The 56,811-nt window shown below is 74.3% G+C and carries 47 protein-coding genes, 2 tRNA genes and 1 pseudogene (1 of these 50 only partly in view); 35 read left to right on the top strand and 15 right to left on the bottom strand.

Translation table 11 applies throughout. The features are described from left to right. From QA634_RS29485 to prfB, 3 genes are all read left to right on the top strand, one after another. Positions 1–2,062, top strand: the 3' portion of a protein-coding gene (locus QA634_RS29485) for a penicillin-binding protein 1A (RefSeq protein WP_012335508.1). It extends 365 nt beyond the left edge of the window; 2,062 of the gene's 2,427 nt are visible here — the last part of the coding sequence; its start codon lies beyond the left edge, outside the window; the stop codon is at positions 2,060–2,062. Between the two features lie 260 nt (positions 2,063–2,322). Beyond that, positions 2,323–2,526 carry a transcriptional regulator gene (locus QA634_RS29490; RefSeq protein WP_265576452.1) on the top strand — a complete coding sequence of 68 codons (204 nt, stop codon included), beginning with the start codon at positions 2,323–2,325 and terminating at the stop codon, positions 2,524–2,526. A gap of 73 nt (positions 2,527–2,599) precedes the next feature. After that, a protein-coding gene (prfB, locus tag QA634_RS29495) for a peptide chain release factor 2 (RefSeq protein ID WP_150108745.1) occupies positions 2,600–3,728 on the top strand; the annotation gives its coding sequence in 2 pieces (ribosomal slippage) (positions 2,600–2,668 and positions 2,670–3,728; 1,128 coding nt in all). A gap of 52 nt (positions 3,729–3,780) precedes the next feature. On the opposite strand, the gene QA634_RS29500 is transcribed toward prfB, so the two are convergent. Further along, complete coding sequence (locus QA634_RS29500) at positions 3,781–5,028, bottom strand: M23 family metallopeptidase (protein ID WP_012335511.1); 1,248 nt, start codon at positions 5,026–5,028, stop codon at positions 3,781–3,783. A gap of 132 nt (positions 5,029–5,160) precedes the next feature. Continuing rightward, positions 5,161–5,625: a peroxiredoxin gene (locus QA634_RS29505; protein WP_012335512.1), complete on the bottom strand. Its 465-nt coding sequence runs from the start codon at positions 5,623–5,625 to the stop codon at positions 5,161–5,163. 220 nt (positions 5,626–5,845) lie between these two features. Here QA634_RS29505 and QA634_RS29510 point away from each other — a divergent pair. Together QA634_RS29510 and QA634_RS29520 are read left to right on the top strand one after the other, a co-directional pair. After that, positions 5,846–9,270 (top strand): annotated as a pseudogene (locus QA634_RS29510) (hypothetical protein). A gap of 551 nt (positions 9,271–9,821) precedes the next feature. Next, positions 9,822–10,103: a hypothetical protein gene (locus tag QA634_RS29520; RefSeq protein ID WP_012335514.1), complete on the top strand. Its 282-nt coding sequence runs from the start codon at positions 9,822–9,824 to the stop codon at positions 10,101–10,103. A 70-nt stretch (positions 10,104–10,173) separates the two neighbouring features. Here the strand turns inward: QA634_RS29520 and QA634_RS29525 are convergent, their stop codons facing one another. Continuing rightward, positions 10,174–11,139, bottom strand: coding sequence for a PfkB family carbohydrate kinase (locus tag QA634_RS29525; protein WP_012335515.1), 966 nt, complete (start codon positions 11,137–11,139; stop codon positions 10,174–10,176). A 117-nt stretch (positions 11,140–11,256) separates the two neighbouring features. Between QA634_RS29525 and QA634_RS29530 the strand changes: the two genes are divergently transcribed. Beyond that, a complete protein-coding gene (locus QA634_RS29530; RefSeq protein ID WP_012335516.1) occupies positions 11,257–12,051 on the top strand; it encodes a GntR family transcriptional regulator in 795 nt (264 codons plus the stop codon). A 194-nt stretch (positions 12,052–12,245) separates the two neighbouring features. Here the strand turns inward: QA634_RS29530 and QA634_RS29535 are convergent, their stop codons facing one another. Both QA634_RS29535 and QA634_RS29540 read right to left on the bottom strand, forming a co-directional pair. Further along, positions 12,246–12,923, bottom strand: coding sequence for an HAD hydrolase-like protein (locus tag QA634_RS29535; protein ID WP_012335517.1), 678 nt, complete (start codon positions 12,921–12,923; stop codon positions 12,246–12,248). Next, the gene (locus QA634_RS29540) at positions 12,920–13,546 is read right to left on the bottom strand and encodes a hypothetical protein (protein ID WP_012335518.1); all 627 of its coding nucleotides are present in this window, start codon (positions 13,544–13,546) and stop codon (positions 12,920–12,922) included. The genes QA634_RS29535 and QA634_RS29540 overlap by 4 nt, the downstream gene beginning before the upstream one ends. Before the next feature lie 220 nt (positions 13,547–13,766). Between QA634_RS29540 and QA634_RS29545 the strand changes: the two genes are divergently transcribed. Then, complete coding sequence (locus tag QA634_RS29545) at positions 13,767–14,492, top strand: NAD-dependent deacylase (RefSeq protein ID WP_012335519.1); 726 nt, start codon at positions 13,767–13,769, stop codon at positions 14,490–14,492. Between the two features lie 19 nt (positions 14,493–14,511). On the opposite strand, the gene QA634_RS29550 is transcribed toward QA634_RS29545, so the two are convergent. Further along, positions 14,512–16,254, bottom strand: a complete 1,743-nt coding sequence (locus tag QA634_RS29550; RefSeq protein ID WP_012335520.1) for an AsmA family protein — start codon at positions 16,252–16,254, stop codon at positions 14,512–14,514. A 392-nt stretch (positions 16,255–16,646) separates the two neighbouring features. On the opposite strand from QA634_RS29550, the gene QA634_RS29555 reads away from it, so the two are divergent. The 4 genes from QA634_RS29555 to QA634_RS29570 all read left to right on the top strand — a co-directional run bounded on the left by QA634_RS29555 (position 16,647) and on the right by QA634_RS29570 (position 21,076). Beyond that, positions 16,647–17,378, top strand: a complete 732-nt coding sequence (locus tag QA634_RS29555; protein ID WP_043702748.1) for a CoA transferase subunit A — start codon at positions 16,647–16,649, stop codon at positions 17,376–17,378. Between the two features lie 16 nt (positions 17,379–17,394). Then, entirely contained in the window at positions 17,395–18,060 is a 666-nt protein-coding gene (locus QA634_RS29560; RefSeq protein WP_012335522.1) for a 3-oxoacid CoA-transferase subunit B, read from the top strand. A 613-nt stretch (positions 18,061–18,673) separates the two neighbouring features. Next, on the top strand, positions 18,674–19,918 hold the full coding sequence (locus QA634_RS29565; protein WP_012335523.1) for an MFS transporter: 1,245 nt from the start codon (positions 18,674–18,676) through the stop codon (positions 19,916–19,918). Between the two features lie 117 nt (positions 19,919–20,035). Further along, positions 20,036–21,076, top strand: coding sequence for an LLM class flavin-dependent oxidoreductase (locus QA634_RS29570; protein ID WP_043701725.1), 1,041 nt, complete (start codon positions 20,036–20,038; stop codon positions 21,074–21,076). A gap of 209 nt (positions 21,077–21,285) precedes the next feature. On the opposite strand, the gene QA634_RS29575 is transcribed toward QA634_RS29570, so the two are convergent. The 3 genes from QA634_RS29575 to QA634_RS29585 form a co-directional block, all read right to left on the bottom strand. After that, positions 21,286–23,025, bottom strand: a complete 1,740-nt coding sequence (locus QA634_RS29575) for an ABC transporter permease (RefSeq protein WP_012335525.1) — start codon at positions 23,023–23,025, stop codon at positions 21,286–21,288. Beyond that, on the bottom strand, positions 23,006–24,043 hold the full coding sequence (locus tag QA634_RS29580) for a Fe(3+) ABC transporter substrate-binding protein (protein ID WP_012335526.1): 1,038 nt from the start codon (positions 24,041–24,043) through the stop codon (positions 23,006–23,008). The genes QA634_RS29575 and QA634_RS29580 overlap by 20 nt, the downstream gene beginning before the upstream one ends. Before the next feature lie 172 nt (positions 24,044–24,215). Continuing rightward, positions 24,216–25,370 (bottom strand): ABC transporter ATP-binding protein, encoded by a 1,155-nt coding sequence (locus QA634_RS29585; RefSeq protein ID WP_283026987.1) that lies wholly within the window; start codon positions 25,368–25,370, stop codon positions 24,216–24,218. Between the two features lie 93 nt (positions 25,371–25,463). Between QA634_RS29585 and QA634_RS29590 the strand changes: the two genes are divergently transcribed. The 6 genes from QA634_RS29590 to QA634_RS29615 all read left to right on the top strand — a co-directional run bounded on the left by QA634_RS29590 (position 25,464) and on the right by QA634_RS29615 (position 30,552). Further along, positions 25,464–25,910: a hypothetical protein gene (locus QA634_RS29590; protein WP_012335528.1), complete on the top strand. Its 447-nt coding sequence runs from the start codon at positions 25,464–25,466 to the stop codon at positions 25,908–25,910. Between the two features lie 417 nt (positions 25,911–26,327). Next, positions 26,328–28,067, top strand: coding sequence for an ArnT family glycosyltransferase (locus QA634_RS29595; protein WP_012335529.1), 1,740 nt, complete (start codon positions 26,328–26,330; stop codon positions 28,065–28,067). Beyond that, complete coding sequence (locus QA634_RS29600) at positions 28,064–28,816, top strand: glycosyltransferase family 2 protein (protein WP_012335530.1); 753 nt, start codon at positions 28,064–28,066, stop codon at positions 28,814–28,816. Before QA634_RS29595 ends, QA634_RS29600 begins: the two co-directional genes overlap by 4 nt. Before the next feature lie 4 nt (positions 28,817–28,820). Then, a complete protein-coding gene (locus QA634_RS29605) occupies positions 28,821–29,150 on the top strand; it encodes a lipid-A-disaccharide synthase N-terminal domain-containing protein (RefSeq protein ID WP_012335531.1) in 330 nt (109 codons plus the stop codon). A 103-nt stretch (positions 29,151–29,253) separates the two neighbouring features. Next, positions 29,254–29,862, top strand: coding sequence for a DUF302 domain-containing protein (locus QA634_RS29610; RefSeq protein ID WP_012335532.1), 609 nt, complete (start codon positions 29,254–29,256; stop codon positions 29,860–29,862). A 93-nt stretch (positions 29,863–29,955) separates the two neighbouring features. Further along, positions 29,956–30,552, top strand: coding sequence for a pyridoxamine 5'-phosphate oxidase family protein (locus QA634_RS29615; protein WP_012335533.1), 597 nt, complete (start codon positions 29,956–29,958; stop codon positions 30,550–30,552). Positions 30,553–30,562: 10 nt separating this feature from the next. Here the strand turns inward: QA634_RS29615 and metC are convergent, their stop codons facing one another. Beyond that, complete coding sequence (gene metC / locus QA634_RS29620) at positions 30,563–31,750, bottom strand: cystathionine beta-lyase (RefSeq protein WP_012335534.1); 1,188 nt, start codon at positions 31,748–31,750, stop codon at positions 30,563–30,565. A gap of 239 nt (positions 31,751–31,989) precedes the next feature. On the opposite strand from metC, the gene QA634_RS29625 reads away from it, so the two are divergent. From QA634_RS29625 to QA634_RS29640, 4 genes are all read left to right on the top strand, one after another. Further along, a complete protein-coding gene (locus tag QA634_RS29625) occupies positions 31,990–33,012 on the top strand; it encodes an amino acid ABC transporter substrate-binding protein (protein WP_012335535.1) in 1,023 nt (340 codons plus the stop codon). Between the two features lie 98 nt (positions 33,013–33,110). Next, on the top strand, positions 33,111–34,313 hold the full coding sequence (locus tag QA634_RS29630) for an amino acid ABC transporter permease (protein WP_012335536.1): 1,203 nt from the start codon (positions 33,111–33,113) through the stop codon (positions 34,311–34,313). A gap of 7 nt (positions 34,314–34,320) precedes the next feature. Continuing rightward, positions 34,321–35,478 (top strand): amino acid ABC transporter permease, encoded by a 1,158-nt coding sequence (locus QA634_RS29635; protein ID WP_012335537.1) that lies wholly within the window; start codon positions 34,321–34,323, stop codon positions 35,476–35,478. Between the two features lie 21 nt (positions 35,479–35,499). Continuing rightward, complete coding sequence (locus QA634_RS29640) at positions 35,500–36,321, top strand: amino acid ABC transporter ATP-binding protein (RefSeq protein WP_012335538.1); 822 nt, start codon at positions 35,500–35,502, stop codon at positions 36,319–36,321. A 162-nt stretch (positions 36,322–36,483) separates the two neighbouring features. Here QA634_RS29640 and sseA read toward each other — a convergent pair whose 3' ends face one another. Beyond that, a complete protein-coding gene (gene sseA / locus QA634_RS29645; RefSeq protein ID WP_012335539.1) occupies positions 36,484–37,326 on the bottom strand; it encodes a 3-mercaptopyruvate sulfurtransferase in 843 nt (280 codons plus the stop codon). Between the two features lie 444 nt (positions 37,327–37,770). On the opposite strand from sseA, the gene QA634_RS29650 reads away from it, so the two are divergent. Next, positions 37,771–38,037 carry a hypothetical protein gene (locus tag QA634_RS29650; RefSeq protein WP_018263771.1) on the top strand — a complete coding sequence of 89 codons (267 nt, stop codon included), beginning with the start codon at positions 37,771–37,773 and terminating at the stop codon, positions 38,035–38,037. 74 nt (positions 38,038–38,111) lie between these two features. Here QA634_RS29650 and QA634_RS29655 read toward each other — a convergent pair whose 3' ends face one another. Together QA634_RS29655 and QA634_RS29660 are read right to left on the bottom strand one after the other, a co-directional pair. Then, on the bottom strand, positions 38,112–38,288 hold the full coding sequence (locus tag QA634_RS29655) for a DUF1328 domain-containing protein (RefSeq protein ID WP_012335541.1): 177 nt from the start codon (positions 38,286–38,288) through the stop codon (positions 38,112–38,114). A 203-nt stretch (positions 38,289–38,491) separates the two neighbouring features. Continuing rightward, positions 38,492–38,567 (bottom strand) — tRNA-Asn (locus tag QA634_RS29660). 175 nt (positions 38,568–38,742) lie between these two features. Here QA634_RS29660 and QA634_RS29665 point away from each other — a divergent pair. The 12 genes from QA634_RS29665 (at position 38,743) to QA634_RS29720 (ending at position 54,169) form a co-directional block, all read left to right on the top strand. Further along, positions 38,743–38,816, top strand: a tRNA-Cys gene (locus QA634_RS29665). A 310-nt stretch (positions 38,817–39,126) separates the two neighbouring features. Continuing rightward, positions 39,127–39,789 carry a protein-L-isoaspartate O-methyltransferase family protein gene (locus tag QA634_RS29670; RefSeq protein ID WP_012335542.1) on the top strand — a complete coding sequence of 221 codons (663 nt, stop codon included), beginning with the start codon at positions 39,127–39,129 and terminating at the stop codon, positions 39,787–39,789. 291 nt (positions 39,790–40,080) lie between these two features. Further along, complete coding sequence (locus QA634_RS29675) at positions 40,081–41,472, top strand: TolC family outer membrane protein (protein ID WP_012335543.1); 1,392 nt, start codon at positions 40,081–40,083, stop codon at positions 41,470–41,472. Between the two features lie 240 nt (positions 41,473–41,712). Then, complete coding sequence (locus QA634_RS29680) at positions 41,713–42,192, top strand: PopZ family protein (RefSeq protein WP_415926923.1); 480 nt, start codon at positions 41,713–41,715, stop codon at positions 42,190–42,192. Positions 42,193–42,386: 194 nt separating this feature from the next. Continuing rightward, on the top strand, positions 42,387–45,098 hold the full coding sequence (locus tag QA634_RS29685; protein ID WP_012335545.1) for a valine--tRNA ligase: 2,712 nt from the start codon (positions 42,387–42,389) through the stop codon (positions 45,096–45,098). 250 nt (positions 45,099–45,348) lie between these two features. After that, a complete protein-coding gene (locus QA634_RS29690; RefSeq protein WP_012335546.1) occupies positions 45,349–46,116 on the top strand; it encodes a DUF2459 domain-containing protein in 768 nt (255 codons plus the stop codon). A 170-nt stretch (positions 46,117–46,286) separates the two neighbouring features. Then, positions 46,287–46,523 (top strand): hypothetical protein, encoded by a 237-nt coding sequence (locus tag QA634_RS29695; protein ID WP_012335547.1) that lies wholly within the window; start codon positions 46,287–46,289, stop codon positions 46,521–46,523. Positions 46,524–46,683: 160 nt separating this feature from the next. Then, entirely contained in the window at positions 46,684–46,971 is a 288-nt protein-coding gene (locus QA634_RS29700; RefSeq protein WP_150108747.1) for a hypothetical protein, read from the top strand. Between the two features lie 481 nt (positions 46,972–47,452). After that, a complete protein-coding gene (locus QA634_RS29705; protein WP_012335549.1) occupies positions 47,453–48,763 on the top strand; it encodes a cytochrome P450 in 1,311 nt (436 codons plus the stop codon). A 119-nt stretch (positions 48,764–48,882) separates the two neighbouring features. Then, on the top strand, positions 48,883–52,080 hold the full coding sequence (locus QA634_RS29710) for an AAA family ATPase (RefSeq protein WP_012335550.1): 3,198 nt from the start codon (positions 48,883–48,885) through the stop codon (positions 52,078–52,080). Positions 52,081–52,138: 58 nt separating this feature from the next. Further along, complete coding sequence (locus QA634_RS29715) at positions 52,139–52,462, top strand: YnfA family protein (RefSeq protein WP_012335551.1); 324 nt, start codon at positions 52,139–52,141, stop codon at positions 52,460–52,462. A gap of 192 nt (positions 52,463–52,654) precedes the next feature. Next, complete coding sequence (locus tag QA634_RS29720) at positions 52,655–54,169, top strand: Do family serine endopeptidase (protein WP_012335552.1); 1,515 nt, start codon at positions 52,655–52,657, stop codon at positions 54,167–54,169. 196 nt (positions 54,170–54,365) lie between these two features. Here QA634_RS29720 and QA634_RS29725 read toward each other — a convergent pair whose 3' ends face one another. Beyond that, the gene (locus QA634_RS29725; RefSeq protein ID WP_012335553.1) at positions 54,366–55,337 is read right to left on the bottom strand and encodes a hypothetical protein; all 972 of its coding nucleotides are present in this window, start codon (positions 55,335–55,337) and stop codon (positions 54,366–54,368) included. Between the two features lie 187 nt (positions 55,338–55,524). Here QA634_RS29725 and QA634_RS29730 point away from each other — a divergent pair, with 187 nt between their 5' ends. Next, entirely contained in the window at positions 55,525–56,055 is a 531-nt protein-coding gene (locus tag QA634_RS29730; RefSeq protein ID WP_043701732.1) for a hypothetical protein, read from the top strand. Here the strand turns inward: QA634_RS29730 and QA634_RS29735 are convergent. Continuing rightward, a complete protein-coding gene (locus tag QA634_RS29735; protein ID WP_083784754.1) occupies positions 55,974–56,309 on the bottom strand; it encodes a diguanylate cyclase domain-containing protein in 336 nt (111 codons plus the stop codon). The genes QA634_RS29730 and QA634_RS29735 overlap by 82 nt on opposite strands. Positions 56,310–56,811 lie beyond the last annotated feature (502 nt).

Genomic DNA, 56,811 nt, shown 5'->3' on the forward strand with positions numbered 1-56,811 from the left:
GACCATCACCCAGCAGGTCGCCAAGAACTTCCTGCTCTCCAGCGAGCAGACGATCGACCGCAAGGTCCGCGAGGCGCTGATCGCGCTGCGCATCGAGTCGACCTATTCCAAGGACAAGATCCTCGAACTCTACCTGAACGAGATTTTCCTCGGCACGATCGTGCCGGGCCGCAACCTGCACGGGATCGCCGCCGCCGCCCTCGATTATTTCGGCAAGTCGGTGCACGAGCTGACGATCCACGAGGCGGCCTACCTGGCGGCGCTGCCCAAGGGGCCCAACAACTACCACCCCTTCCGCAAGACCCAGGCGGCGCTGGCCCGGCGCAACGAGATCATCGGCCTCATGGCCCAGAACGGGTACATCACCCGCGAGGAGGCCGAGGCCGAGCGCAAGCAGCCCCTCGGGGTCAATCCGCGCAGCATCTCGCCCAACACCGCCAACGCGAACTACTTCGCCGAGGAGGTGCGCCGCGAGATCGCCGAGCGCTACGGCGAGAAGAAGCTCTACGAGGGCGGCCTGTCGGTGCGCACGACCCTCGACCCGAAGATGCAGGCCCAGGCCCGCAAGGCCCTGGTGGACGGGCTCGTGCGCTACGACCAGGCCCGGGGCTGGCGCGGCCCGCAGGCCCGCCTCGACCTCGCCGGGCGCGACTGGGGCCAGGCGGTGGCGGAGGTGCAGGCGCTGGGCGACGTCCAGCCCTGGCGGCTCGCCGTCGTCCTCGACACGGCCGGCGGGCGGGCGCAGATCGGCCTGCAGCCCAAGCGCGAGAGTTCGGGCCAGGTCTCGAAGGACCGCGAGACCGGGATCATCGGCCCGGAGGGCGTGCGCTGGACCGGCCGCAGCGTGGCCGCGGCCCTGAGCCCCGGCGACGTCGTCTACGTCGAGCGCATGGACGGCGCCGGCAACGCCTACCGGCTGCGGCAGGTGCCGGAGATCTCGGGCGCCATCGTCGCCATGGACCCGCATACGGGCCGCGTCCACGCCATGGTGGGCGGCTTCTCCTTCGACGAGAGCGAGTTCAACCGCGCCACCCAGGCCCAGCGCCAGCCGGGCTCCTCGTTCAAGCCGATCGTCTACTCGGCGGCCCTGGACAACGGCTACACGCCGTCCTCGATCGTCCTCGACACCCCGATCACCATCGAGGCCGGTCCGGGTCAGGAGGCCTGGACGCCCTCGAACTACGACGGCAAGTCGGGCGGCCCGCACACCCTGCGCTACGGGATCGAGCACTCGAAGAACCTGATGACGGTGCGGCTCGCCAAGGATATCGGCATGCCGCTGATCGCCGAGTACGCCCGCCGCTTCGGCGTCTACGACGACCTGCTCCCGGTGCTGCCGATGTCGCTCGGCGCCGGCGAGACCACGGTCATGCGCATGGTCACGGCCTACTCGATGCTCGACAATGGCGGCCGGCGCATCCGCCCGACCCTGATCGACCGCATCCAGGACCGCACCGGCGAGACGATCTACCGCCACGACAACCGCAAGTGCATCGGCTGCGACGCCGAGAAGTGGTCCGGCCAGGACGAGCCGAAGCTCGTGGACGAGTCCGAGCAGGTGCTCGACCCGCTCACCGCCTACCAGATGGTCTCGATCATGGAGGGCGTGGTCCAGCGCGGCACCGCCACGATCCTGAAGGACGTCGGCAAGCCGCTGGCGGGCAAGACCGGCACCACCAACGACGCCAAGGACGCGTGGTTCGTGGGCTTCTCGCCGGATCTCTGCGTCGGCATCTATCTCGGCTACGACAAGCCCCGCTCCCTCGGCGACCGCGCCACCGGCGGCGGGCTGGCGGCGCCGATCGCCCGCGACTTCCTGAAGGCGGCGCTGGCCGACAAGCCGCCGACTCCCTTCCGGGTGCCCCCGGGCATCAAGCTGATCCGGGTCAACCTCGCCTCGGGCACGCGCGCCTCGGGCGGGGAGGGGAGCATCCTGGAAGCCTTCAAGCCCGGCACCGCGCCGCCCGACAGCTACTCGGCCCCGGCGGCGGCCCAGCCCTCGGCCCCGGGCGCCCCGCCGCCGGACGCGGACCGGGCGGCCCAGGCGGGCGGCTTGTACTGACGCACCGGATTGCGGGGTCCCCGCGCGGGATCCCGCCCCGATTGGTCCGCGAGCAGGCCCTGGTGGCGCTCGTCCGCCCGGTCACCCGCCTCGGCTTCACCGCCACCGTCGTTGCGGGCCGCCTCCTGCGCTTGGTCTCCGCACTTGGCAAGCGGGCTGGCGGGCGGAGCCTCCGTCACGGCCCGGGAGACGGGGCTCAACGTCCGGCAGCGAGGCGCCGCCATCATCCTCCTGCCCTGCGGTGGCGACGAGGGACGATGATGGCTGAGGAGATCCGCGACCTCGATCCGGCGGACATGCTCCGCTCGGACGAGGCCATCGGAGCGGTCCTGTCCGGCCTGCCCCGCGCGCAGCTGCAGCGCTCCCTCGCGGAGGGCGGGATCCCGAGCCTGGAGATCACGCTCGGGATCCTGAGGGCGCTCGGTGTCGGGGTCTCGGCCACCCCGCTCGGGGCCGCTTCCTGACCGGCGGCTCCGTTTACACCGCCCCGCCGGGGCGCTATCACACCCGCCCACCTCGCCAACCCCGACACACCAGATGCGCGCCGAGATCGAACAACTCTCGGATGCCGCCAAGCAGTCGATCGGACTGCTGAGGAGGCATCTTTGACTGGGATACCGCCGACAAGCGCCTCGCGGAGCTGAATGCCCGCTCCGAGGACCCCGACCTCTGGAACGACCCGGAGGCGGCCCAGCGGGTCATGCGCGACCGCAACGACCTCGAGGAGGCGGTCGCCTCCATCCGGCGCCTGGAGCAGGGGCTGGAGGACGCCGCCACCCTGATCGAACTCGGCGAGATGGAGGGCGACGAGGCCAGCATCCGCGAGGGCGAGGAGCAGATCCGCGCCGTCCAGGCCGAGGCGGCGCGCCGCCAGATCGAGACCCTGCTCGCCGGCGAGGCGGACGGGAACGACACCTATCTCGAAGTCCACGCGGGCGCGGGCGGCACCGAGAGCCAGGACTGGGCCAACATGCTCCAGCGCATGTACGCCCGCTGGGCCGAGCGCCGGAAGTACAAAGTCGACATCGTCGAGTGGTCCGAGGGCGAGGAGGCCGGGATCAAGGGCGCCACGCTGCTCATCAAGGGCCACAACGCCTATGGCTGGCTCAAGACCGAGTCCGGGGTGCACCGGCTGGTGCGGATCTCGCCCTACGACTCGAATGCCCGGCGCCACACCAGCTTCGCCAGCGTCTGGGTCTACCCGGTGGTGGACGACCGGATCACCATCGAGGTGAAGGAATCCGACTGCCGGATCGACACCTACCGCTCCTCCGGGGCGGGCGGACAGCACGTGAACACCACCGATTCGGCGGTGCGCATCACCCACCTGCCCACCGGCATCGTGGTGGCCTGCCAGCAGGAGCGCTCCCAGCACAAGAACCGGGCCACCGCCTGGAACATGCTGCGCGCGCGGCTCTACGAGCTGGAGCTGAAGAAGCGGGAGGAGAAGGCGAATGCCGAGGCGGCCTCCAAGACCGATATCGGCTGGGGCCACCAGATCCGCTCCTACGTGCTGCAGCCCTACCAGCTGGTGAAGGACCTGCGCACCGGGACCCAGTCGACGAGCCCGGACGACGTGCTGGACGGCGACATCGACCCCTTCATCGAGGCGTCCCTGGCCCAGCGCGTCTATGGCGGGGGCGAGGCGGTCGAGGACATCGACTGACGGGCCGGCGGGGCGCCCCGCGGCCCCCGGCCGCGCGGCGCCCCGCCCTCCGTCAGCGGATCCGCGACCATGCGCCGCCGTCGGGGCCGGCCGAGCCTCCTCCCGCGAAGGCCAGGGCGCTCGCCCGCAGGAAGCGCTGCGGGTCGACGGGCTCGCCGTCGATCCGCGTCTCGTAGTGGAGGTGCGGGGCCGTCGAGCGGCCGGTCGAGCCGACGCGGCCGATCACCTGCCCGGGCTCGACCACCTGGCCCGGCGCCACCGCGAAGGCCGAGAGGTGACCGTAGCGGGTCGCGAGCCCGTGGCCGTGGTCGATCTCCACCATGTTGCCGTAGCCGCCGGCGTACTCCGCCGACACGACGCGGCCCGCCCCGGCCGCGCGCACGGGCGCGCCGTACTCCGCCTTGAGGTCGACCCCCGTGTGCAGGGCGAGGCCCCGGGTGAAGGGATCGACCCGGTAGCCGAAGGGGCTCGACACGCCGGCATCGAGCTGGGTCGGGCGCCAGAGCGGCAGGGCCTTGACGACGCGGCGCAGCTCGTCGCGCTCGCTCATCGTGCGCTGGGCCATCATCAGCGCCGTCTCGAAGGCGCCGCTCCCCACCGGGACGAGCGGCCCGCCGATCCCGGCCGGGCGAGAGGCCGCGAAGCGGTGCGGGTCGAGGCCGAGATCGGCCACGAGGCGGCGCAGCCGCGCCGCCTCGCCCTGACTGCGCTGCAGGATCCGGTCGAGGGTGAGGCTCTGCCGGGCCGCCGCCGCGTCGAGGGCGGCTTCGAGTTCGGCGACGCGCAGCGGCAGGCTGAGGGCGCCCGGGCGCGGGGCCGGGTCCGCGGCCTCGCTGCGCAGGCCGAGGGATCCGGGCGTCGGCAGCGGCGCCGGCTTCGGCGGCGCCGCGGGGAGGGGGGCCGGGTCGTGGGCCGACACGCCCTCGCCCGCCTGCTCGGCGAGCCCGAGCAGCATCGCCTGGCGGTTCTCCAGGGCCATCTGCCGGCTCGCCAGCTCGGCGACGCGGGTCTCGACGCCGTCCTGCTCCAGGAGCTTCTGCGTCGCCACCCGGTCGAGCCGGGCGCGCAGCGCGCTCACCTTCTCCTCGTAGGCGTATTGCATGGCGCTCTGGCGCGCCATGAACTGCGCCAGCGCCGCGTCGTGGAAGACGATGAACCAGGTGGCGGCGCTGGCCCAGAGGGCGAGGAGCCCGAAGGCCGCGCCGGCGAGGACGACCGTCCGCCGCCGGATCACCCACTGGCCTGGATCGTCCGCGGCGGGACGGGGCGGCGGGCCGGGGCGGGAGCGAGGTGAGGGCATCGGGCCGTTCCGAGGACGTATCCAGGAATTGAGCCCGTTAGGGTTAAGGAAATGCCAAGGGCCGCACCCCGCGGCCCCGGATGCGCGGCGCCCGAGCGCCCAAGGTCAGCGGCCCAAGGTCAGCGGCCCTGGTCAGAGCGCCTTGGCGGCCGCCAGGACCGCCTCGGCGTGGCCCGGCACCTTCACCTTGGGCCAGACCTGGGCGACGCGGCCGTCGCGGTCGATCAGCACGGTGGTGCGCTCCACGCCCATGTACTTTCGGCCGTACATGCTCTTCTCGACCCAGACCCCGTAGGCCTCCAGCATCGCCTTCTCCTCGTCGGAGGCGAGCGGGAAAGCGAGGCCGTACTTCTCGCGGAACTTGTCGTGGCTCCTGATCGGGTCAGGCGAGACCCCGATCACCGCCGTGTCGGCGGCCGCGAACGCCTCCCGCAGATCGTTGAAGGATTTGGCCTCCAGGGTGCAGCCGCTCGTGTCGTCCTTCGGATAGAAATACAGCACGGCCTTGCGGCCCTTGAGGGAGGTGAGACTGATCGTCTCGCCGCCGGTCGCCGGAAGCGAGAAATCGGGGGCCGGTTCACCAGATTTCAGCGGCATCGTGCCTTCCTTTCGGCCGATTGATGGTGTGCCTCGTCGGACCCGGGCGGACTGCGCCCGGGACAAGACGCCGACGATGCGGGGAGCCGCAGGCCGAGGCGCCCGGTGCCCGGACGGGCCCGGGCGCGACGGATGCGGTTGCAGGATTAACCGAGGGTAACCGATGGGAGAAGATGCTGGGCGGACTTGTCCGCAGGCCGCTTCTCCGGCGACGACAGGCATGGATCAGGCTTCCTCCCCCCGCCCCGCTCCCTGTCCGGTCCGGCGATCGGCCCTGAGCCGCTGCGTCCGGGGCGTGCTGATCCTCAAGCTCGGGCTGGCGCTCCTGCTCGGGCTGGCGAGCGGCCTCGCCTATCTGCGCCTGTCGAGCGGGCCGATGAGCTTCGCGTGGCTGGAGCCGCGCCTCGGCGAGGCGATCGCCGCGCGGCTCGGCCCCGGCTGGCGGGTCGAGATGCGCGACAGCGCCGTGGAGATCGACCGCGAGGGCGCGCTGGCCCTGCGCACCACGGGCCTGGAGATCCGCAACCCGCAGGGCGCGCTCGTGGTGCGCGCGCCCCTCGCCCTGGTCAGCATCGACCTCACCTCGCTCCTCGGCCTGTCGATCCAGCCGCGCTCGGTGGAGTTCCGCGACCTGCAATTGCGGGCGGTGGTGCACCGGGACGGCTCGATCGCCGCCTCGGCGGACCCGTCGAACGCCGCCCCGCCGACGCCCCCGGTGGTCGAGGCGGCCCGCGGCAGCGTCTCCCCGCTCTCGGCCACGGTCGCATCGATCCTCGGCCTGGTCCTCGATCCGGGCGGGGTGATCGGCAGCCTCGACCGGGCCCGGCTCACCAACGCGCGCCTGACCCTGACGGACGATGCCGGCGTGGAGCGCGCCGTCTTTCCCCGGGTCGACGGGCTGTTCAGCCGCGACGCGGTGCGCGAGGCCCGCGTCTTCGAGATGCGGATCATGGGCCCGCACGGGCCCTGGCGCTTCGGCGGCGACGTCGAGCAGGCGGCCGGAGACCTGCGGCGGGGCGTCCTCACCCTCGACGACCTGCCGGCCACCGACCTGCTGCTCCTCTCCGGGCAGTCCCGGCTGCCCGTCACCACCGACGTGAAGCTCTCCGGGCGCGCCACGGTGGCGATGCACGGGGCGCGGCTCGACACGATGACCCTCGGCCTGCGGTCGAGCGAGGGCACCGTCCTGATCGAGGAGAAGGACTTCAACCCGGTGACGGTCGAGGCCGTCACGGTCGAGGCGACCTGGGACGAGGCGCGCCGCGCCCTCAGCCTCACCTCCCTCGACTATCGCGGCGCCGGCAACGCGGTCCGGCTCTCGGGCGAGTGGGTCGCCGGGGCCGAGGGGGCGGAGACGGCCTGGACCGCCACCCTCTCGGGGCGCGACGCGGTGCTGCGGGGCGCCGTCGAGAGCGACGCGCCGGTGCGGATCGACAGCCTCGAAGCCAAGCTCGCCGGCCGCGACGAGGGCGTCGTCATCGAGCGCTTCGCCCTGACCGGGCCGACCGCGAGCGGCACGATCGCGGGCACGCTCGGCACCCGCGCGGACGAGGGCGGCCTCACCCTGCACATCCTGGTCGACCGGGCCGAGGGCCGCACCGCCCTGCGGCTCTGGCCCGAGCACATCGCGCCGCCGATCCGCAGCTACCTCGTCGACAACCTGCACGCCGGCAAGGTCGACAGCCTCGACATCACCGTCGACATGACGCGCGAGGAATTCGCCGCCGCGACGAGGGGCGACCCGATGCCCGACCAGGCGGTGCGGATCGCCTTCGCGGTGAGCGAGGGCAACCTGCAGATCTCGCCCGAGGCGCCGCCGCTCAGCCGCGGCCGGGTCGCCGGGCTGGTCACCGGGCGCAACACCACGATCCGGGGCGCCACCGCGGAGATCCGCGTGGCGGACGGGCGGGTGCTCGCCATCCAGGACGGCTCCTTCGTCATCAAGGACGCGGTGCCGCACGACGTGAAGGCGCAGATCGGGCTGCGCCTCAGCGGCGGCACCGACGCGCTCGCGGCGCTGCTTCAGGCAAAGCTCTTCCGGGGGCTCACCACCACCGAGATCGACCCCGCCGCGACCCGCGGCCAGGCGGATCTGCGGATCGACTTCCCCCTGAGCCTGGAGGCGGTGCCCGACATCGCGGACCTGCCGGTGACGATGACCGGCAGCCTCGCGGAGGTCTCGGTGGACCGGATCGTCGGCAAGGACCGGCTGGAGAACGGCCGCTTCGCCGTCACCTACGACCGCACCGGCTTCTCGCTCAAGGGCGAGGGCAAGCTCTCGGGCGCGCCGATGAGCGTCGACCTGCGCCAGCCCCGGGCGGGGGCCCCGGGCGAGGCGGTGGTGGCGCTCACCCTCGACGACGCGATGCGGGCGCGCCGCGGCCTGCCCGCTGCCCCGTCCCTCGCCGGGCCGGTGCCGGCGCGGTTCGTGGTGCCGATCGGGCGCCCAGGCCGCACCAGCACGCGGGTCGAGGCCGACCTCTCCCGGGCCTCGATCGACGGGCTGCTGCCGGGCTGGAGCAAGGCCGCGGGCAAGCCCGGCCGGCTCACCTTCGCGCTCAGCGAGGCCGGGAGCGGCTCCGAATTGCGCGACATCGTGCTCGAATCCGGCAGCGTGTCGGTGAAGGGCAGCGCGGTGGTCTCGGCCGAGGGCGGACTCGAACGGGCGGAGCTCACGAGCCTCAAACTCTCTCCGGGCGACGACGTGCGCGGGCAGGTCGAGCGCAGCGGCGGCGCCTACCGGGTCAACCTGAGGGGCAGCGTGGCGGATGCGCGCCCCTTCCTGCGCGCGCTCACCGGCCCGGGCAGGAAGGGCGGGGATCCCGGGAGGGCGGCAAGGACGTCGACGCGGATCTCTCCTTCGCCATCCTCACGGGCTTCAACGAGGAGGCCCTGACCAACGCCACCCTGAAGCTCTCCCTGCGGGGGGACGACCTGCGGCAGGCCCGCATCCAGGGCCGCCTGCGCGGGGCCTCGGTGCGGGTCGAGGTGGCGCGCGGGGAGCGCGCCGGCCCGCCGATCCTGAGCGCGGACTCGACCGATGCGGGGGCGGTGCTGCGCTTCCTCGACATCTACCGCCGCATGCAGGGCGGGCGGCTGTCCCTGCAGAGCACCCTGAACGACGGGCCGCAATCGGGCGCCCTGCAGATCCGCTCCTTCACCCTGCGCGACGAGCCGGCCCTGGGCCGGATCATGGCGCAGGGCGAGCCGCCCGAGGAGGGCGTGCGCGGGACGGGGCAGCGGCGGCCGGTGAACGATGTCGGCTTCGACAGGCTGACCGCCGAGTTCGTGCGCAGCGGCACGCGGATCGACATCGCGGACGCGGCGATCTCGGGCCCGGCGATGGGCTTCACCCTCGGCGGCTCCCTCGACACGGGCCGCAACACCACCGACATCCGCGGCACCTTCGTGCCGCTCTACGGGCTGAACAACGTCTTCTCGCAGGTGCCGATCGTGGGCCCGCTGCTCGGCGGCGGCCACAATGAGGGGCTGTTCGGCATCAACTTCTCGGTGACGGGGCCGATGAGCGCGCCGAACGTGGCGGTCAACCCGCTCTCGGCGATCGCCCCGGGCTTCCTGCGCAAGCTGTTCGGCGCCGGCGGCGGCGATCCCTCCGCCGCGGCCGCGCCGCGGCCTGAGCGCTGAGCCGCGGCCACGCCGAGGCCTGAGCGCTGAGCTGCGGCCCCCTCGCTATCCCGGTCGCGCCGCTCCGCCGAGGAGGCTTCGCGCGAGGGGGCCTCGCGCTCCTTCGTGACGCGCTTGGGCGCGATCGGGTCGCTCGCCGGGAAGGTCTCCTCGACCGCCTCGTCGAGGAGCTGGTCCTGGCGCGCCTCGCGGTCCTCGCCGGGCCGGCTCGGGGCGGGCGCCGCCTCGGCGGCGCGGTCGGCGAGGGACCGGCCGCCGTCCCCCGGTCCGGGCCGGTCATCCCGGCTCGACGTCGAGGGTGGGGACGTCGAGGGTGGGGACGTCGAGGGTGGGGTCTTGGGAGCCTCCGTCCGCCACTCCGGCCCAAAGTCAGGGCCGGCCGATCGTTCGCCGGGTGGCGAGGGCCGCCCCGCGAGGCTGCGTGCGCGCCCGCACCGCCGCCCGGGAGGAGCCGCCATACTCAGGATCCATCGACGGCGCCGACGCCGCCGATGAGATCCAGCCGGCGGGGCGCTCGACCAGCACCGCCTCTTCATCCGGGAGACCGTGCCATGATCAGGAAGACCCTCGCCGCCGCCGTCGCCGCCCTGACGCTGGCGGGCGCCGTCACCACCACGACCTCCTCGGCCCAGGCCGGCTGGCGCGGCGCGGCCATCGCGGCCGGCGTGCTCGGCGTCGCGGCCGGCGCCATCGCCTCGCAGGCCCGCCCGGCCTACGCGGTCCCGGTCTACGGCGAGCCGGCCTACCCGTATGGCGGCTGCGGCTACGAGCGCCGGCCGGTCTTCGACGAGAACGGCTACCAGGTCGGCTGGCGCCGCGTCCCGGTGTGCTGAGGGCCCGCACCCGCTCCAGCTCCCCCACCGGTCACCGCCCGCCTCCCGCCCGGGGGGCGGGCCGTCCGCGTCACGGGCCCGGCGGCGCGGACAGCGCCGCCAGCGCGGCGTCCCGGGCCGCGCGGTCGGGCAGGGCCTCGAACACGCCGCGCCGGGCGACCACGCAGGCCGCGCAGGCCGCCGCGTGGCGCAGGCAGGCGGCGAGCGGATGCCCCTCGGCGAGGCTGACGGCGAGCCCCGCCGTGAAGGCGTCGCCGGCCCCGATCGTGTCGAGGGCCGCGACCGGCAGGGCGGGCTGGACCAGGAGCGGCTCCCCCGCCGCCCGGGCGATCGCCCCGCCGCGGCCGAGCGTCACCACGACGAGGCGCGGCCCTCGGTCGAGGAGGGCCGCCGCCAGGTCCGCGGGCGCCGCGCCGGCGAGCCCGAGCGCCTCCCCGAGGGCCGCCGCCTCGGTGGCGTTGACGACCAGGATCCCGGTCCGGGCGAGGAGCCCGGGCGGCGGCGGGCGGAAGGGCGAGGGGTTGAGCAGGGTCTCGACCCCGGCCGCCCGCGCGCGGCGGAAGGCCTCGCTCACCGCCGCATCGCTCGTCTCGAATTGTGCGAGGACGAGGCGCGCCCGGACCAAGCGGTCGGCCACCTCCGCCACCTCCGCCGCCCCGAGCCGCGCATTGGCCCCCGGATAGACCGCGATGCAGTTCTCCCCCGCCGCGTCCACGAAGCCGATTCCCGCCCCGGTCGGCGCCTCCACCCGGCGCAGCAGGGTGTCCGGGAGGTCCGCCCTGCGCAGGGCGGCCGCCGCGAGGTCGCCGAACGCGTCGTGGCCGACCGCGATCAGCCCGTCGACCCGCGCCCCCAGCCGCCGCGCCCCGACCGCGAGGTTCAGCCCCTTGCCGCCCGGATCGAACTGGAAGGCCCTGGCCTCCAGCGTCTCCCCGGGTCGCGGAAGCCGCGCAACCGTGGCAGAACAGGCCGCGACGAAGCTGCCCAGGACGAACAGGCTCGCACCTTCCCCCATGTCGCCCCCCGCGTCGCTCACGGCGAAGCTCCCTCCCGGCCGCGCGGTCGCCGCGCCTGGCGGCAGATCACCACGTCCGGCCCGGCCTGTCATGGTGCGGCGGCCGCCCGCGCGCCGCACCGCGAGATCGCGCCCGTGATGGCCGCGGGTGCCGCCGGGCGCGGCCGCGCCGGCCCGGGGCCGGCCGCGCCCTCGCTGCCGAGCCTGCTCCAGCTGCGCGACGATACGGCGAAGCCCCTCTACCTGCAGTTGGAGGAGCAGCTGCGCGCCCTGATCGAGGACGGCACTCTCCCGGGCGGCGTCACGCTGCCGGCCGAGCGCGCCTTCGCGGAGGCGATGGGGGTGAGCCGCACCACGGTCCAGCGCTGCTACGAGGTGCTGCGCCGCGAGCGCTACGTCAGCGCCCATGGCCGGCTCGGCCACATCGTCGAGGCCGGGCGGACGCGGCTCAGCCCCGGCATGGACCGGCTCAAGGGCTTCACCGAGGAGATGCGCGAACTCGGGCGCGTGCCCTCCTCGGAGATCCTGGAGCGCGCCGTCGTGCGGGATCCGGCCCTGGCCGGCCTGTTCGCCCGCCCGCCCGAGGCGCGCTTCCTGCGGCTGGTGCGCCTGCGCAAGGGGGACGGCGTCCCGCTCTCGCGGGAGCGGGCGTGGTACGACCTCACCGCGGTCCCGCAACTGGCCGAGGCCGATCTCGGCGGCTCCGTCTACGCCCTGCTGGGCCAGCACGGGGCGGGGCTGGTGCGCTGCCGTCAGACGATCGAGGCGGCCCTGGCGGACGAGCATGCCTGCGCGCTGTTCGGCTACCCCGAGCCGCGCCCCTGCCTGCTGATCAAGCGCCACTCCTACGCCCGGGACGACCGGCTGATCGAGTACGTCGAGGGCCTGTTCCGCGGGGACGCCTACGCGTACCGGCTCGACTTGAGCGTGTGAGCGACGCCGACATCCGCATGGCGACGCAATCCGTCGGATTGCGCCATGAGGGGCGTCAGGATCGCGGCCGAACGGGCATCCCCGAGGGAGGGGCGGGAGGGACCGCCCGAGCGCTCGCGCCCGTCGGTCCCGGCTGCCACGTCGGAATGCCAGGGACGAAGCCGGACGGATCGGGCGGCCGGCCGACGCCGCGCTCAGGCCGCGGCCCGGCGCGGCGCCAGGGTCTCGGCGACCGCCTCGGGCGTCGCGAAGAGGTGGGCGGGCCGCAGCGCCGCCAGCGCGTCGGGCCGCGTGTAGCCCCAGGCGACGGCCCCGAAGGCGAGGCCGCAGGCGGCGGCGGCCTCCGCGTCGCGCAGCTCGTCACCGAGGCAGATCACCCGCTCGGGCGGCAGGCCGCCCGCGCGCACCAGGGCGCGGAAGCGGCGCGCCTTGCCGAACAGGGGGGCGCCGCAGGCGAAGGCGTCGATGCGGGCGGCGCTCTCGGGACCGAGCACCCGGCGCACCGTCGCCTCGCGGTTGGCGGTCACGACGGCGAGGCGCAGGCCCGCGGCCGCGAGGCGGGCGAGCAGGCCGGGGATGCCCGGGAACAGCCCGATCTCTTCCGCGTCCCGGGCCGCGAGGGCGCGCATGTGCCGCGCGATGAGGGGAAGCTTCCAGGCCGGGACCTCCAGGCGATGCAGGATCGCCCGGGCGCCGAGGCGGCGCAGATCCTCGACCTCGCCCGGCGCGACCCGGCGGAAGCCGTAGCGGTCGGCCACCCCGTCGAGAACGCGGCAGAACCACGGGAAGCTGTCGGCGAGCGTCCCGTCGAAATCGAGGAGGACGAGGCCGTAGGGCCCCGCCGGAGGCGGCCCCGCGCCGCGCCGGGTCACCGGCAGTAGCGGGGGAGACGTCGCTTCCAGCGCTCGCCGACCCGCAGGTCGCCCTCGCGCCGCTTCGGCCGCGGCGCGGCCTCGCCCACGGCCCGCAGGGCCGCGAGGGAGACCGGGGCGAGGGCGGGAGGGGCGGGCTCCGGAGCCGGGGCCGGGGCCGCCGGCGGCTCGTCGGGCCAGTCCTCAGGCCAGACGAAGCCGGTCTGCGCCGAACCCTTGAGAGCCGGGCCCTTGAGCGCCGGGCCCTTGGGCGCCGGCACCGCCTTCCGGGTGGCCGGACGGCCGGGGCGGCGGCGGAAGACCGGCTCCTCCTCGACCGGGGCCGGCTCCGGCTCGGGCGCCGGGGGCTCCGGCGGCGCGATCAGGCTCGGCAGGACCCGGCGGGACGGGGTCTGGGCGGAAGAGCCCTGGGCGGAGGCGGCGGTCTTCGCGGGCGCGGGCAGCGGCGCGTCGTCGAAGCGGCCCGACTGCGTCGCGGCGGCTGCCTCCTCGATGAGGCCGGTACCGGCCCAGAGGGTGTTCGCCGGAGCTTTCGGCTCCCCGGCCTCGCTCGACGCGGCCGGGGAGGTGCGGGTACGTTTGATCTCGACCGTGAACGACGGTCTCGCGCGATAGCGCGTCATCGAATGTCCTGAAGCGGTCTGTTCGGGATAGGGCCCGCCGCATGCTGCGCGGACGCCTGCCCCTCACTTAGGATGAGACGCCTCACTTGTCCATGCGGGGAGTTGATAAAGTGTCAATGGATGAGATCTGGGGCGCAAACGCGCCGTCAACGGCGCGCGATCCGGCCGGCGCGGCAAGTTCAGGGAAGATCCTCCGGCGGCCCGTCGGCGGCCGCGGCCAATGCGCGGGCGGCCGGGCGTGAACATCTTCGTGCTCACCGGGGCCGGCATCTCGGCCGAGAGCGGCCTCGGCACCTTCCGCGACCGGGGCGGGCTGTGGCACCGGTTCGATCCGGCCCGGCTCGCGACGCCGGAAGCCTTCGCGGCCGATCCCGAGGAGGTCCACGCCTTCTACAACCTGCGGCGGCGCGGCGTGCGCGAGGCCGCCCCGAACGCCGCGCACCAGGCGCTGGCGCGGCTCGAGGCGGGCCTCGCCGCGCGGGGCGGGCGGCTCTTCCTGTGCACGCAGAACGTGGACGATTTGCACGAGCGCGGCGGCGCGCGGGCGGTGGTGCACATGCACGGCGAGATCCTGCGCGCGCGCTGCCTCGCCTGCGGGGCCGAGGCGCGCTGGGAGGAGGATCTGACGGTGGACACGCCCTGCCCATCCTGCGGGCGGGGCGGCGGGATGCGCCCGGCCGTGGTCTGGTTCGGCGAGGTCCCGCTCCACCTCGACGCCGTCGAGGAGGGGCTGGCGGCCGCCGACCGCTTCGTGGCGATCGGCACCTCGGGGGCGGTCTACCCGGCGGCGGGATTCGTGGCGCGGGCGCGCCGGCGCGGCATCCCGACCCACGAGATCAACCTCGAACCCTCCGACACGGCCCGCACCTTCGACAGCGCCGCCTACGGCCCGGCCACCGAGGCCGTGCCGGCCTTCGTCGCCTCGGTGCTGGGCGGGGAGGGCTGACCGGGCCGGCGGGGCCGCCTCACGGCGCGTAGGCGCTCGCGGCGGTGGGCAGGCCCTGGCCGGCCGGGCGGGACGGGGAGAGGAGCCGCAGGCGCGGCGCCGCCCAGGCGCCCGCGAGTTCGTAGAGCGCGGGCCTCGCGTCGCCGCCGCGCAGGACGTCGCGGGCGCTCGGCTCCACCTGGGCGGCGAGGCGCCGCTCGGCGAGGCCGATCTGCCCGCGCAGGGCGAGCGCCGAGAGCGCGGTGCGCACCTGCCCCTGCGCGATCTCGCCGAGCCCGCCGGTCACGCCGAGCGTCACCTGGGCGCGCTCGAAGGGCAGGCGGCCGCCCCGGCGCAGGACGGGATCGACGCCCGGCGCCTCGGCGAGGCTCAGCCCCGCGATCTCCCCGTCCTCCACCGTGACGGCGACCCGCCCGCCGAGGCGGCGGGTCATCGCCGCGAGGTCGCCGCCCGTCGCGTCGAGGGCGAGGCTGCCCTGCACCCGGCCGCCGAAGCCGCGGCCGAGGCCGAGATCCGCCAGCAGGGGGCCGATCTCGACCCGGTCGAGGTTGCCCTGGAGCTTGACTTCGAGCCCGCCCGCCCCGGCATCGAGCAGCACGGCCCGGCCCTTGACGGTGCCGCCCTGCAGGGTGGCGCGCCCGAGGCTCGCCTCCACCGCCCCGGCCCGCACGAGCAGGCCCGCCGCCACGTCCTCCGCCTCGACGGGGCCGAGCCGCGCCGCCGCCGCCGAGAGCCGCAGGTCGAGGTCGCCCTCGGTCCAGCGCGCCAGGGCGAAGAGCGCCTCCGCCCCGATCCCGGATGGAAGGCCCGGGAGATCGAGCCGCTCGGCCGCGAGCGTGCCCGAGAGGGCGAGGCGGCCGTCCGGCCCCAGGGAGGCCGCGCCCGCCCCGTCGAAGGCGCTGCCCGCCAGGACGAGGTGCAGGGCCGGCATCGCCACCTCGCCCGGGCGGGCCTCGACGCGGCCCTCCAGGCTGACGCGGCCGAGGAGGGGGGAGAGGGGCGCGCGGCAGCCGAGCCACCCCAGCACCTCCGGCAGGGCGTCGGTCGAGAACCGGCCCTCGCCGGTGAGCGCCGGCCCCTCCTGCCACCTGCCCGTCCCGTCGAGGTCGAGGCTGCCCGAGGGCCAGGCCAGGGCGGCCCGGAGCGGGCTCGCGCCCCCCCGGGCGAGGTCGAGGGGCCGGGCGGCGGCCAGCGCCACCGTGGTCGGCACGCCGCGCCACGCGAAGCGGCCGGTGAGGTCGAGCCCGGCGCCGGCCCGCGGCCAGCTCGCCGAGAGGGTGACGTCGCTGAGGCGGTCCGGGCCGGTCTCGCCCGCCGCGATCCGGCCCCCGCTGAGGGAGAGCCGGCGCAGGGGCCTCGCGCCCGCGGCGAGGCGCGCGGTCAGCCGGGCGAAGGGCGCGGCCCAGCGGTCGTCCGCGTCGGGCAGGATGAGGCGGGCGCCCGTGAGCGTCACCGCCGCCGCCTCCGCCTGCCCGATGAGCAGGCCGCCGAGGCCGAGCTGCATGTCGAGGCTGGAGGTCTCGGCCAGGAGCCGCTCGCCGTTGCGCAGCCGCACGCCCCGGAAGGTCAGGCGCGGCGCCGGCAGCAGGGCGAGGCTGGTCGGCCCGTCCGCCTCGAAGCCGAGCCCGTAGGCGCGGGCGAGGTGGCGGCCCACGAAGGCGACGGCCGGCGGCGTCGCCACGGTCCAGGATTGGCAGGCCGCGACGGCGAGCGCCACCGCGCAGGCACCGCCGGAGAGGACCAGGATGGATCGGCGCGACATCGCTCCCCGGCTGATGGTGTGACCCGACACGTGCCCTGCACGGCCGGCCGCCCGCGGGCAGCCGGCGCGCGCGCCAACCCTCTCTTCTCCCATAGACCCTCGCGCCGGGTTTGTCTTCAGCCGGGGCGCGGCCCGTCCCCTGCCGGCCGGGGGCATGCCACCGGCGGCCCGCGGCCCGCGGCGCGCGGCTTGCCAAGCGGGGTGCCCGCGTCGCAGGGCGGGCCACCGGGAGCGTGCCGGTTTTCGCGCGCGCCCCCGTGACCGTGCGCCCGTTCGGTGCTTAAGAAGGAACCCGCCCCCCGCGGGGGGCGAGGGCGGCAGCCCGCCTCATGCGGGAGGCGGGGGCGGCAGGCGCGGGATCCGCGAAGATCCGGCGCAGGAGAGGGATGGAGATGAAGAAGGTATATCCCGACGCCACGGCGGCCCTGGCGGGCCTGATGCGGGACGGCATGACGATCATGGCCGGCGGTTTCGGCCTGTGCGGCATCCCGGACGTTCTGATCGACGCGGTGCGCGAGAGCGGCGCCAAGGACCTCACGGTCATCTCGAACAACGCGGGCATCGACGGTGTCGGCCTCGGCGTCCTGCTCGAGACGCGCCAGATCCGGAAGATGATCTCGTCCTACGTCGGCGAGAACAAGACCTTCGCGACGCAGTACCTCGCGGGCGAGCTCGAGATCGAGTTCAACCCGCAGGGCACGCTCGCCGAGCGCATCCGGGCCGGTGGGGCGGGCATCCCGGCCTTCTTCACCAAGACCGGCGTCGGCACCCTGATCGCCGAGGGCAAGGAGGTGCGCGAGTTCGACGGCGAGCACTACGTGATGGAGCGCGGGCTCTTCGCCGACATCTCGCTCGTCCACGCCTGGAAGGGCGATACCGAGGGCAACCTCGTCTATCGGAAGACCGCCCGCAACTTCAACCCGATGATGGCGACGGCCTCGCGCATGACGGTGGCGCAGGTCGAGCACCTCGTGCAGCCGGGCGAGATCGACCCCGACCACATCGTGACGCCGGGCGTGTTCGTGAAGCGGATGATCCACCTGCAGAACCCGCAGAAGCGCATCGAGCAGCACACCACCCGCAAGCGCCCCGAGGCCGCCGCGACCGGCGGCGGCGCGATCTAGGATCAGGAGGATTCCCATGGCCTGGACCCGCGACCAGATGGCGGCCCGCGCTGCCCGCGAATTGCAGGACGGTTTCTACGTCAACCTCGGCATCGGCATCCCGACCCTGGTGTCGAACTACATCCCCGAGGGCATGTCGGTGCAGCTCCAGTCGGAGAACGGCATGCTCGGCATGGGCCCCTTCCCGTACGAGGGCGAGGAGGACCCGGACCTGATCAACGCCGGCAAGCAGACCATCACGGAGCTGCCGACCACGAGCTACTTCTCGTCGTCGGATTCCTTCGCGATGATCCGCGGCGGGCACATCGACCTGTCGATCCTGGGCGCCATGCAGGTGGCCGAGAACGGCGACCTCGCCAACTGGATGATCCCCGGCAAGATGGTGAAGGGGATGGGCGGCGCCATGGACCTCGTGGCGGGCGTCAAGAAGGTCGTGGTGGTGATGGAGCACGTCGCCAAGGCCAAGGACGGCGCGGAGAGCCCGAAGCTCCTGAAGGCCTGCGACCTGCCGCTGACCGGCACGCAGGTGGTCGACATGGTGATCACCGATCTCGGCGTCTTCACCATCGACAAGAAGGGCGGCGGCGGCATGAGCCTGATCGAGCTCGCCGACGGCGTCACCGAGGAGGAGGTGCGCGCCAAGACCGAGGGCCGCTACCGGGTGGCGCTCCGCAACACCTAAGCATCATCCGCCGAAGTGGTCACCAGTTCGGCGGCAAAAATGATGCGAAAACAAGAGTCTAAGCAGAATTGCATGGCGCAGTTCTGCTTAGAGCATTGTCCGGCGAAGGGGATGCCGGTTCGTCGAAGACAATGCGGCAAAATCAAAGACCGAGAGCAGGGTTCCGTTGCAGCTTGATCGAACCCTGCTCTAGGCGGAACGGCAGGCGGCGATCCTGCTTGATCTTTTGCCTTCGCATCGGCTTTCGCTGACGCGGTCCTTCGGTTCGCCGCCGAAAAGGTGACCGCTCCGGCGCATGATGCTCGGGCGCCCGCGGCGGCCGGCCCCCTCGCTCCGGGGCCGTCCGGCGTGCAGGGCGGGGCGCGGGCCACGCAAGGCGCGCTTGGACCGGGTCAGGACCCGGCATGCGCGAAGCCGAACCGGGCGATGGGCCGGGCCCTGCCCGACCCTGCCCGGGGGCAGCCGATGTCCCGGCGGCCCCCGACCCCCGTGGGACGCCGATCCGGGCTGCGCCCGGCTCGCTCCTCCGGAGACGGCTCCCCTGCTAGGAGGGGTCCTCCCGCCCGGACCCGGCGCAGAACCGGGCCGCGCCCCGCCCGAGGACACGCCTCCCGTGAACGCCCCTGTCGCGCCGGCCCCGATCGCGGCCGATCGCCCGGATTCCCCCGCCGCGTGGCGGCGCCTCGCCGTCGCGGTGCTGCTCACCACGATCGGCGGCGTCGGCATGTGGTCCGTCGTGGTGGTGCTCCCCGCCGTGCAGGCGGAATTCGGCATCGACCGGGCCGCGGCCTCGCTGCCCTACACGCTCACGATGCTCGGCTTCGCCCTCGGCGGGGTCGCGATGGGGCGGCTCGCCGACCGCTTCGGCATCGCGGCGCCGCTCCTCCTCGGCAGCCTCACCCTCGCGGCGGGCTACGGCGCCACCGCGCTCGCCGGCAGCCTCTGGCCCTTCGCCCTGGCGCAGGGGCTCCTCATCGGGGTCGGCAGTTCCTGCGCCTTCGCGCCGCTGATGGCCGACACCTCCCTGTGGTTCGCCCGCCGGCGCGGCATCGCGGTCTCGATCTGCGCCGCCGGCAACTACCTCGCCGGCACGGTCTGGCCGCCCCTCGTGCAGCACGCCGTCGCGGAGGTCGGCTGGCGCGCGACACAGGCGGGGCTCGGCCTCGCCTGCCTCGTCACCATGCTGCCGCTCGCCCTGATGATGCGCCGCAGGCCCCCGTCGCAGGCCGGGACCGGGGCGGCCCGCGGCGGCCCCGCCGGCGGCCACGCGGTCGGGATCCGGCCCGGCCTCCTGCAGGGCCTGCTCGCCCTCTCGGGCCTGTCCTGCTGCGTCGCCATGGCGATGCCCCAGGTCCACATCGTCGCCTATTGCGGCGACCTCGGCTACGGCGTCGCCCGCGGGGCCGAGATGCTCTCGCTCATGCTCGCCTGCGGCATCGTCAGCCGCCTCGCCTCCGGCCTCCTCGCCGACCGGATCGGCGGCGTCGCCACGCTGCTCCTCGGCGCGGTGCTGCAGGGCGCGGCCCTCGCCCTCTACCTCGTCTTCGACGGCCTGACCTCGCTCTACGTGGTCTCGGCCCTGTTCGGCCTGTTCCAGGGCGGCATCGTGCCGGCCTACGCCATCATCGTGCGCGAACTCTTCCCGCCCGCGGAGGCGGGGGCGCGGGTCGGGATCGTGATCATGGCGACGCTCGTCGGCATGGCGCTCGGCGGCTGGCTCTCCGGCGTGATCTTCGACCTCACCGGCACCTACGCGGCGGCCTTCGCGCACGGCCTGCTGTGGAACCTCGTCACGGTCGCGATCGGCCTCTGGCTGGTGCAGCGGCGGGCCGCGCGCGGCCGCCTCGCCCCCGCCTGAGCCGCCCGCCCGCGCGGCCGCCCCGCCCCTGCGCGGCCCCGCCCTTGCGCGGGCGCAAGGACGGTCTTGCGCCGGGGCCCGTTCCCAAAGCCCCGCCGCGCCCCCATCCTGACGGCCATGACGCCTCGCCCCGCCTCCGCCCTCGCCCTCGGCCTCGACACGTTCGGCGACGTGACCGCCGCCCCGGACGGGAGCCTCCTGCCGCATGCCCGGGTCATCCGCGACGTCGTCGAGGAGGCGGCGCTCGCCGACGAGGTGGGCCTCGACTTCTTCGGCATCGGCGAGCACCACCGGGCCGATTTCGCCGTCTCCTCCCCGGAGATCCTGCTCGCCGCGATCGCGGCGCGCACGCGGCGGATCCGCCTCGGCTCGGCCGTGACGGTGCTCAGCTCGGACGATCCCGTGCGGGTGTTCCAGCGCTTCGCGACGCTCCAGGCCGTCTCGGACGGGCGCGCCGAGGTGATCCTGGGGCGGGGCTCCTTCACCGAGTCCTTCCCGCTCTTCGGCTACGCCCTCGACCAGTACGAGACGCTGTTCGAGGAGAAGCTCGACCTCTTCGCGGCCCTGCTCAAGGGCGGGGCGGTGACGTGGCGGGGGACGACCCGGGCGGCGCTGAGCGGGCAGCGCGTCTTCCCGACGCTGGAGGCGCCGCTCACCGCCTGGATCGGCGTCGGGGGCAGCCCCGAATCGGTGGTGCGCGCCGCCCGCCACGACATGCCGCTCATGCTCGCCATCATCGGCGGGGATCCGGCCCGCTTCCGGCCCTACGTGGACCTCTCGCACCGGGCCTACGCCCAGCTCGGCCGGCCCGTGCGGCCGATCGGCGTCCACTCGCCGGGCTACGTGGCCGAGACCGACGCGCAGGCCCGCGAGGAGGTCTTCCCCGACTACAAGCGCATGCGCGACCGCATCGGCGCCGAGCGCGGCTGGCCGCCCCTGACCCGGGACGAGTTCGAGCGCGAGGCCGATCACGGCTCGCTCTACGTCGGCGGTCCCGAGACGGTCGCCCGCAAGATCGCCACCACGGCGCGCGCGCTCGGCCTGTCGCGCTTCCAGCTCAAGTACAGCGCCGGCCCGCTCGCGCATGACCGGCTGATGCGCTGCATCGACCTCTACGGGCGCCGCGTCGCGCCGCTCGTGCGCGCCATGCTGGCCTGATCCGCTGTCCGGACGATCGCGTCCGGAAACCCGCGCGGCGCCTGAGCGACGCCGACATCCGCATGGCGACGCGATCCGTCGGATGTCGTATGCCACGCCCGCGCGGCGCTCGAGCGAGGCCGAAATCCGCATTGCCGGAATTGGAGATGGCGACGCAGTCCGTCGGATGTCGGATGACGCGCGGCTTCGCGGGCGCGCCCCGGGCGCGCTCACGCCCTCGGGGTCGAGGTCCGCAGCAGCACCGCGACCGGGGCGAGGCCCACCGCCACGATGAGGAGCGCCGCCACGGCCCCGTCCTCGTAGGTGCCCCGCGCCGCCTCGCCGTACAGGTGGGTGGCGAGGGTCTCGACGTTGAGCGGGCGCAACAGCAGGGTCGCGGGCAGTTCCTTGACGCAATCCACGAAGACCAGGAGGGCGCCGCCGAGCACCGCCGGCCAGGTCAGCGGCAGGTAGACCTGCGCCAGCACCCCGGCCGCGCCCCGCCCGAGCACGCGCCCGGCATCGCCGAGCGAGCGCGGCACCCGGGCGAGCCCCGCCTCGCCGGTGCCGACCGTGATCGCCAGGAAGCGCACCAGGTAGGCGTAGATCAGGGCGACGCCGGTGCCGAGCCCGACGAGCCCGAGCCCCGCGCCGGTGAGCGCCCGGCTCGCCCCGTCGAGGGCGGCGTCGAGGCCGGCGAGGGGCGGCATCAGCCCGATCGCCAGGATCGCCCCCGGCACGGCGTAGCCGAGGGTGGCGCCGCGCACCAGCGCCACCCGCCAGGTCAGCGCCCGCCCGAAGAGCCGCGGCCCCGCCGCGACGAGGAGCCCGAGCCCGGTGGCGACCAGCGTCGCCAGCCCCGCGTAGAGGAGCGTGTGGAGGGTCTCGGCGAGGATCTGCGGGGAGACGCCCGCGCCGTGCAGGCGCCGCGCCGCCTGGACGGCGACGTGGCCGGCCGGCGCCAGGAACCCGACCGTCACCGGCACGAGGCCGAGGCCGAAGGCCGCGAGGGCCGCGGTCCCGGAGAGGCGGCGGCGGCCCATGCGCCGGGGCCGCTGCGCCGCCGCCGCGTAGCCGCGCCGCCGCCGCGCCCAGCGCTCCACCGCGATCACGGCGAGCACGAGGAGGAGCATCACGAGCGCGATCGCGGCCGCGCCGGGCAGGTCCGAGCGGTTCACCCAGGTCGCGTAGATCGAGACCGTGAGGGTGCGGACGCCGAGGAATTCCGCCGCCCCGATGTCGTTGAGGGCCTCCAGCAGGGCGAGGCTGGTCCCCAGGGCGATGGCGGGCCGGGCGAGGGGCAGCGCCACCCGGCGGAAGACCGCCGCCGGGCCGAGCCCGAGGCTGCGCCCGGCCTCGACGAGGCTCGCCGACTGCATCAGGAACAGCGCCCGCGTCGGCAGGTAGACGTAGGGGTAGAGCACGAAGCCGAGGAGCAGGACGCAGCCCGGCAGCGAGCGGATGTCGGGCAGCATCAGGTCGCGCGGGCGCGCGACCCCGAGCATCGCCCGGATCGCGCTCGGCACCGGGCCGATCGGGTGCATCAGGTCGAGATAGGCGTAGGCCACGATGTAGGTGGGCATCGCGAGCGGCAGCAGCAGCGCCCAGTCGAGGATCCGCCGGCCGGGGAAGTCGTGGGCCGCGACGAGCCACGCCGCCCCGGTGCCGATGGCGATCACCAGGAGCCCGACCCCCGCCAGGAGCAGCACCGTGTCGCGCACCGCCTGCGGCAGCACGTAGGCGAGGAGGTGGGGCCAGAGCCCGCCCGAGCCCTGGAGCGCCTCCGCGGCGAGGGCCGCGAGCGGCGCCAGAACCAGGAGCGCCGTCGCGCCCGCGGCGAGCGTCCAGGGCAGGAGCCCGGACGGGGAGGCGGGGGCCGTCCGCCCCGCCCCGCGCCGCAGGGCGGGCAGGCCCTTCGCCAGCCCCCGCGTCAGGCCCCGCGTCAGGCCGCTAGCGGTCGAAGCCGACACGGTCGACGAGGAGGCTGGCGGCCTTGCGGTTGCGGGCGATCTCGGCGAGCGGGATCGTGTCGACCTTGAGGGCGCCGAGAGTCGCGAGCAGCGGGTCGGCGGCGACGCCGGGCTTCACCGGGTACTCGTAATCCGCCTTGGCGTAGAGGGCCTGCGCCTCGTCCGAGACCAGGAATTCGAGCAGCTTGACCGCGTTCCCGGGGTTCGGGGCGCTCTTGGCCACCACCGCGCCCGAGACGTTCACGTGCGTGCCCCCGCCCGCGAAGACCGGCAGCGCCACCTTGATGCCGTCGCCCCAGAGCTTCTGCTCCGGGCCGCCCCGGCCGCTGCGCATCAGGCCGACGTAGTAGGAATTGCCGAGGCCGATCTCGCAGAGATCCGCCACGATGTCGCGCGCCACGTCGCGATCGCCGCCGCCGGGCTTGCGGGCGAGGTTGGCCTTGAGGCCCTTGAGCCAGGCCTCCGCCTTCTCCTCGCCGTGATGGGCGATGTAGGCGGCGATCAGCGCCGTGTTGTAGGGGTGCTGGCCCGCCCGCAGGCAGACCTGCCCCTTCCACTTCGGATCGGCGAGATCCTCGTAGGTGACGCCGTCGAGCCCCCTGGTGTCCGGGTCGGCGTAGAGGACCCGCGCCCGGGTCGAGAGCGCGAACCAGCGCCCCTCCGGATCGCGCAGGTTGGCCGGGATCGCGGCCTCCAGCACCGGCGAGCGGACCGGCTGGGCGAGGCCGCGGTCGACGACCTCGATCAGGTTGCCGATATCGACCGTCATCACGAGGTCCGCGGCGGAGCGGGCGCCCTCGGCGGCGACGCGCTCCGTCAGGCCCTTGTCCACGAACACCGTGTTGACCTTGATGCCGCTCTTGGCCGTGAAGGCGTCGAGGAGGGGGCGGATCAGCCCCGGCTCGCGGGTCGTGTAGAGGTTCACCTCGCCCTCCGCCCGCGCGGCGGCGGGCTGCCCCAGGAGGGCGGCGCCGAGCGACGCCAGGACGACGAGCGGACGGATCGACAGGACCGGCACGGATCAACCTCCCCGAATGATTGCTCCGTAGAGAAACAGAACAGAGGAAAATGCAAGCGCGATAGTTTTGACTTGTTTTAATGTGAAACTTCGCACCGTCGGGCGCAGGTGCAACGTCAGTTGTCGATCATCATCGGACGCGTGCGGGTGGGCCGGGCGCGAAGGCCAGCCCTCATCCCGCCCCGGCCTCCTCGTCCGGCAGGACCAGCACCGCCTCCTCGTGCAGCGCGAGGCCGACCGCGTCGCCCGGGCCGTAGGGCTCCGCCCCGTAGGGCTCGGCCCCGGGCAGCCGCACCCGCAGCGGCTCGGCGAGGCCCGCCACCGCGAGGTGGAGCAGGGCGGAGGCGCCGAGGAAGACCCGGCGCACCACCTGGGCGGGCAGGCCGGTCCCGGGCGGGCCGACCCGCAGGGCCTCGGGCCGCAGGCAGACCCGCGCGGCGGCCCCGTCCGGGAGCCCGGGGGCGGGGAGGCGGCCGAGCGGCGTCTCGGCGGCCCCGGCGCGGATGCGCACCGGGATCTCGGTCGCGTCCGCCAGGAAACGGGCGGCGAACAGGCTCGCCGGGCGCCGGTAGAGCGCCTCGCCGGTGGCGACCTGGACGACGCGCCCGGCCCGCATCAGGGCGATGCGGCTCGCCACCGCCAGCGCCTCCTCGGGATCGTGCGTGACCAGCAGCGCCGTGGTGCCGGTGCGGCGCAGGAGCGCGACCGTGTCCTCCCGCACCCGGTCGCGCATGCGCCGGTCGAGGTTGGAGAAGGGCTCGTCGAGGAGGAGGAGCCGCGGCCCCGGCGCCAGCGCCCGCACCAGCGCCACCCGCTGCTGCTCGCCCCCCGAGAGGGTCTGCGGGTAGCTCTCCGCCCGCGCGCTCAGGCCGACCTGCTCCAGGAGCGAATCGGCCACCGCCCGGGCGGCGGCCGGGCGGCCGGCGAGGCCGAAGCGGATGTTCTCCGCCACCGTGAGGTGGGGGAACAGCGCGTAGTCCTGAAACATCAGCCCGACCCCGCGGGCCTCCGGCGGCACCGCGACGCCCGGCCCCGCCACCAAGCGCCCGTCGAGGAGGATCCGGCCCCGCGAGGGCGCCTCCAGCCCCGCCACGATGCGCAGGAGCGTGCTCTTCCCGCAGCCCGAATCGCCGAGCAGCGCCATCACCTCGCCGGGGCGCACGTCGAGGGAGACGCCGTCCAGGGCCTGCACCCGCCCGAACCGGCAGGCGATGTCCTCCGCCGCGAGGGCCGGGGGGCCGGGCGGATGCGCGGGCCGGTGTCGGGCATCGGGGGAGGGCGCTCCGTTCTGGCACAGGCGCGGCGGCGCGGCCGGCCGCGGGGTCAATCGGGCGTTAAGCGGATCGGTCGAATTCTCCGCATCGCCCGGGCGGCTCTAGCCGGCCGGCCGGGCGTCGAGCAACCGTCAGGGTGAGTGCGTATGCGTAGCGCGTCGAGCGAGACCCGGAACGCCGTGCCGGGCGCGCCGAGCGGGACCGGCAACGTGGTGCCGTTCCGGCGGGCGAAGGGGCCGGCCGGGCGCGCCTGCCATCCCGAGGATCTCGCCGCGCCGAGCCCCGCCCTCGCCCGCGCCCGCCGCGACCAGCGCAGCCTGATGGACACGGTCTACGAGGCCGGCCACCTGCCGGTGGCGGCGAGCGACCGCGAGACCAAGCTCGTCGCCGCGCGCCTCCAGGTCTACGGCTTCCTGGTGATCGAGGAGGTGGAGGAGGACGGCCGCCTGCGCCGCCTGCGCCCCTCCGAGGCCGTGCGCGCCGGCGGCGAGCGGCCCTGGCGCCTCTCGCGCTCCTCCTACGGCGTGAACCTCGCGGTCTCGATCCCGCGGGTGGACGACTTCCTGTTCGAGCCGGTCGGCATGACCGTGTGATCCGGGATCCGGTTGATCGAAGCGGATCACGCGCCCGCGCGGCGCGTGAGCGAAGCCCCGATCCGCCATCCCGAAGGGATCAAGCGGATCCCGAGCCCGCGCGGCGCTTGAGCGAAGCCCAAATCCGCCATCCCGAAGGGATCGAGCGGATCGGGCATGAGCCCGATGGCCCGGGAGGTCGGGGCGCCGGGCCGTCGGCCGGATCGCATTCCGCATCGCATTCCGCGCGGGGCCGCGCGCTTTGCGGGACCGCGAGGCCGACCCGGGACGGCCCTGGTGGGCTCTCCCGGAGGGCGTGCGCGTCCCGCGCGGGTCGCGAAAATTGACATTGCTTGCCGGATCACCGACACGAGCGCCCGTCGCGGCGGCCGGGGGCGGGGTCCCGTCGCGGGCCCGCCGCCGGTTGGGAGCGACGCGATGACGACCCTTGCGGCCGGGCACGGGCCCGGTGCCGGAGAGCGGCCCGGCCGTGCCGCCCGGGCAGGCAGCCTCGCCGAGCGGGCGCTGTCGCTCGGCGCCCGCAGCCACGCGCGCGCCTGCTTCGTCCTCCTGCTCCTCTGCCTCGCCTGCTTCCTGCCGGGCTTCGCCTCGCTGCAGCCGATGGACCGGGACGAGCCGCGCTTCGCCCAGGCCTCCAAGCAGATGCTGGAGACGGGCGACTTCGTCGACATCCGCTTCCAGGGCGAGGCCCGGCACAAGAAGCCGGTCGGGATCTACTGGGCGCAGAGCGCCGTGGTCGCCGCCGCCGAGGCGCTCGGCGTGCCCGAGGCCCGCACCACCATCGCGCTCTACCGCATCCCCTCGCTGCTCGGGGCCGTGGCGGCCGTGCTCCTGACCTACTGGGCCGCGCTCGCCTTCCTGTCCCGCCGCCACGCCCTCCTGGCCGCCGCCCTGTTCGGCGCCTGCGCGATGCTCTCGGCCGAGGCGCGCCTCGCCAAGACCGACGCGCTCCTCACCGCCGCCGCCGTCGCCGCCATGGGGGCGCTCGCCCGGGCCTGGCTCGGGCGCGGGCGGGGCGAGCCCCCGACGCGGGTCACCGTGGCGATCTTCTGGGTCGCGGTCGCCCTGGGCATCCTGATCAAGGGACCGATGGTCCCGCTCTTCGCCGGCCTCGCCGCCCTCGCCCTGTCGCTGGCGGTCCGCTCGGGCGCGTGGCTGCGGGCCCTGCGGCCCGGGCTCGGGCTCGCGATCGTGCTCGCGGTCGCGGCCCCCTGGTTCGTGGCCATCGGGCTCAAGAGCGGCGGCGCCTTCTACGGCGAGGCGGTCGGCCACGACATGCTGGGCAAGGTCGGCACCGCCCAGACCCAGCACTGGGCCCCGCCCGGCACCTACCTGCTCGTCTTCTTCGGGACCTTCTGGCCCGCCGCGGCCTTCGCGGCCATGGCGGTCCCCTTCGCGTGGCGGCACCGGCGCGAGGACGCGATCGCCTTCCTGATCGCCTGGGTGGTGCCGTCCTGGCTCGTCTTCGAGGCGGTGCCGACCAAGCTGCCCCACTACGTCCTGCCCCTCTGCCCGGCGCTGGCGATCCTCGCCGTCGCGGCGGTCGCCCGCGGGGCCGTGCACCGGGACCGGCCGGGCGCGCCGCTGGTGGCGCTCCTCGTGCCCCTCGTGCCGCTCGGGCTCGCGGTCGGCCTCGCGGTCGCGGCCTGGCGCCTCGACGGCGTGCTGCCCCTCGCCGCCCTCCCGCTCCTCGCCGCGGCGGCCCTCGCGGCGGCGGCGGCGTGGCGCCTGTTCGTCGCCGGCTCCCCCGAACCGTCCCTCGCGGTCGCGGTTCTCGCCGGGCTGCTGCTGAGCCCGGCCGTGTTCGGGCTGACCCAGCCGGTCCTCGCCTCCCTGAAGGTCTCGCCGCGCCTCGCCTCCCTGCGCGCCGCCCTGCCCTGCGCGCCGGTGCGGGTCGGGACGGTCGGCTACCGCGAGCCGAGCCTCGTCTTCCTCGCCGGGACCGACCTCGCGATGCTCGATTCGGGCGAGGAGGCGGCGGAGTTCCTGGCGGCCGGCGGCTGCCGCCTCCTCGCCGTCGAGGACCGCGCCCGGGAGCGGGTCCGCGCCGCGCTCGCGGCCCGGGGCCTCGCGCCGCGGCGGGTCGGCCGGGTCGCGGGCTTCAACATCAACGGCGGCAAGCCCGTCGGGCTCGACGCGCTGGCGGTGCTGCCGTGACGGATCCGGATCCCCTGCGCCTCAGCGTCGTGGTCCCGGTGCGCAACGAGGCGGGCAACGTCGCGCCCCTGGTCGCCGAGATCGCGGCGGCCTGCGCCTCCCTGGCGCCCTTCGAGATCATCTACGTGGACGACGGCTCGACCGACGGCACGCCGCGGGCGCTCGCGGCGGCGCGGGCGGCGCATCCCGCCCTGCGGGTCCTGCGCCACCGCGAGAGCTGCGGCCAGAGCGCGGCGGTGCGCACCGGGGTGCGGGCCGCCCGCGGCGACCTCGTCGCGACCCTCGACGGGGACGGGCAGAACGACCCCTCCTTCATCCCCCGCCTCGTCGCGGCCCTCGACGCGGCCGGGCCGGCGGCCGGGCTCGCCCAGGGGCAGCGGGTCGGGCGCAAGGACGGGCGCCTCAAGAGCCTCCAGTCGCGGATCGCCAACGGGGTGCGGGCGGCCGTGCTGCGCGACGCCACCCGCGACACCGGCTGCGGCCTCAAGGTCTTCCGCCGCGCGGTCTACCTCGCCCTGCCGTATTTCGACGCGCTGCACCGCTTCATGCCGGCCCTCGTCGCCCGCGAGGGCTTCGCGGTCGTCCACGTCGACGTGGTCGACCGGCCGCGCCTGAGCGGGCGCTCGAATTACGGGCTGTTCGACCGGCTCTGGGTCGGCCTGCTCGACCTCGCCGGGGTGTGGTGGCTGATCCGCCGCCGCCGCCGCGTGCCCGTCCTGGCGGGCGGGGCCGGGCCCGAGGAGGCGTGAGCGGATGGTCGCCGACATCATGCACGGGCTCTCGGCCTACCTCGCCTCGCTCTTCGCCGGGCCGATCGACGCCGTGGTGCTGGTGGGGCTGCTCGGGCAGCTCCTGTTCACCGCCCGCTTCCTGGTGCAGTGGATCGCGAGCGAGCGGGCCGGGCGCAGCGTGATCCCGCTCTCGTTCTGGTTCTTCTCGCTCGGCGGCTCGGCGGTGCTGCTCGGCTACGCCCTCTATCGGCGCGACCCGGTCTTCATCCTCGGCCAGAGCCTCGGCACGGTGATCTACCTGCGCAATCTCGCGCTGATCTTCCGCGAGCGCCGCCGGGGCGGGCCGGCCTGAGCCGGGCGGGTCTGGGCCGGGCGGGTCTGGGCCCCGCATTTTGGATTTCGGCCGAAAGACGCTATGCGGTCCGCCTCACAGCCGCAGCGGGATCGCCCTCCGCATGGCCCGGTCCCTCGCGCCCCTGATCCTCGCCGCCCTCGCCGGACCGGCCCTCGCCGAGGGCTTGGCTCTCCCGGCGGGCAGCGCCCTCCCGGCGGGCGCGGCCCTCGCCGGGGCCGGAGGCCTATCCGAGGCGGGAAGCCTCCGCGAGGCCGGAAGCCTCCCCGAGGCCGGAGGCCTCCGGGGGAGTCGGACGATCTGCCGCGATCCCGGCACCGCGCCGCCCGCCCCCGGGATGGACGAGGGCCTCGTGAGCGTGTCGAGCCCCGTCTCCGTGGGCGAGACGGTGGCGCGCCTGCGCGCCGCGATCCGGGCGCTCGGCGGCAAGGTCTTTGCCGAGATCGATCACGGCGGCGGCAGCCCCCGTCGCCCGGCCTGGCTGATCCTGTTCGCGCAGGCCCGCGCCAGCGCGCCGCTGCTGCGGGCCGCGCCGAGTGCCGGCCTCGACCTGCCGCTGCGCGTCCTGGTCTGGGAGGATGCCGCCGGGCGGGTGCGGGCGACCTCCACCGACCCGGCCTGGCTCGCACGGCGCTACGGGCTCGATCCGGACGGCCCCCCGATGCGGGGCACGCGCGAGGCCATCGCCCGGGTTCTCGCCGCGGCCCGGTAGCCGTTTCGGCCCGGAGCGGCCCAGACCAGCGTGACAGGGGCTTGTGCAGCCTGCCCGATTCCGCTTTGGCTGGACGGGGAGGATGCCCGCCGGATGACCGAACAACCGCCCTTCTACGACGACCTCTCGGCCTGCCTCGCCGAGGCGTGGCGGAGGCTCGCGGAGGGCGCGGCGAACCGGCGCGGGGCCTTCCACACGCCCACCGTCGCGACCGTGGGCCTCGACGGGGCGCCGCGCCTGCGCACGGTGGTGCTGCGGGGGGCCGACCCGGCCGGGCGGCGGCTGCGCTTCCACACCGACCGGCGCGCCGCCAAGGTGGCGGAGATCGCCCGGGAGCCGCGGGTGGCGCTCCACGCCTACGAGCCCACCGCCAAGATCCAGCTGCGCCTCGACGGGCTCGCGGCGGTGCACGCGGAGGGCCCCGTGGTCGAGGGCGCCTGGGAGGCGGCCCTGCCGATGAGCCGGGTCTGCTACGGGATCGCCCCGGGGCCCGGGACGCCGATCCCGCGGGCCGACGCCTACGCGCTGCCGCCCGACGAGGAGGCGGCGCGGGGCGACCGCGCGAATTTCCGGGTCGTCCTCGTCACCGTGGCGCGGATGGAGTTCCTGTACCTCTCCGCCGAGGGCCACCGCCGCGCGCGCTTCTCCTGGGAGGGCGACGCGATGACGGCGACCTGGCTCGCGCCCTGAGGCCGGCGCTTCACCCGGCCGCCCGCAGCCGCGCGAAGCCCGCCTCCAGGTCCCGCTTGAGGTCGTCGAGATCCTCGAAGCCGATGTGGAAGCGCAGGCCCGGGCCGCCGGGCTCCCAGGCGGTGGCGGTGCGGTAGGTCCGGCAGTCGAACGGGATCACGAGGCTCTCGAAGCCGCCCCAGGAGAAGCCCATCCCGAAGAGTTCGAGCCCGTCCAGCATCGCCGCCACGGCCGCCTCCGAGCAGGGTTTCAGGATCACCGAGAACAGGCCCGAGGCGCCCTTGAAGTCGCGCGCGAACAGCGCGTGGCCGGGATCCTCCGGCAGGGCCGGGTGCAGCACCCGCAGCACCTCGGGGCGGTCCTTGAGCCACTCCGCCATGGCGAGCGCCTGGCGCCCGTGCTCGGCGAGGCGCAGCGGCAGGCTGCGCAGCCCGCGCAGGGCCAGGAAGACGTCCTCCGGGCCGGCGCACATGGCGAAGAGCGAGAAGGTCTGCTTCAGGGCCGGCCAGTAGCGCGCATTGGCGGAGGTGAGGCCGAGCAGCAGGTCCGAGCCCCCCGACAGGTACTTGGTGCCCGCCTCGATGGCGATGTCGACGCCGCGCGCGTGCGGCGGGAAGAGCAGGGGGGTCGCCCAGGTATTGTCCATCAGCACGCAGGCGCCCCGCGCATGCGCCACCTCGGCGATGGCCGGGATGTCCTGCATCTCGAAGCTCTGCGAGCCTGGCGCCTCGGTGAGCACCGCCGCCGTGTTGTCCCGCATCAGCCCGGCGAGGCCCGCCCCGAGGGTCGGGTCGTAATAGGTCGTCTCGACCCCGAACCGGGCCAGGAACCCGTCGCAGAAGGCGCGGGTCGGCCGGTAGACGGAATCCGTCACCAGGAGGTGGTCCCCGGCCTTCAGGCAGGCCAGCAGCCCGACCGTCACGGCCGCGAGGCCCGAGGGGGTGAGCACCGTGCCGGCCGCGCCCGCGAGCTCCGTCCAGGCCTGCTCCAGCGCCCGCGTGGTCGGGGTGCCGGCCGTCCCGTAGGTGTACTCCGCCCGCCGGTGCTGCAGGGCATCGTAGCTCTCGTAGAGCACGGTCGAGCCGCGATAGATCGGCGTGTTCACGAAACCGTGCTGGCGCGAGGGGTCGCGGCCCGCATGGACGAGACGGGTGCGCTCGGCGAGGCGGCTCGGGTCGCGGGGGGGCGTGATGCTCATCGGACCTCGGGGTCGGCAGGAGACCGCGACCCAAACCGGCGCGCCGGCCCGCGTCAAGCCGGCCCGCGCCACCGCCGAGCGGTTGTGCAACCTCTTGACCGGACAGCGAGCTTCGCCTCGAATGCCGGTTGCCGAGGCAGGATCTCGGTTTGGGCAGGATCCTTGCTTGGGCAGGCACGGCGCAGGACCGGCCGCCTCCCGGCGCAACCGGCCGCGCTCACGAGACAGACGGGGATCGGATGAAGAGGATCATTGCGGCGCTCGCCCTGACGGCGAGCGTCTGCCTGACCGCCGGGGCCGCGCAGGCCCAGGCCACGCTCGCCAGCATCAAGCAGAAAGGGTTCATCGCCTGCGGCTCGAATCCGGGCCTGGCGGGTTTCGGCGTGCCGGACGCGCAGGGGCGCTGGACCGGCCTCGACGTTGATTTCTGCCGCGCCCTCGCGGCGGCGGTCTTCAACGACACCACCAAGGTCCGCTTCATCCCGCTCTCCGCCAAGGACCGCTTCACGGCGCTCCAGTCGGGCGAGGTGGACGTGCTGTCGCGCAACACCACCTGGACCATGTCCCGCGACACCGCCCTCGGGCTCGATTTCCCGGCCGTCAACTTCTACGACGGCCAGGGCTTCATGGTGAAGAAGAAGCTCGGCGTCACCTCGGCCAAGCAGCTCGACGGCGCCTCGATCTGCACCCAGCAGGGCACCACGACCGAGCTCAACCTCGCCGACTATTTCCGCGCCAACAAGCTCAAATACGAGGTGGTGGCCTTCGCGACCTCGGACGAAACCTTCAAGGCCTACGATTCCGGGCGCTGCGACGCCTTCACCACCGACGCGTCCGGCCTCTACGCCGAGCGCCTGCGGGCCGCGAACCCGGACGACAACATCGTGCTGCCGGAGGTGATCTCCAAGGAGCCGCTCGGGCCGGCGGTGCGCCACGGCGATTCGCAATGGGCCGACATCGTCCGCTGGACCCACTACGCGATGCTGAACGCCGAGGAGGCCGGCATCACCCAGGCCAACGTCGACCAGATGGTCAAGGCGACGGACAACCCGGACGTCAAGCGCATCCTCGGCACCGAGGGCAAGTTCGGCGAGGGCATCGGCCTCAGCAACGACTGGGCCTACCGGATCATCAAGCTCGTCGGCAATTACGGCGAGGTGTTCGAGCGCAACGTCGGCCAGGGCTCGCCGCTGAAGATCCAGCGCGGGGTGAACGCCCTGTGGTCGAAGGGCGGCCTGCAATACGGCCCGCCGATCCGCTGACCGGACGGCGCGGGCTCCCTCGGGGAGCCCGCGCCACCCCGCCGACCCCCGCACGCCAGACCTGCCCGCCAGACCTGCCCGCCAGAAGGTCAGCTCCCTTGCCGAACACCTCCCCGGCCTCCGGCCCGCCGCGCGTCTCGCCGCTGAACGACCCGAAGGTCCGCGGCGCGGCCTACCAGATCCTGCTCCTGCTGGGGATCGGCCTCGTCGCCTGGATGGCGATCAGCAACGCGGCCGAGAACCTGCGCAACGCCCGCATCGCCTCGGGCTTCGGCTTCCTCGGCAACACCGCGGGCTTCGACGTCAGCCAGGCGCTGGTCCCCTTCGCGGCGGCGACCTCGACCTACGGCGCCGCCTTCGTGGTCGGGCTGCTCAACACGCTGCTGGTCGCCGTCATCGGCATCGCGGTCGCCACGGTGCTGGGCTTCCTGATCGGCGTCGCCCGGCTCTCGCCGAACTGGATGCTCGCCAAGCTCGCCACGGTCTACGTCGAGGTCGTGCGCAACATCCCGCTCCTGCTCCAGCTCCTGTTCTGGTACGTGGCGGTGCTGGCGGCCCTGCCGGGGGCGCGGGACTCGCTCGCCTTCCCGGGCTCGGTCTTCCTCAACCAGCGCGGGCTCTACGTGCCCAAGCCGATCCTGGCGGCGGATGCCTGGGCGATCCCGGCCGCCTTCGGGATCGGGGTCGCGGCGGCGCTCGCCTACCGGTTCAGGGCGCGGCGGGAGCAGGCCCGCACGGGCCGGCAGGCGCCGGTCGGCCTCGTCGGCCTCGCCCTGGTGCTCGGCCTGCCGCTCCTCGCCTGGGCGGGGCTGGCGCTCGCCGGCCTGAGCCCCGTGACCGTCGAACTGCCCGTCAAGGGCACCTTCAACCTGCGCGGCGGGCTGCAGCTCTTCCCCGAATTCGTCGCCCTCGTCCTGGGGCTCAGCATCTACACGGCGGCCTTCATCGCCGAGGTGGTGCGCTCGGGCATCCAGGCGGTGGCGAAGGGCCAGACCGAGGCCGCGCGGGCGCTCGGCCTGCGCCCCGGCCCGACCCTGCGCCTCGTCGTGATCCCGCAGGCGATGCGGGTCATCGTGCCGCCGCTGACCAGCCAGTACCTCAACCTGACCAAGAATTCGTCGCTCGCCGTCGCCATCGGCTACCCGGACCTCGTCCAGGTCTTCATGGGCACGGTCCTCAACCAGACCGGCCAGGCGGTCGAGGTGGTGGCGATCACCATGGCGGTCTACCTGACGATCAGCCTCGTCACCGCCACGGGCATGAACCTCTACAACCGGCGCGTCGCGCTGATCGAGCGGTGAGGCCAGCATGACCGCCGGACCCCAGACCCTTCCGCTGAGCTACATCCGCCGGGAGCCGATCCCGCCCGCTCCGGCCCCGGCCCTGGTCAGCGGGCCCCTCGCCTGGGCGCGGGCGAACCTGTTCTCGAGCCCCGTCAACACGGCGCTGACGCTGCTCGCCCTCGTCATCGTCGTGCTGGTCGTGCCCCCGCTGCTGCGCTTCCTCGTCCTCGACGCGGTCTTCACCGGCGAGAACCGGGATGCCTGCCGGCCCGAGGTGCTGGGCCGCCCGGTCGGGGCCTGCTGGGCCTTCGTGGCGCAGAAGATCAACTACTTCGTCTACGGCTCCTACCCGATCGAGGCGCGCTGGCGGGTGAACGTCTTCTTCGCCATGGCGGCGCTGGGCGTGGGCTGGCTGCTCTGGCTCGACGCGCCGCGGCGCGACCTCGGCGCCGCCTACTTCTTCGTCGTCTTCCCGCTCGCCGCCTACGCGCTGCTCTCGGGCTTCCCCCTGGTCGGGATCGAGACGGTGCCGACCTCGCTGTGGGGCGGCATGCTGGTGACGATCGTGGTCTCGCTCGTGGGCATCGTCGCCTCGCTGCCGCTCGGCATCCTGCTCGCCCTCGGGCGGCGCTCGCGGCTGCCGATCGTGCGGCTCGCCTGCGTGATCTTCATCGAGTTCTGGCGCGGCGTGCCGCTGATCACCGTGCTGTTCATGGCCAACGTGATGCTGCCGCTCTTCCTGCCCGGCGACATCACGGTGGACCGGCTGCTGCGCCCGCTGATCGGCGTCGCCCTGTTCTCGGCCGCCTACATGGCCGAGGTGGTGCGCGGCGGGCTGCAGGCCATCCCCAAGGGCCAGACCGAGGGGGCGAACTCGCTCGGCCTCAGCTACTGGCAGGGCATGCGCCTCGTGATCCTGCCCCAGGCCCTGCGCATCGTCATCCCGGGCATCGTCAACAGCTTCATCGCCCTGTTCAAGGACACGACGCTGGTCTCGATCGTCGGCATCTTCGACTTCATCCGCACGATCGAATCCGCCCGCATCGATCCGAACTGGGCCGCCCCGACCGTGGTCACGACCGGCTACGCCTTCGCGGCCCTGTTCTACTTCGTCTTCTGCTTCGGCATGTCGCGCTACGCGCTGTTCGTGGAGCGCCGGCTCGCCGCCGGCCAGACACGGTGATCCCCAGAGAACGGTGACCCCATGACCGCATCGCCCTCCGCTCCCGTCCTCCCGGAGATCGATCCGGACCTCGCGCCCGCCAACACCTCCGCGACCCGCCTCGCCTCGGCCCCGGTGGCGGTGACGCTGGAGCGCGTGAACAAGTGGTACGGCGCCTTCCACGTCCTGCGCGACATCGACCTCACCGTGCGCCGGGGCGAGCGCATCGTCGTCTGCGGCCCGTCCGGCTCCGGCAAGTCGACCATGATCCGCTGCATCAACCGCCTGGAGGAGCATCAATCCGGCCGCATCGTGGTGGACGGGGTCGAGCTCACCAACGACCTCAAGCGGATCGACGAGATCCGGCGCGAGGTCGGCATGGTCTTCCAGCACTTCAACCTGTTCCCGCACCTGACGGTGCTGGAGAATTGCACGCTCGCCCCGATCTGGGTGAAGAAGATGGCGAAGGCCGAGGCCGAGGCGGTCGCCATGCGCTACCTCACCCGGGTCAAGATCCCCAACCAGGCCCACAAGTATCCCGGCCAGCTCTCGGGCGGGCAGCAGCAGCGGGTGGCGATCGCCCGCTCGCTCTGCATGAGCCCGAAGATCATGCTGTTCGACGAGCCCACCTCCGCCCTCGACCCCGAGATGGTGAAGGAGGTGCTCGATACCATGGTGGGCCTCGCCGACGAGGGCATGACCATGCTGTGCGTGACCCACGAGATGGGCTTCGCCCGGCAGGTCGCCGACCGGGTGATCTTCATGGACGAGGGCCAGATCGTCGAGGTGAACACCCCCGACGCCTTCTTCCGCGCGCCCCAGCACGAGCGCACGAAGCTGTTCCTGAGCCAGATCCTGCACTGATCCGGGATCCGGTTGATCCAAGCGGATCCCGGATCACGCGCCCGCGCGGCGCGTGAGCGAAGCCCGGATCCGCCATCCCGAAGGGATCACGCGGATGCGGGGCGGGATCGCGACGGCGCATCGGTTCGCCGCCGAGCCGGGGGCTCCCTGCGGCGGGAAGGCTCAGCGCCCGGTCGCGACCGGCAGGTCCTCCCGCGAGCCCCACTCGGTCCAGGACCCGTCGTAGAGGGCGCGCGGGGGCTTGCCGAGGCTCTCGAGGGCGAGCGCCACCACGGCGGCGGTCACGCCCGAGCCGCAGGTGGTCACGACCGGGCGGTCGAGGTCGATTCCGGCGTCGCGGAAGACCTGCGCCAGGGCTGCCGGATCCTTAAGCATGCCCCGCTCCTGGAGGGCGGCGTAGTGGACGTTGAGGGCGCCCGGCATGTGGCCGGGCCGCACGCCGGGGCGGGGCTCCGGCTCCTCGCCCGCGAAGCGCGCGGCGGAGCGGGCATCCACGACCTGGGCCGAGCCGGCGAGCGCCCGCTGCACGTCGCTCACATCCGCCACCGCCGAGTGGTCGAGGCGGGCCGTGAAGTGGCGCCGGTCGCGGGGCGCTCCCGCCCCCTCCTCGACCGGGTGGCCTCCCGCCACCCAGGCCGGGAAGCCGCCCGCCAGCACCGAGACGTCGCGGGCGCCGAAGACCTTGAACATCCAGCGCACCCGCGGCGCCGAGAACAGGCCCATCCCGTCATAGACCACGATGGTCATGCCGTCGCCGATGCCGAGCGCCCGCATCCGCGAGGCGAAGACCTCCGGGGGCGGCAGCATGTGGGGCAGGGGGCTCGTCTCGTCGCTGAGCGCGTCGATGTCGACGCGCACGGCGCCCGGGATGTGGCCGGCGCGGTACTCGGCCTCGGCGTCGCGGTTCATCGCCGGGAGGTACCAGGAGCCGTCGACCACCACGATGTCGGGCGCGTCGAGCCGCTGGGCCAGCCAATCCGTCGAGACGAAGGGTCCTGTCGCCATCTGATCACCACCTCGCGAGCGCGCCGTCGCGGCCCTGTTGTGGTCATGTTGTAGGGCTCAACCGCGGGCGGGTCGACCGCCGCGAGCCCGCGCGGACCGGCCCGATCCGTCGCGGACCGGCCCGATCCGGCGCGGACCGGCCCGATCCGGCGCGGATCGGCGGGTCGCTGGCGGAACGCCGCGACCCGCACTACACCTGACGCGCGGCCGCGCGCCACGGCCGCGCTCCCGGGGGGATCCATGACCGGACGCGCGCCGCGGGAGGTTCACGCCGCATCTGGCACGAACCCTGCTTGGCCTTGCGCGCTGCAACCGCCGTGTCCACTCTCCCTTGCACGGCCGGGCGCGGCCGACGGGCCAGGCAGCGCAACTCCGAGGGCTGCCTGGCCCGCCCGACCCGCGCAGCGGCGCGCACCACTCTCCGTCAGCCCCGGCGAGGTCGCGATGCACCCCACCGCCCGATTCGTGCACCCGTTGCGTCCGAGTGCGATCGAGGTCCTGTCGGGGGGCTATCTCGCCGCGGCGGTGTGGTGTGCGGACCTGCGGGCCGCGGAGGAGCGGCGGGTCAGCGAGACCCCGCAGGACGGCGCGGCCCCGCAATCCCCCCGCGCTGCCAGCCTGCACCAGCTCGCGCCGCGGGCGCGGCCGCGGACGCCGCGGCCCCAGCCGGCCGCCATCCTGCCCTTCGGGCGCGCCGCCGCGCGCCGGTAGGGCGCGCTCGCGCGCCGCCGGCACGAAAAAGGGCGGCCTCGGCCGCCCTTTTCCGATCTCACCTGCGGTCGCGGTCAGACCCTCGGCGAGCGGCCCCGCACGAGGCCGAAGATGGCCGAGACGGCGAACAGGACGATCGCGACGAAGAACACGATCTTGGCCGCTTCCATCGCGGTGCCGGCAATGCCGCCGAAGCCGAGCAGCGCCGCGACCAGGGCGATGACCAGGAACGTAATGGCCCATCCGATCATGGTGGTCTCCTGTCTGTTGGAGCTGCCGGCCCGGACTGATCAGCCCGAAGCGTCGCAGCAAGTTGCAGGAAGAACCGCGGTCACGGAGAGGAGTTCCGGGGAATTTTCGCGCCCTGGCGGCGGAACCTCCGGCCGCTCGCGCGCAGCGCGCGGGCCACCGGATGAGCAAGGCGGCGCGAAAACCGGCACGGAACGGGCGGGAATGGCTCCCCGAGCAGGACTCGAACCTGCGACAAGGCGATTAACAGTCGCCTGCTCTACCAGCTGAGCTATCGGGGAACGACGAGGCCCGCTTAGCGCATGCCCGGCGGCGGACGCAAGCGCGATTCCGCGGAGGAGGCGAAAATTCGCCGGCTTGCCCCCGGTTGCGGAGCCGGGCCGGGCTCTGATAAACAGCCTTCGCCGGGCGGCCGCCCGCCCGGCACGCGGCCGGGCCTCGTCCCCGCCGCCGGACGGCCTCGTGGCGGAGTGGTTACGCAGAGGACTGCAAATCCTTGCACCCCGGTTCGATTCCGGGCGAGGCCTCCAGAACGACGATCGACACGACGACGCGAGCCGGACCCGGGCAGCCCCGGGGGCGGCATGGTCCGCGCCTCAAGGCCAGGGTCATCAGCGGGACGTCCTGGCGGCTCCGGCATCGGGGCCGGGGCAGGGCGCGCGAGGCCCGTTCACGCCGCGCCGCGAGACCGGACCGGACCACCCGCACGGCCGTCGTCCCGCAGCCGGCCCCCGCCCGCGCGCGAACCTTGCCTTTTGGCAGGCGATCCACCACAACCCCCCTCGCCCGACGGCTCGGCCGTCGCCCGAAGCTTGGCCGCACCCGTCCCCAGAGACTCCCATGCTCGATTTCGCGCAGGCGCGCCGCCTCATGGTCGATTGTCAGCTGCGGACCTTCGACGTGACCGACATCGCGCTGCTCGACGCGTTCGACGCCGTCCCGCGCGAGCGCTTCGTGCCAGAGGGACGGGAGGCCTTCGCCTATATCGACCAGCCGATCGTGCTCGGCAGCGAGGAGGGCGAGACCCGCGCGATGCCCTCGCCGATGGTGCTCGCCCGGCTGATCCAGGCGCTCGCCGTCCGGCCCGGGGAGCGCGCCCTCGACGTGGCCGCGGGCCTCGGTTACGGGGCGGCGCTCCTCGACCGGCTCGGCGCCTCCGTGGTCGCCCTCGAATCACTGCCCGGCCTCGCGGCGGCGGCGCGCGAGCGCCTCGCCGCAGCCGGCAAGCCGATCCCCGTCGAGACCGGCCCCCTTGAGGCGGGCGCGCCGAAGGGCGCCCCCTACGACGTGATCCTGGTCGAGGGCCGGGTCGAGCGCCGCCCGCAGGCGCTGCTGGAGCAACTCGCCGATGGCGGGCGCCTCGCCTGCGTCCAGGGCGAGGGCCGCACCGGCAAGGCCACCCTCTGGGTCCGCGCCGGCAACGCCTTCGGCGCCCGCCCGCTCTTCGACGCCGCCGTCCCGGCCCTGCGCGCCTTCGCGGCGGAACCCGGCTTCACGTTCTGAACGCCCGCGCTCCTGGCGCCCGTCCCGAGCGTCCCGTCCCGGCGCCTGCCATCCTGGCGTGCGCGTAACCAAACCTGCGCGCAACTGGGGAAAACCGGGTCCGCCGCCACCGCGAGTGTCGCTTTTATGCGCCACCGGCGGCCAAAGTCGGCACCAGGGGCCGCCGAGGCGGTGCCGTCCAGGTCGCCATTCGCTAAGGTTCGCGTGAGGCGGGCGAATGCGGAATCGGACCGTTCGAGCGCGCATGCGTGCGGAACGGTCCGGCCATTGGCCTCACAGGGTGAGTGCAGCGTGACCGACAGATCCCATCGGGCATATCGCGGGCTTCGGCTCGGCGGCCTTGCCGGCCTCGCGCTCGCGCTGGCCGGTCAACCGGCGGCGGCCGAGACGCTGGAGACCGCGCTGGCCCGCGCCTATGCGGGCAACCCGACGCTCAATTCGCAGCGGGCCGGCCAGCGGGCGACCGACGAGAACGTGGCCCGCGCCCTGTCGGGTTACCGCCCGACGGTGAGCGGCACCGCCGCCATCGGCGTGCAGAATACCAGCGGCGCCCAGGGCGGGGTGCGCATCAGCCAGACCATCGTGCCGGGCAGCGCCGGGCTGACCGTCAACCAGACCCTGTTCAACGGATTTCTCACCGACAACCAGACGCGGCAGGCCGAATCGCAGGTGCTCGGGGGGCGCGAGAGCCTGCGCAACGTCGAGATGACGATCCTGTTCAACGCGGCCCAGGCCTACATGAACGTGCTCGCCGACACGGCGACGCTCGAACTCAACCGCAACAACGTCGAGGTCCTGGAAGAGCAGCTGCGCCAGACCCGCGACCGCTTCAACGTCGGCGAGGTCACCCGCACCGACGTGGCCCAGGCCGAGGCGCGGCTCGCCGGCGCCCGCTCGCAGGTCAGCCTCGCGGAATCGAACCTGCGCACCAGCATCGCCACCTACCGGCAGGTCGTCGGCGTCGAGCCGCGCCAGCTCGCCCCGGGCCGCCCGCTGGACCGCTTCGTCCCGGGCAACCTGACCGCCGCGATCGATATCGGCCTGCGCGAGCACCCGCAGGTCATCTCGGCCCTGCACGCCGTGGATGTCGCCGAGGCCCAGGTCAAGATCGCCGAGGCCGCCCTCTACCCGACGGTGAGCGTCAGCGGCACCGTCCAGAAGCTCTTCGACCAGCAATTCGCCCATACCGAACTGTTCGAGGGCGCCGTCACGGCGCGGCTCAGCGTGCCGCTCTACCAGGGCGGGGTCGAGTACGCCGCGATCCGGCAGGCCAAGGAGCAGGTGGGACAGACGCGCATCCAGGTCGAGACCTTCCGCGATCAGGTCCGCGCGGCGATCGTCACCGCCTGGGGCGGGCTCGAAGCCGCCAAGGCCCGGGTCATCGCCCAGCAGGCCCAGGTCCAGGCCAACGAGGTCGCGCTCAACGGGGTGCGCGAGGAGGCCCGGGTCGGCCAGCGCACCACCCTCGACGTGCTGAACGCGCAGCAGGAACTGCTCTCGGCCCGCGTCAACCTGATCGCCGCCCAGCGCGACCGCGTGGTCAGCTCCTACCAGGTCGTGCAATCGATCGGCCGCCTCACCACGGCCTTCATCAACGTGCCGGTCGCCCAGTACAGTGCCAAGCTGCACTTCGATCAGGTCAAGGATCTCTGGTACGGGGTGCGGACGCCGGACGGCCGCTGACGCGACCGTCCGCCATGGCGCCTGCGCCACACCGGCAAACTGTCATGGTGATGGAGGGCCCGGTCGCTTGTCTGCGCGGCCGGACGTGGAATACTGACCCGCGGGCATGAGGGCCCGGGCCTCCCCTCCTGGTGTTGTAAGTCGATGAGCGCAGCGAGCCCCAAGACGCAGGAACCCTCGATGGAGGAGATCCTGGCCTCCATCCGCCGCATCATCGCCGACGACCAGAAAGAAGCCGAGATGGCGAATCTCGCGGCGGCGAGGCCCGCGCCCGTCCCGGAGCCCGAGGACGAGGAGGACATCCTCGACCTCGCCGGCGTGGCCGAGCCGGTGCGCAAACCTCCCCTGGAGGACGAGCCCGAAATCGCCTTCAAGGACGAGCCGGATTTCGACGCGATCGAGATCGAGCCGCCCGCCCCGCCGCCGCCGCCCGCCCCGCCGAAGGCCGCCGCCCCGCCGCGGCCCGAGCCCGCGCCCATTCCGGCGCCGGCGCCGGAGCCCGCCCCCGAGCGGCTGATCTCGAAGGACACCGACGCGAGCGTGAGCCAGGCCTTCCACCTGCTCGCCCACACGGTCCTGACCAACAACGCCCGCACCCTGGAGGATCTCGTCCAGGACATGCTGCGCCCGATGCTGAAGGCGTGGCTCGACGACAACCTGCCCGCCATGGTGGAGCGGCTGGTCCGGGCCGAGATCGAGCGCGTCGCCCGCGGCCGGTGAGGGGAGCGGCGCCGAGGCGCCGCCCGCCCCGGCGCCGAGGGAGAGTTGACGGGAGGGCCGGGTTCGGCTGAAAGCGCGTCGTGAGGGGGTCGGCCGCCCGCATGGGCCCGGCCCCGTTCCGATTTCGACGCGTTTTCGCCGGCGCGCCGCGGCCCGAAGCCCGGCCCGCGCGCCCCGGCGCGGGTGGCCCCGTCATGATGGACAAGACCTTCGATCCCGCCGCCGTCGAGGCGCGCATCGCCGCCGAGTGGGAGGAGGCGCAGGCCTTCCGGGCCGGCCGGCCCGACCGCGCCGACGCCGCCCCCTACAGCATCATGATCCCGCCGCCGAACGTGACGGGCTCGCTGCACATGGGCCACGCCCTCAACAACACCCTGCAGGACGTGCTCGCCCGCTTCGAGCGCCTGCGCGGCAAGGACGTGCTCTGGCAGCCCGGCACCGACCATGCCGGCATCGCCACCCAGATGGTGGTGGAGCGCCGCCTCGCCGAGCACCAGCAGCCCGACCGGCGCGCCCTCGGCCGCGCCGAATTCGTGCGCCGGGTCTGGGCGTGGAAGGCGGAATCCGGCGGCACCATCGTCAACCAGCTCAAGCGGCTCGGCGCCTCCTGCGACTGGTCGCGCGAGCGCTTCACCATGGACGAGGGGCTCTCGAAGGCCGTCGTCAAGGTCTTCGTCGACCTGCACGCGGCGGGGCTGATCTACCGCGACAAGCGCCTCGTGAACTGGGACCCGCGGTTCCAGACCGCGATCTCGGACCTGGAAGTGCAGCAGGTCGAGGTGAAGGGCCATCTCTGGCACTTCGCCTACCCGGTCGTGGACCAGGAGGGACGGGAGACCGGCGAGACCATCACGGTGGCGACGACGCGGCCCGAGACCATGCTGGGCGACGCGGCCGTGGCGGTGCACCCCGAGGACGAGCGCTACCGGGCCCTCATCGGCCGGACGGTGCGCCTGCCCCTCGTCGGCCGCCTGATCCCGATCGTGGCGGACAGCTACTCCGACCCCGAGAAGGGCACCGGCGCGGTCAAGATCACCCCGGCCCACGACTTCAACGACTTCGAGGTCGGGCGCCGGCACGGGCTGCCGCTCATCAATGTCCTGGATCAGGAAGCCCGCATAACCCTCGACGGCAACGAGGCGTTCCTCGAGAACGCGTCCCCCGAGCCGGAGGCGCTCGCCCTGCACGGCCTCGACCGCGCGGAGGCCCGCAAGGCGGTGGTCGCGCTGATGGAGGCGCGCGGGCGGCTCGTCGCGGTCGAGCCCAACACCCACGCGGTGCCGCACGGCGACCGCTCGGGGGTGGTCATCGAGCCCTACCTCACCGACCAATGGTACCTGGACGTGAAGCCGCTGGCCGACCGCGCCATGCAGGCGGTGCGCGACGGCCGCACCCGCTTCGTGCCCGAGGCCTACGAGAAGACCTACTTCCAGTGGCTGGAGCACATCGAGCCCTGGTGCATCTCGCGCCAGCTCTGGTGGGGCCACCAGATCCCGGCCTGGTACGATCCGGACGGCAACGTCTTCGTGGCGGGGAGCGAGGAGGAGGCCCTGGAGAAGGCCGCCGCCCGGCACGGCCGCCCGGTCGCCCTGCGCCGCGACGAGGACGTGCTGGACACGTGGTTCTCCTCGGGCCTGTGGCCCTTCTCGACGCTGGGCTGGCCCGAGGCGACGCCGGAACTCGCCCGCTACTACCCGACCAGCACCCTGGTGACGGGGTTCGACATCATCTTCTTCTGGGTCGCCAGGATGATGATGATGGGCCTTCACGCGCTGGGCGAGGTGCCGTTCCGGACCGTCTACATCCACGCCCTCGTGCGCGACGAGAAGGGCGCCAAGATGTCGAAGTCCAAGGGCAACGTGGTCGATCCCCTCGACCTCGTCGACCGCTACGGCGCCGACGCCCTGCGCTTCACCCTCGCGGCCATGGCGGCGCAGGGGCGCGACATCAAGCTCTCGGTGCAACGCGTTGAGGGATATCGGAACTTCGCCACGAAGCTGTGGAACGCGGCCCGCTTCGCCGAGATGAATGGCTGCCGGATCGCGCCGGATTTCCGCCCCGAGGCGGCGCGCGAGACCCTGAACGCCTGGGCGCTCGGCGAGGCCGCCCGCGCGGTGGCGGAGGTGACGGCGGCGCTCGACGCCTTCCGGTTCAACGACGCCGCGGCCGCCGCCTACCGCTTCGTGTGGAACGTCTTCTGCGACTGGTACCTCGAACTCGCCAAGCCCGTGCTGCAAGGCGAGGCCGGCCCGGCGCAGGACGAGACCCGCGCCACCGTGGCCTTCCTGATCGACCAGATCTGCATCCTGCTCCATCCCTTCATGCCCTTCCTGACGGAGGAGCTCTGGGCGACGAAGGGCCGGGAGGCGGGGCTGGAGCGCGGGCTCCTGGCGCTCGGGCGCTGGCCGGATCTCGGGCGCCTGGGCCGGCCGGAGGCCGAGGCCGAGATCGGCTGGGTGGTCGACCTCGTCTCGGAGATCCGCTCGGCCCGCTCGGAGACGAACGTGCCGGCCGGCGCCCAGATTCCCCTCGTGCTGGTCGACCCGAGCGAGGCGGTGCGGGCGCGCCTGGGCCGCTGGGGCGAGACCATCCGGCGCCTCGGGCGGATCGGCGAGATCGGCGCCGTCGCCGAGAGCCCGGCCAAGGCGGTCCAGCTGCTGGTGCGCGGCGAGGTGGCGGCCCTGCCCCTGGAGGGCGTGGTCGACCTCGCCGCCGAGGTGGCGCGCCTGCGCAAGGAGGAGGGCAAGCTGGAGGGGGAGATCGGCAAGATCGACGCCAAGCTCGCCAATGCCGACTTCCTGGCCCGCGCCCCCGAGGAGGTGGTCGAGGAGCAGCGCGAGCGCCGCGAGGCCGCCGCGGAGCGCCTCGCCAAGGTGCGCGAGGCCCTGGCCCGGCTGGAGGGATAGGCCTTCGCCGGCTCGGCGAGGCAGAGCGGCAGGCGAGCCGATTCACGGCCCCGGAGGCGGGGCGGCGATCCCTCGCCCCTGGCGCGCCGCCCCGGCGGGTGGGACGGTTGTTCGAGACGGAATACGACATCCGACGGATTGCGTCGCCATCTCCCATGTCGGCCATGCGGATGTCGGCGTCGCTCACGCGCCGCCCGGGCGTGTCAGACGCTGTCCGCAAGTGATCGTCCGGACAGCGGATGACGCCCCCATGGACACTCCCGCGCCCTCCCGGCCGACGCGTCGCCGGCTCGGCCTCACGCCGGCCCTCCTGCTCGCGGCCCTGGCCCTGTGGATCGCCGCCACGGCCCGGCCCGGGGATCCGGCCCTCTTCCCGCCGGGCGGCGGGGAGGCGGTGACCATCTCCCTCGTCGCGAGCGGCTGGCATTCGGGGCTCGTCCTGCCGCGGGACGCGCTGGCGCGGGCCGCCGCCCGGGAGGGGGCCGGGGCGCTCCTCGGCGTGACCGAACGCTTCGGCGCCTACGCCGCCCTGGAGGTCGGCTGGGGTGACGCGGGCTTCTACCGGCAGGTGCCGACGCTCGACGCCCTCGACTGGCGGCTCGCGCTCGCGGCCCTGTTCACGCCGGGCGGGCGCTCCTCCGTGCTCCACGTGGTCGGGATCGACGGCGAGCCCGCCGCACGCTTCCCGGCCGCCCGGATCGTGCGGCTGCGCCTGTCGCCGCGGGGCTTCGCGCGGCTCGCCGCCGCCCTGGCGAGGAGCTTCCGCCTGCGCGACGGGCGCCCCGTCGAGGCGGGGCCCGGCCTGTACGGCCCGAGCCTGTTCTACGAGGCGGAGGGGCGCTTCAGCCTGCTCCGGGTCTGCAATCACTGGTCCGGAGAGCTGCTCCACGCGGCGGGCCTGCCGGTCCTCCCGGCGCTGCACCTCCTGCCGGTCGGCCTTCTCCTCGACCTCGCGCGCCAGGGGATCTGGCCCGGCCGGGACGTCGAGGCCGCCCCGGCTGGCGGCCGGCGCGGGTGAGGCATCCGGCCGGTCCCGCCCTCTCGCCGCAAATCCGCCCGGCCGCGACGGAGCCGTCATGGCAGGGATGATACGGGATCCGCTTGATCGAAGCGGGTCCCGGATCACGAGCCCGCGCGGCGCCTGAGCGCGGCGCCTGAGCGCGGCGCCTGAGCGACGCCGAGATCCGCATGGCCGAAATCGGAGATGGCGAAGCCATCAACCGGATGGCGTATGACGCGCCCGAATGTCGGCTTCGCCGGCGCCGCGCCGTGACCCGCGTCGCCCGAGCGGATTCCACTTCCCACATTCTGCGCCAGCACACCTATCTACTGGTTTATTATTTTTATACGCTGTTTCTCACCGAGATGCAGAAATATACGCGCATCGCGAGACAGTTTTACCCGCTCTATAAATTTTACCATTGACGTTTCAGCGCGAAGGCAACCTGTCATCGCAACCTTCCGGAACGCCGCTATCTCAATCAATACTGTGAGTACCGGCGTTTACGAGTTGCGAAAACTCTGCCGATCAGGCAATCCTACGGCGCCTCGCGCATCGAGGCGTTCGAAGACCTGCGAGACCAGCATGCTCACTCGGCCCCTCTCGGCGGCCATCGCCGCCGCCTGCCTCCTCGCCGTCGGCGCCCTGCCGACCGGCGCCCTCGCGATGGGGGTCCCCTCCGCCGCATCCGGCCTCGGCAATACGCTGATCCAGCAGATCCAAAAGAAGAAGCCGGCAGGCGCAAACAGGAACTGCAATCAGAAAGCCGTCGATCAATGTGCGACCAACAAGGGAAAATGCATGAATAGCGGCAAACCCAATTGTCAGAGCGATTACGTCGCCTGCGTCAACTGGAGCGGGTGCAATTACTGAGGGCACGAACGGGCCGCAAGCGCGGTGATGCTCCGGCCGCCTCGCCATCGTGAAGGGCAGGACGACGGCGTCACCCCTTGAGACCGGGACGTCCTGATCGTCGGCCCACGGCGCCGGAGCGAGGCGCGCGGGCTGCGTGAGGCAGGGTCCGGGGTCCGAAGCGGCGGGCGCCGTCCCGTCCTCGTCGGGCTCGATCGAGACCCGCGATGCCGAGATGCTTCGTTCCGGAAAACAGTATTCGGACAGCATTCGCGGCCGCCATGCCTTGACAGCACGGACCGCCTGAAAAACCCTTGGGCGGCGACGACTCGCCCATGACCGCGACGGGAGCGGCGCGCCAGCGGTCGCGCGGACCGCCGTGGCTGCCGGAGGCCCCGCCGCAGGGCGGCGCGCCGGCACCGCGAGGCGCTGCCCGCCACCTCGTCCTCGACCGACCACGCTCGGGGTCCGACCCTGGCGCTTCACCCCGGGGTGCACTTCGATGCGACAGGTTCCGGGCTCCTACGGCCCTCCGCTGCTCAAGACCCTGTTCGATACGGTGGACTTCCTGGTCGTGAGCGGCTGGGAGGAGTTCTTCGCCCGCCGCCGCCGCCGCCACGGCAGCACGGTCTTCCGGGTCAACCTGTTCAAGCCGACCGTGGCGGTGCTCGATCAGACCGGGATCGGGGCGCTGTTCGGCGATGCGGACCTGATCCAGGATTACGGGTTCGGCTGGGCGGTGCCGCCCCTGCCCCTGGTCGGCGGCGTCCCGCCGAGCATCTTCGGCAGCGGCGAGGCCCATGACGGCCCCAAGCGCCTCTACCTGCGGCTGCTCGCGCGGCGCGCGGAGCGCCTGGAAGCGGTCTTCGCCGAGACGTTCGCGGAGGTCGCGGCCCGCTGGCGCGCGGCCCCCGGCTTCTCCTTCGCGGACGGGATCGAGGATCTCGTCGCCACCTTCGTGGGCCGCTGGCTGATCGGCGCGGCGCTCGACCCGGCCGACATCCGCCTCGTCTACAACCACATTTTCACGCAGCGCCTGACCGCGGTCACGCAATGGCTGCCCTGGTCGAATTACGCCCGCTCGCGCCTCGCCTACGGGCGCCTGCTCGCCGCCGTGCGGGGGGCGCCCGACTTCCCCGAGATCGCCGCGATGGCGGCCGAGGAGGGTTTGCCCGACCCCGAGGTGGTGGCCAAGCAGCTCACCTTCCTGATCGGCATGAACAGCTTCCTGGGGCTGCAGAACCTGCTGAAATCCCTGGTCGGCGAGTTCGCGCTCCACCCCGCCTGGCAGGAGGAGGTGCGCCGCGAGGCCGCCGCGCAGGCGGGACGGGGCGCCACGCCGGTCCTCGACCGGGTGATCCGCGAGACCCTGCGCCTGCACCCGCCGGTCTTCTTCGTGTTCGGGCGGGCCACGCGCGACCGCGTCCTCGACACCGAATCCGGCTCCTTCGCGATCCGCCGGGGCGAGCTCGTGATGGGCGTGATCCCCTTCGCGCAGAACGACCCCGCCCACGTGCCGCGGCCCGAGCGCTTCGACCCGGACCGCTTCCTCGACCCGGCGACGGGCGGGCGTCCCCTGATCTGGCCGCGCGGCCTCGAGACCGCGACCGTGGCGGCGCGGGACCGCACCTGCCCGGGCAAGGACGCCGCCTTCGCGACCGCCCGGCTGTTCTGCACGGCGCTGCTGCGCGACCACGCGTGGAGCCTCGCCGCGCCGCCCGCCTGGGACCGGCACCGCTTCTCCCTGAACGTGGCCGCCCCGAAGGGGCCCCTCACGGTTGAACGCTTCGTGAGAAAGGAGCAGACCGGTTAGGATTGCGGTCCCGGCGCCAAGCCGGGACCGGCCGCCGGGCGCGGCCCAACGGGGAGGCGTGCGTTGAGCGTGAGGGCCGCGGTGCGCAGGAGCGCCGGTGCCGCGCGGGGCGGAAGCTGATGTCGGCCCGGCACGCTCGGGAGCGGCGCGCCGAGGCGGCGGGCCTGTCCGGCCCGCCCGAACGGCGGCAGCTCACCGTGATGTTCTGCGACCTCGTCGATTCGACGGCCCTGGCCTCGCGCCTCGACCCGGAGGATCTCCGCGACGTGCTGCGGGCCTACCAGGCCCTCTGCGCCGAGATCGTGCGGCGCCACGGCGGGACGGTGGCGCAGTTCCAGGGCGACGGCGTCGTCAGCTACTTCGGCTTCCCGGTCGCCCAGGAGGACAGCGTCGAGGCGGCCGTGCGGGCGGGGCTGGAGATCCTGCGCCGGATGTCCTCCCTGCGCACCCCGCCCGAGACCGCCGGGGGCCCGCCCGCGGGGCCGGCCCAGGTCCGCATCGGCGTCGCGACGGGCCTCGTCGTGGTCGAGGACGCCGGCTCGGGCAGCGCCGGGGTGGTCGGGCAGGTGCCGAACCTCGCCTCGCGCATCCAGGCGGTCGCCTCGCCCGGCACCCTCCTGATCGCGGACGCCACCCGCCGCCTGCTCGGCTCCCTGTTCGACCTGACCGATCTCGGCCCCCACCGGCTCAAGGGCATCGCCGAGGCGGTGGTGCTGTGGCGGGTCGAGGGGGCCCGCGAGGACGCCGCCCGCTCCGATGCCCGCCGCAACGGCAGCGTCCATGTCGGGCGGGACGAGGAACTCGCCCGACTCTCCGCCGCCTGGGAGGAGGCCAAGCGGGGAAGCGGGCAGGTCGTGCTGGTGGGCGGCGAGCCCGGGATCGGCAAGTCGGCCCTGCTGCGGGCCTGGACCGCCCGGCTCGCGGAGGCGGAGGTCATCCGCATCGGGCTCCAATGCTCCCCGCGCCACACCCACAGCCCGCTCTACCCGCTGGTCGCCCATCTGCGCCGCATCGCCCGGATCGCCCCCGCGGATCCGCCCGCGGCGCGCCGGGAGAAGCTGGAGCGGCTCCTCGCGCCGGAGCGCCGGGCCGAGGGGGCGGAGCTCCTCGCGCATCTCCTCTCCGTGGCCCTCGACGGCGCCCCGGCCGGGCCGGAGCCGACCGCCGACCAGCGCAAGGCCGCGACCCTGGCCCTCCTCGCCGAGGAGGTGATCGGGCTCGCCGCCCGCCGCCCCGTGGTGATGGCCGTGGAGGACGCGCAATGGGCCGATCCGACCACCGAGGAGCTGGCCCGGCTGGTCATCGGGCGGCTCGCCGGCCGGCGGCTGCTCCTGCTCGTCACCGCGCGGCCCGAATACCGGCCGGCCTGGGCCGAAGCGGCTGGCCTGCGGCCGCCCTGGGCCGAAGCGGCCGGCGTGCACCGGCTGTCCCTGTCGGGCCTCGCCCCCGGGGAGGCGGAGGATCTCGTGCGCGGCGTGGCGCGCGGCCGGCCCCTCGCGCCCGAGGCGCGGCGCGCCATCGTCGCCAAGGCCGACGGCGTGCCGCTCTTCATCGAGGAGCTGACCAGCGCCGTGCTGGAGGAGCGCGACGCCGCGGACCGGCCGCGGGACGGGGGCGGCGAGGCGCCGCGCGTGCCCGCGACCCTGCAGGACATCATCATGGCGCGCCTCGACCGCCTCGGCCGCGCCAAGCCCGTGGCCCAGGTCGGGGCCGCCCTCGGGCGCTCCTTCTCGCGGCGCATGCTCGAGCGGGTCGCCGAGCGGGACGAGGAGGAGATCGCCGCGGCGCTGGCGGAGATCGTCCAGGCCGGCCTCCTGCTGGAACAGCCCGGCGGCGCCGGCGCGACCTACCAGTTCAAGCACGCGCTGGTGCAGGATGCCGCCTACGAGAGCCTGCTGCGGGCGAGCCGCCGGGCGCTGCACGGCCGCATCGCCGCGGTGATCGAGGAGGATTGCCCGGACCTCGCCGAGACCGAGCCCGAGACCCTCGCGCATCACCTGCGCGGGGCGCGGGCCTTCCTGCGCGCCGCCGCCGCCTCCCTGCGGGCCGGGCAGCGGGCGGCGGCACGCTTCGCCAACCCGGAGGCGATCCAGCATTTCCGCGCCGGGCTGGACGATCTCGCGCGGGCGGACTCGACACCGGCGGACTTGGCACGGGCGGACTTGGCACGGGCGGACTTGGCACGGGCGGACTTGGCACAGGCGGACTTGGCGGAGCCGGCAGCGGCGGCCCACGGCCCGCTCGCGGCGCGGCTCCATCTCGGGCTCGCCCAATCCTTCTACGTGGTGAAGGGGCCCGCCCACGGCGATACGGTGGCGGCCTATGCCCGGGCGCACGACCTCGCCGCGCATCTCACCGACCCGGAGGAGCGCTTCGCCCTGCTCTGGGGCGTGTTCTCCGGCCACCATTTCGCGGCCCGCTTCGGGCCGGCGGAGGCCTCGGCCCGGGAGGCCCTGGCCCTGGCGCGCGGCGCCGGCGACCCGACCCATCTCTGCCAAGCCCACCGCATGCTGGGCTATGTGGGCTTCTTCCGCGGCGACCTGCCGGGCGCGAGGGCGCATTTCGGCGAGGTCCGCCGCCTCTACCGGCCCGACCCTCACCGGGGCCTGGCACCGATCTTCGGGGCGGATTGCCAGGTCGGGGCGGCGGGGTTCGAGAGCGTGCTCCTCTGCGTCCAGGGGCATCCCGACGAGGCCGTGGCGATGACGGAGGCGAACCTGCGCGACGCGCGGCGCCTCGGCCATCCGGCGAGCATCGGCTGGGCCTACGCCGCGGCGGCCTACGTCCACCATTACCGCGGCGACCGGGCCGCGACCGGGGCGGTGGCGGCGGAGGGCTTCGCCTATTGCCGGGCCCACGCCATCGCGGCCTGGGGCCTGCACTGCAAGGTGTTCCTGGCGTGGTCGGGCGCGACCGGGCCCGAGCGGGCCGACCGCGCCGCCGAGATCCTCCGCGACATCGCCGATGCGGCGACGCGCACCCGCCTGGGCCTGCCGCAGCTGCGCGGGCTCGCCGCCGAGGCGCTCCTCCTGTGCGGGGACCCAGCACCGGCGCGGGAGCAGGTCCGGATCGCCCTCGACGAGATCGCCGAGACGGGCCAGGCCGTGTTCGCGCCGATGCTGCTGCGGCTGCGCGGCCTCTGCGCCCTCGCCTGCGACGAGGGCGGGGCCGCCGACCGGCTCGGCGAGGCGGTCGCGGCGGCGCGGGCCGTGGGGGCGGACCTCCTGCGGGCGCGGGCGGAGGGGGATCTCGCGGCCCTGGCGACGCCCGGGGCCGCGGGACCGGACCGGGTCCGGGCGCTGCTGCGGGGCGCGTGACGCGGGCGGGGCGCCCCGTCCTCGCGCCAGGACGGGGGGCCCGTGCTACGGCTCCCGCATGACGACGCTCCTCGCCTACGCCCTCGCGGCCCTCGCCGAGATCGCCGGCTGCTTCGCAATCTGGGCGTGGCTGCGCCTCGGCCGCTCGCCCCTCTGGCTCGGCCCGGGCCTCGCGTCCCTGATCCTCTTCGCCGTGCTGCTGACGCGGGTCGAGAGCGCGGCCGCGGGCCGGGCCTACGCCGCCTACGGGGGCGTCTACGTGGCGGCCTCGCTCCTCTGGCTCTGGGCCGCGGAGGGACAGCGGCCGGACCGCTGGGATCTCGGCGGCGCGGCGCTCTGCCTCGCGGGCAGCGCCGTCGTCCTGCTCGGGCCGCGGGGATGAGGGCGGAACGCCGACGAGGGCGGAACGCCGACGAGGGCGGGGCGCCGGCCCGGCACCCGCGCCACCTGACGAATCCGTAATCTGCGGGCCACGGGCCGGTCAGGGCGCTCCTCCGAGAATGGCCTCATCAGATCAGGGCCGCGGGGCCGATCGGCCGCCGCGCCCTCCCGCCGATCCGGAGGAATCTTGACCATGTCCGAGCCCGTTCCCGCCTCCCGTCTCCATCGCAAGGCGCTCGCGTCCGTGGCCGCCGTGACGCTCGTGGCGACGGGCGCGCTCGGCTCCGCCTTCCTGCCGCCGAGCACGCCGGTCCTCGCCCAGGCCCTGCCGCAGACCCCGATCACCGCCCCCGAGCACCCGCCGGGCAGCTTCGCGCCGATCGTCAACCGGGTGAAGCCCGGCGTCGTCTCGGTGAAGGTCAAGCTCAAGGACGACGCGGCGGATGACGAGGAGGGCGGCCCCGGCGGCCAGAACGTGCCGCCGCAGCTGCGCGAGTTCTTCCGCCGCTTCGGCGAGAACGGCATGCCCAACCGGCCGCACCGCAACGGCGGCCGCGCCGCGCAGGGCTCGGGCTTCTTCATCTCGGCGGACGGCTACGTCGTCACCAACAACCACGTGGTCGAGAACGCCAAGTCGGTGGAGGTCACCCTCGACGACGGCCGCACCCTCGACGCCAAGGTGGTCGGCACCGACCCGAAGACCGACCTCGCGCTGCTCAAGGTCACGGAGGGCAACGGCTCCTTCCCCTACGTGAGGCTCGCGCACGGCGCGCCGCAGGTCGGCGACTGGGTGGTGGCGATCGGCAACCCCTTCGGCCTCGGCGGCACCGTCACGGCCGGCATCGTCTCGGCCCGCGGCCGCGACATCGGCGCCGGGCCCTACGACGACTTCCTGCAGATCGATGCGCCGATCAACAAGGGCAATTCGGGCGGCCCGACCTTCAACGTGTCGGGCGAGGTCGTCGGCGTGAACACTGCCATCGCCTCGCCGTCGGGCGGCAATGTGGGCCTCGCCTTCGCCATCCCCTCCGAGACGGTGCAGGCGGTCGTCGACCAGCTGCGGACGGACGGCAAGGTCGCCCGCGGCTATCTGGGCCTCCAGATCCAGCCCGTCACCAAGGACATCGCCGAGGGGCTCGGCCTCGACAAGGCGAAGGGCGCGCTCGTCACCAGCGCCCAGGACGGCACGCCGGCCGCCAAGGCGGGCCTGAAGTCCGGCGACGTGGTCCAGGCGGTGAACGGGGATCCGGTCGGCGACGCGCGCGAATTGTCGCGCCGGATCGCCTCGATGAAGCCGGGCACCAAGGTCCAGCTGTCCTACCTGCGCGGCGGCAAGACCGACACCGCGACGGTCGAACTCGCGACCCTGCCGAACGACACCCGGGTCGCGGCCCGGGAGGAGCGCGGGCGGGGCTCGGACGCGCAGCCGCGGCTCGGCCTGAGCCTCGCGCCCGCCGACGCGGTGGGCGCCGGCCAGGAGGGCGTGGCGGTGGTGAACGTCGATCCGGACGGCCCGGCGGCGGCCAAGGGCATCGAGCCCGGCGACGTCATCCTCGACGTCGGCGGCCAGCCGGTCTCCTCGGTCTCCGACGTGCAGGGCCGGATCCGGGCCGCCGAGCGCGACGGCCGCAAGGCCGTGCTGATGCGGGTGAAGAGCGACAAGGGCACGCGCTTCGTCGCCATCGCCCTCCAGAACCGCAACGGCTGATCCGCCGGCCTCACGGCGAGGCCCGTCAGGGACGAGGGCCGGCTCCGCGAGGGGCCGGCCCTTCCCGCGTCAGGGGCTGCACAGGCCCGCATGATCCGGGATCCGCTTGATCAAAGCGGATCCCGGATCACACGCCTGCGCGGCGCCTGAGCGAAGCCCAAATCCGCCATCCCGAAGGGATCAAGCGGATTTGGTATCAGGGGCTGCACAGCACCGCGAGGCGTCGCCCGGAGACGCGCCCGCGCCCGGTCCCGTCCGAGCGGACGCGGTCCCCCTCAAGCCGGACCTGGCCGGCATTCTCGATCAGCGTGTAGCGCAGCCGCTCCAGGGCGAGCCCGTACCGGCCCGACCAGAGCCGCAACGCCCCGCAGAACCGCGCGAGGGTCTGGCGGCCGAAGCGGACCGGGCCGAGGAGCGGCGCGATCTCCCCGGTCCCGAAGGCGGCGCTGCGGAAGCCGGCCAGCAGGTCGGGGCGCCCCTGCGCGAGGTCGAAGGCGGCGAGGGATTCGACGCCGAGCGCGCCCGCCCGCGCGGGCGGCGTCGTCGCCAGCGTGAGCGCCAGGGGCTGGTCGGTCAGCAGCAGGACGGCGCGGTCCGGCGCCTCGGTCAGGTCGACGGACAGGGGGCGGTAGGCCCGCGCCTCGCCGGACCGCGGCTCCGTGAATCTGAGCCCGATCACGTCCAGCCACGCGGCCGAGCCCGAGACGCGGTCGGGATGGGCCACGAAGCCGAGCAGGCGGCCGCGCTGCGCCCGGCGCTCGGCGGCGATGTCGGGCGTCGCGATCTCGGGCGAGGGAGCGCCGCCCCGCGTCGCCTCGCGCCGCTCCGGCGGATCGGGGGAGGGCGGCGCCGCCGGCCGCTCCGGAGGCCCCGCCGGCCGCTCCGGCGGGCGCGCGTCCCGCTCCGGCGGCTCTGCGGGCGCGTCCGGCGGAACCGAGGGCCGAAGCGCCTCGCCCTGCGCGCAGGGGGCGCAGGCGGCGGGCGGCGCGGGGGCGGCAGGGCCGGGGCTTGCGGGCGCCGCCGCCTGCACCGCCGGCGCGGGAGCCGGGGCGGGGCGGCGGGCGACGAGGCCGACGCGCGGATCGAGGAGCAGGATCAGCACGAGCGGGCTCGCCACCGCGACGAGCGCGGCGAGGCCGATCAGGCCGCTGACGATCCTCTGTCCCACGCCGCCTCCACCTTGGCCGTTCGGCGCGCAGTATGCGTGCCCCGGCCCGGAGAAAGTGTCAGCAGCGGCGACTTAGGCCGGTCCTTGGCTGGGGATTGCGGGCATGACGGGGCGCGGCGGGGCGTCCCGCCTCGCTTGACCCGGCGCGGCGGCCAGCCGCAGGCTCGCGGCGGTGGAGGAGGGACTCATGCGCCGGATCGGACTCGCCGCCCTGCTCTGTCTCGGGGTCGCGTCCCAGGCCCGGGCCGATGCCTGCGCGCGGCTCGCCGGACGGGTCGTGACCGTGACCGGGGCGGCGATCGCGGGCCGCAGCGGCAGCACCGTCGCCTTCGGGGCGGCGGATGCGGACCTGATGCTGCTCGATTGCCGGGCGCCCGGGCGGATGATCCTGCGCGCGCGCTTCGCCGAGCCGAGCCGCGCCACCTTCGTCCTCGTCGGGCTCGCCGCGCAGGCCCTGGCCGGGGCGCGCGCCGAGGAGGCGGAACGCCTCGCCCTCGTGCTGCATCGCGCGGCCCGGGAGGGAGGCGGCCCGGCTTCCGGACGGGCCGGGCCGGTGGCGATCACCTGCACGGCCGTGCCGGTCGGCGAATTCCCGACGAGCTGCCTGCTGCGCCGGGCCGGGCGCGCCGGCCGGGATCAGGCTGCCTCCGGGGTCGAGCGGGTCTGGTTGCGGCCGCCGGCCTTGGCCGCGTACAGGGCCTCGTCCGCGAGCCGGTAGAGATCCGCGAGATTCCGGGCGGTCCCGGCGACCGCGACGCCGATGCTCACCGTCAGGAAGCCGGGGCCGAGGGCCGCCTGCGCGACGGCGAGGCCGGCGACCCGGGCGTGGACCGAGGCGGCGATCCGCGCCGCCCCGAGGGCCCGCTGATGGAGAGGCGAGGTCCGGGTCCTGCCGGTGGCGCTGGAAATAGGGCCGGTCGGCCGTGTTGCCCGGCGGAGCCGGCCCGCCGACGGATTCGGCGACCGCCTCACCGTTCTCGTCGCGGATCGTCATCGCGCCGATGTCGCGGGCGGTCGTCGCCCGGTCGAACAGGAGCTTGCGCCGGGTCTCGGGGTCGAGCGCGCCCAGTCCGGGCCTGGACAGGGTCTCGATCGCGCCGCGCAGGGCGAGGTCGATGATCGCGATGGTGTGGGTGATGTCGTGGTCGAGGACCTGCAGCAGGTTCCGGGAGGCCTGCTCGGCCCGCGCCCACGCGTCGTCGCGCATGGCGGAGGGCATCAGGCCGCAGATCAGCAGGGTCCCGGCCGTCGCCGCGGGACCCAAGGCGACCGGCAGTCGCGCGGGGCAGCGCAGGCGCAAGTCCCCGACCAGGTCCGCGCGGCGTGGCCGGGCGGTCCGGACGCGGTCGCCCGGGAGGGCGCTGCTCCGAGGCTGGCAGAGGGTCTTGCGGCTCGGCATGGCGGGGTCACGAATGGCACGCGAGCGTGGAGGCTTGGTTGCCCCACAAGGCGTGGTTGCCCACCGGGCAGGGTC

It is taken from the genome of Methylobacterium sp. CB376 (assembly GCF_029714205.1).
Lineage (GTDB): Bacteria > Pseudomonadota > Alphaproteobacteria > Rhizobiales > Beijerinckiaceae > Methylobacterium.

What these genes read in the sequence shown, in the direction of transcription:
- QA634_RS29490 (WP_265576452.1), top strand. Translation starts at nt 2,323, where the DNA reads ATGGCTGAGGAGATCCGCGACCTCGATCCGGCGGACATGCTCCGCTCG.
- QA634_RS29500 (WP_012335511.1), bottom strand. Translation starts at nt 5,028, where the DNA reads ATGCCCTCACCTCGCTCCCGCCCCGGCCCGCCGCCCCGTCCCGCCGCG.
- QA634_RS29505 (WP_012335512.1), bottom strand. Translation starts at nt 5,625, where the DNA reads ATGCCGCTGAAATCTGGTGAACCGGCCCCCGATTTCTCGCTTCCGGCG.
- QA634_RS29520 (WP_012335514.1), top strand. Translation starts at nt 9,822, where the DNA reads ATGATCAGGAAGACCCTCGCCGCCGCCGTCGCCGCCCTGACGCTGGCG.
- QA634_RS29530 (WP_012335516.1), top strand. Translation starts at nt 11,257, where the DNA reads ATGGCCGCGGGTGCCGCCGGGCGCGGCCGCGCCGGCCCGGGGCCGGCC.
- QA634_RS29540 (WP_012335518.1), bottom strand. Translation starts at nt 13,546, where the DNA reads ATGACGCGCTATCGCGCGAGACCGTCGTTCACGGTCGAGATCAAACGT.
- QA634_RS29545 (WP_012335519.1), top strand. Translation starts at nt 13,767, where the DNA reads ATGCGCGGGCGGCCGGGCGTGAACATCTTCGTGCTCACCGGGGCCGGC.
- QA634_RS29550 (WP_012335520.1), bottom strand. Translation starts at nt 16,254, where the DNA reads ATGTCGCGCCGATCCATCCTGGTCCTCTCCGGCGGTGCCTGCGCGGTG.
- QA634_RS29555 (WP_043702748.1), top strand. Translation starts at nt 16,647, where the DNA reads ATGAAGAAGGTATATCCCGACGCCACGGCGGCCCTGGCGGGCCTGATG.
- QA634_RS29560 (WP_012335522.1), top strand. Translation starts at nt 17,395, where the DNA reads ATGGCCTGGACCCGCGACCAGATGGCGGCCCGCGCTGCCCGCGAATTG.
- QA634_RS29570 (WP_043701725.1), top strand. Translation starts at nt 20,036, where the DNA reads ATGACGCCTCGCCCCGCCTCCGCCCTCGCCCTCGGCCTCGACACGTTC.
- QA634_RS29590 (WP_012335528.1), top strand. Translation starts at nt 25,464, where the DNA reads ATGCGTAGCGCGTCGAGCGAGACCCGGAACGCCGTGCCGGGCGCGCCG.
- QA634_RS29595 (WP_012335529.1), top strand. Translation starts at nt 26,328, where the DNA reads ATGACGACCCTTGCGGCCGGGCACGGGCCCGGTGCCGGAGAGCGGCCC.
- QA634_RS29605 (WP_012335531.1), top strand. Translation starts at nt 28,821, where the DNA reads ATGGTCGCCGACATCATGCACGGGCTCTCGGCCTACCTCGCCTCGCTC.
- QA634_RS29610 (WP_012335532.1), top strand. Translation starts at nt 29,254, where the DNA reads ATGGCCCGGTCCCTCGCGCCCCTGATCCTCGCCGCCCTCGCCGGACCG.
- QA634_RS29615 (WP_012335533.1), top strand. Translation starts at nt 29,956, where the DNA reads ATGACCGAACAACCGCCCTTCTACGACGACCTCTCGGCCTGCCTCGCC.
- metC (WP_012335534.1), bottom strand. Translation starts at nt 31,750, where the DNA reads ATGAGCATCACGCCCCCCCGCGACCCGAGCCGCCTCGCCGAGCGCACC.
- QA634_RS29625 (WP_012335535.1), top strand. Translation starts at nt 31,990, where the DNA reads ATGAAGAGGATCATTGCGGCGCTCGCCCTGACGGCGAGCGTCTGCCTG.
- QA634_RS29635 (WP_012335537.1), top strand. Translation starts at nt 34,321, where the DNA reads ATGACCGCCGGACCCCAGACCCTTCCGCTGAGCTACATCCGCCGGGAG.
- QA634_RS29640 (WP_012335538.1), top strand. Translation starts at nt 35,500, where the DNA reads ATGACCGCATCGCCCTCCGCTCCCGTCCTCCCGGAGATCGATCCGGAC.
- sseA (WP_012335539.1), bottom strand. Translation starts at nt 37,326, where the DNA reads ATGGCGACAGGACCCTTCGTCTCGACGGATTGGCTGGCCCAGCGGCTC.
- QA634_RS29650 (WP_018263771.1), top strand. Translation starts at nt 37,771, where the DNA reads ATGCACCCCACCGCCCGATTCGTGCACCCGTTGCGTCCGAGTGCGATC.
- QA634_RS29655 (WP_012335541.1), bottom strand. Translation starts at nt 38,288, where the DNA reads ATGATCGGATGGGCCATTACGTTCCTGGTCATCGCCCTGGTCGCGGCG.
- QA634_RS29670 (WP_012335542.1), top strand. Translation starts at nt 39,127, where the DNA reads ATGCTCGATTTCGCGCAGGCGCGCCGCCTCATGGTCGATTGTCAGCTG.
- QA634_RS29680 (WP_415926923.1), top strand. Translation starts at nt 41,713, where the DNA reads ATGGCGAATCTCGCGGCGGCGAGGCCCGCGCCCGTCCCGGAGCCCGAG.
- QA634_RS29685 (WP_012335545.1), top strand. Translation starts at nt 42,387, where the DNA reads ATGATGGACAAGACCTTCGATCCCGCCGCCGTCGAGGCGCGCATCGCC.
- QA634_RS29690 (WP_012335546.1), top strand. Translation starts at nt 45,349, where the DNA reads ATGGACACTCCCGCGCCCTCCCGGCCGACGCGTCGCCGGCTCGGCCTC.
- QA634_RS29695 (WP_012335547.1), top strand. Translation starts at nt 46,287, where the DNA reads ATGGCCGAAATCGGAGATGGCGAAGCCATCAACCGGATGGCGTATGAC.
- QA634_RS29700 (WP_150108747.1), top strand. Translation starts at nt 46,684, where the DNA reads ATGCTCACTCGGCCCCTCTCGGCGGCCATCGCCGCCGCCTGCCTCCTC.
- QA634_RS29705 (WP_012335549.1), top strand. Translation starts at nt 47,453, where the DNA reads ATGCGACAGGTTCCGGGCTCCTACGGCCCTCCGCTGCTCAAGACCCTG.
- QA634_RS29710 (WP_012335550.1), top strand. Translation starts at nt 48,883, where the DNA reads ATGTCGGCCCGGCACGCTCGGGAGCGGCGCGCCGAGGCGGCGGGCCTG.
- QA634_RS29715 (WP_012335551.1), top strand. Translation starts at nt 52,139, where the DNA reads ATGACGACGCTCCTCGCCTACGCCCTCGCGGCCCTCGCCGAGATCGCC.
- QA634_RS29720 (WP_012335552.1), top strand. Translation starts at nt 52,655, where the DNA reads ATGTCCGAGCCCGTTCCCGCCTCCCGTCTCCATCGCAAGGCGCTCGCG.
- QA634_RS29730 (WP_043701732.1), top strand. Translation starts at nt 55,525, where the DNA reads ATGCGCCGGATCGGACTCGCCGCCCTGCTCTGTCTCGGGGTCGCGTCC.